The sequence below is a fragment of the Ensifer sp. VA4 genome (assembly GCF_055710065.1).
In genome coordinates, this window is record NZ_JBVQPO010000009.1 from 1 (window position 1) to 57,671 (window position 57,671).

At 61.2% G+C, this 57,671-nt stretch carries 35 protein-coding genes (1 of these 35 running past the window's edge); 13 read left to right on the forward strand and 22 right to left on the reverse strand.

Annotated elements, in window-relative coordinates; translation table 11 throughout:
• Positions 1-739: GGDEF domain-containing protein (locus tag AC0C6X_RS16710; protein ID WP_472954118.1), on the reverse strand; the 739-nt coding region annotated here is incomplete at its 3' end.
• 1,071 nt (positions 740-1,810) lie between these two features.
• On the opposite strand from AC0C6X_RS16710, the gene AC0C6X_RS16715 reads away from it, so the two are divergent.
• Positions 1,811-2,017 (forward strand): hypothetical protein, encoded by a 207-nt coding sequence (locus AC0C6X_RS16715; protein ID WP_173518329.1) that lies wholly within the window; start codon positions 1,811-1,813, stop codon positions 2,015-2,017.
• Between the two features lie 138 nt (positions 2,018-2,155).
• Here AC0C6X_RS16715 and AC0C6X_RS16720 read toward each other — a convergent pair whose 3' ends face one another.
• Entirely contained in the window at positions 2,156-2,764 is a 609-nt protein-coding gene (locus AC0C6X_RS16720; protein ID WP_210266603.1) for a pentapeptide repeat-containing protein, read from the reverse strand.
• Positions 2,765-2,931: 167 nt separating this feature from the next.
• Positions 2,932-3,141 (reverse strand): dodecin, encoded by a 210-nt coding sequence (locus tag AC0C6X_RS16725; protein ID WP_173518327.1) that lies wholly within the window; start codon positions 3,139-3,141, stop codon positions 2,932-2,934.
• Positions 3,142-3,643: 502 nt separating this feature from the next.
• On the opposite strand from AC0C6X_RS16725, the gene AC0C6X_RS16730 reads away from it, so the two are divergent.
• Complete coding sequence (locus AC0C6X_RS16730; RefSeq protein WP_173518326.1) at positions 3,644-3,946, forward strand: hypothetical protein; 303 nt, start codon at positions 3,644-3,646, stop codon at positions 3,944-3,946.
• 4 nt (positions 3,947-3,950) lie between these two features.
• Here AC0C6X_RS16730 and AC0C6X_RS16735 read toward each other — a convergent pair whose 3' ends face one another.
• A complete protein-coding gene (locus AC0C6X_RS16735) occupies positions 3,951-4,622 on the reverse strand; it encodes a 5-formyltetrahydrofolate cyclo-ligase (RefSeq protein WP_173520092.1) in 672 nt (223 codons plus the stop codon).
• Positions 4,623-4,744: 122 nt separating this feature from the next.
• Between AC0C6X_RS16735 and AC0C6X_RS16740 the strand changes: the two genes are divergently transcribed.
• Both AC0C6X_RS16740 and AC0C6X_RS16745 read left to right on the forward strand, forming a co-directional pair.
• Complete coding sequence (locus AC0C6X_RS16740) at positions 4,745-5,623, forward strand: LysR family transcriptional regulator (RefSeq protein ID WP_173518325.1); 879 nt, start codon at positions 4,745-4,747, stop codon at positions 5,621-5,623.
• A gap of 38 nt (positions 5,624-5,661) precedes the next feature.
• Positions 5,662-6,783, forward strand: a complete 1,122-nt coding sequence (locus AC0C6X_RS16745; RefSeq protein ID WP_173518324.1) for an HPP family protein — start codon at positions 5,662-5,664, stop codon at positions 6,781-6,783.
• Between the two features lie 47 nt (positions 6,784-6,830).
• Here AC0C6X_RS16745 and AC0C6X_RS16750 read toward each other — a convergent pair whose 3' ends face one another.
• Positions 6,831-7,088 (reverse strand): DUF6894 family protein, encoded by a 258-nt coding sequence (locus tag AC0C6X_RS16750; protein WP_472954124.1) that lies wholly within the window; start codon positions 7,086-7,088, stop codon positions 6,831-6,833.
• Positions 7,089-7,518: 430 nt separating this feature from the next.
• On the opposite strand from AC0C6X_RS16750, the gene ric reads away from it, so the two are divergent.
• The 4 genes from ric (at position 7,519) to AC0C6X_RS16770 (ending at position 12,676) form a co-directional block, all read left to right on the forward strand.
• On the forward strand, positions 7,519-8,190 hold the full coding sequence (gene ric / locus AC0C6X_RS16755; RefSeq protein WP_472954126.1) for an iron-sulfur cluster repair di-iron protein: 672 nt from the start codon (positions 7,519-7,521) through the stop codon (positions 8,188-8,190).
• On the forward strand, positions 8,190-9,380 hold the full coding sequence (locus AC0C6X_RS16760; RefSeq protein ID WP_472954440.1) for an NnrS family protein: 1,191 nt from the start codon (positions 8,190-8,192) through the stop codon (positions 9,378-9,380). Before ric ends, AC0C6X_RS16760 begins: the two co-directional genes overlap by 1 nt.
• A 160-nt stretch (positions 9,381-9,540) precedes the next feature.
• Complete coding sequence (locus AC0C6X_RS16765; RefSeq protein ID WP_472954128.1) at positions 9,541-11,862, forward strand: PBP1A family penicillin-binding protein; 2,322 nt, start codon at positions 9,541-9,543, stop codon at positions 11,860-11,862.
• A gap of 160 nt (positions 11,863-12,022) precedes the next feature.
• Positions 12,023-12,676 (forward strand): glutathione S-transferase family protein, encoded by a 654-nt coding sequence (locus AC0C6X_RS16770; protein ID WP_472954130.1) that lies wholly within the window; start codon positions 12,023-12,025, stop codon positions 12,674-12,676.
• A 120-nt stretch (positions 12,677-12,796) separates the two neighbouring features.
• Here AC0C6X_RS16770 and AC0C6X_RS16775 read toward each other — a convergent pair whose 3' ends face one another.
• Positions 12,797-13,006, reverse strand: a complete 210-nt coding sequence (locus tag AC0C6X_RS16775; protein WP_173518318.1) for a CsbD family protein — start codon at positions 13,004-13,006, stop codon at positions 12,797-12,799.
• 446 nt (positions 13,007-13,452) lie between these two features.
• On the opposite strand from AC0C6X_RS16775, the gene AC0C6X_RS16780 reads away from it, so the two are divergent.
• The 3 genes from AC0C6X_RS16780 to AC0C6X_RS16790 all read left to right on the forward strand — a co-directional run bounded on the left by AC0C6X_RS16780 (position 13,453) and on the right by AC0C6X_RS16790 (position 16,169).
• On the forward strand, positions 13,453-14,994 hold the full coding sequence (locus AC0C6X_RS16780; RefSeq protein ID WP_472954132.1) for a sensor histidine kinase: 1,542 nt from the start codon (positions 13,453-13,455) through the stop codon (positions 14,992-14,994).
• A complete protein-coding gene (locus AC0C6X_RS16785) occupies positions 14,991-15,599 on the forward strand; it encodes a response regulator transcription factor (protein ID WP_472954134.1) in 609 nt (202 codons plus the stop codon). The genes AC0C6X_RS16780 and AC0C6X_RS16785 overlap by 4 nt, the downstream gene beginning before the upstream one ends.
• 87 nt (positions 15,600-15,686) lie before the next feature.
• Complete coding sequence (locus AC0C6X_RS16790; RefSeq protein WP_472954442.1) at positions 15,687-16,169, forward strand: GlcG/HbpS family heme-binding protein; 483 nt, start codon at positions 15,687-15,689, stop codon at positions 16,167-16,169.
• 405 nt (positions 16,170-16,574) lie between these two features.
• Here AC0C6X_RS16790 and AC0C6X_RS16795 read toward each other — a convergent pair whose 3' ends face one another.
• The 5 genes from AC0C6X_RS16795 to cyoA all read right to left on the reverse strand — a co-directional run bounded on the left by AC0C6X_RS16795 (position 16,575) and on the right by cyoA (position 21,575).
• Positions 16,575-17,324: an SURF1 family protein gene (locus tag AC0C6X_RS16795; protein WP_173518315.1), complete on the reverse strand. Its 750-nt coding sequence runs from the start codon at positions 17,322-17,324 to the stop codon at positions 16,575-16,577.
• Between the two features lie 28 nt (positions 17,325-17,352).
• Positions 17,353-17,754, reverse strand: a complete 402-nt coding sequence (gene cyoD / locus AC0C6X_RS16800) for a cytochrome o ubiquinol oxidase subunit IV (RefSeq protein WP_173518314.1) — start codon at positions 17,752-17,754, stop codon at positions 17,353-17,355.
• Positions 17,751-18,371: a cytochrome o ubiquinol oxidase subunit III gene (gene cyoC / locus AC0C6X_RS16805; RefSeq protein ID WP_472954137.1), complete on the reverse strand. Its 621-nt coding sequence runs from the start codon at positions 18,369-18,371 to the stop codon at positions 17,751-17,753. Before cyoC ends, cyoD begins: the two co-directional genes overlap by 4 nt.
• Before the next feature lie 5 nt (positions 18,372-18,376).
• The gene (gene cyoB, locus AC0C6X_RS16810) at positions 18,377-20,380 is read right to left on the reverse strand and encodes a cytochrome o ubiquinol oxidase subunit I (RefSeq protein ID WP_173518312.1); all 2,004 of its coding nucleotides are present in this window, start codon (positions 20,378-20,380) and stop codon (positions 18,377-18,379) included.
• A gap of 76 nt (positions 20,381-20,456) precedes the next feature.
• Positions 20,457-21,575, reverse strand: a complete 1,119-nt coding sequence (gene cyoA / locus AC0C6X_RS16815; protein WP_432704721.1) for a ubiquinol oxidase subunit II — start codon at positions 21,573-21,575, stop codon at positions 20,457-20,459.
• Positions 21,576-21,883: 308 nt separating this feature from the next.
• On the opposite strand from cyoA, the gene AC0C6X_RS16820 reads away from it, so the two are divergent.
• Positions 21,884-23,209, forward strand: a complete 1,326-nt coding sequence (locus AC0C6X_RS16820; protein ID WP_173518310.1) for an MFS transporter — start codon at positions 21,884-21,886, stop codon at positions 23,207-23,209.
• A 308-nt stretch (positions 23,210-23,517) separates the two neighbouring features.
• Here the strand turns inward: AC0C6X_RS16820 and AC0C6X_RS16825 are convergent, their stop codons facing one another.
• From AC0C6X_RS16825 to AC0C6X_RS16840, 4 genes are read right to left on the reverse strand one after another with little or no spacing between them, the layout of a single operon-like run.
• Positions 23,518-24,153, reverse strand: a complete 636-nt coding sequence (locus AC0C6X_RS16825; RefSeq protein ID WP_173518309.1) for a methyltransferase family protein — start codon at positions 24,151-24,153, stop codon at positions 23,518-23,520.
• Between the two features lie 42 nt (positions 24,154-24,195).
• Complete coding sequence (locus tag AC0C6X_RS16830; RefSeq protein ID WP_472954141.1) at positions 24,196-27,342, reverse strand: efflux RND transporter permease subunit; 3,147 nt, start codon at positions 27,340-27,342, stop codon at positions 24,196-24,198.
• 15 nt (positions 27,343-27,357) lie between these two features.
• Positions 27,358-28,167 (reverse strand): efflux RND transporter periplasmic adaptor subunit, encoded by an 810-nt coding sequence (locus tag AC0C6X_RS16835; protein ID WP_173518307.1) that lies wholly within the window; start codon positions 28,165-28,167, stop codon positions 27,358-27,360.
• Positions 28,154-31,291: an efflux RND transporter permease subunit gene (locus AC0C6X_RS16840; RefSeq protein ID WP_472954144.1), complete on the reverse strand. Its 3,138-nt coding sequence runs from the start codon at positions 31,289-31,291 to the stop codon at positions 28,154-28,156. Before AC0C6X_RS16840 ends, AC0C6X_RS16835 begins: the two co-directional genes overlap by 14 nt.
• An 822-nt stretch (positions 31,292-32,113) precedes the next feature.
• On the opposite strand from AC0C6X_RS16840, the gene AC0C6X_RS16845 reads away from it, so the two are divergent.
• Positions 32,114-32,578: a PepSY-like domain-containing protein gene (locus tag AC0C6X_RS16845; protein ID WP_472954147.1), complete on the forward strand. Its 465-nt coding sequence runs from the start codon at positions 32,114-32,116 to the stop codon at positions 32,576-32,578.
• A 193-nt stretch (positions 32,579-32,771) separates the two neighbouring features.
• Here AC0C6X_RS16845 and AC0C6X_RS16850 read toward each other — a convergent pair whose 3' ends face one another.
• The 7 genes from AC0C6X_RS16850 to AC0C6X_RS16880 form a co-directional block, all read right to left on the reverse strand.
• The gene (locus tag AC0C6X_RS16850) at positions 32,772-33,764 is read right to left on the reverse strand and encodes an IS481 family transposase (protein WP_472954149.1); all 993 of its coding nucleotides are present in this window, start codon (positions 33,762-33,764) and stop codon (positions 32,772-32,774) included.
• Positions 33,765-33,904: 140 nt separating this feature from the next.
• Positions 33,905-34,708, reverse strand: a complete 804-nt coding sequence (locus AC0C6X_RS16855; RefSeq protein WP_472954151.1) for an efflux RND transporter periplasmic adaptor subunit — start codon at positions 34,706-34,708, stop codon at positions 33,905-33,907.
• Positions 34,709-34,769: 61 nt separating this feature from the next.
• The gene (locus AC0C6X_RS16860) at positions 34,770-36,746 is read right to left on the reverse strand and encodes a preprotein translocase subunit SecA (protein WP_472954154.1); all 1,977 of its coding nucleotides are present in this window, start codon (positions 36,744-36,746) and stop codon (positions 34,770-34,772) included.
• A gap of 21 nt (positions 36,747-36,767) precedes the next feature.
• Positions 36,768-37,589 (reverse strand): SapC family protein, encoded by an 822-nt coding sequence (locus AC0C6X_RS16865; RefSeq protein WP_173518303.1) that lies wholly within the window; start codon positions 37,587-37,589, stop codon positions 36,768-36,770.
• Between the two features lie 111 nt (positions 37,590-37,700).
• Positions 37,701-39,848 carry a site-2 protease family protein gene (locus AC0C6X_RS16870; RefSeq protein ID WP_472954156.1) on the reverse strand — a complete coding sequence of 716 codons (2,148 nt, stop codon included), beginning with the start codon at positions 39,846-39,848 and terminating at the stop codon, positions 37,701-37,703.
• Between the two features lie 10 nt (positions 39,849-39,858).
• Complete coding sequence (locus AC0C6X_RS16875; RefSeq protein ID WP_472954158.1) at positions 39,859-41,604, reverse strand: GAF domain-containing protein; 1,746 nt, start codon at positions 41,602-41,604, stop codon at positions 39,859-39,861.
• A 164-nt stretch (positions 41,605-41,768) separates the two neighbouring features.
• Positions 41,769-57,671, reverse strand: the 3' portion of a protein-coding gene (locus tag AC0C6X_RS16880) for an LEPR-XLL domain-containing protein (RefSeq protein WP_472954160.1). It continues 11,076 nt past the right edge of the window; 15,903 of the gene's 26,979 nt are visible here — the last part of the coding sequence; its start codon lies beyond the right edge, outside the window; it ends in the stop codon at positions 41,769-41,771.

Sequence of the window (57,671 nt, forward strand, 5' to 3'; positions counted from 1 at the left end):
AATCGACGCTTTGGGTTCCTTCGCCGGCAACGATCACCGTCTCGGATGCCGCCGCACGGCGCAGTCGTTCGAGATCGACGCTACCGTCGAACAATGCGCCGCCGACGCTCAGCGCCAGATCGACCTTGCTGCCGTCGGCTGAGAAGTGCGCCGAAGCCAGCGCCGTTGTCAGGCGCATGGAAACCTGTTCGGCATCCGATTCGGTCGCGCCGATCAGGAGCACGTCAAAACTTGCCGGGCCGGTTCGAGCGACGATGTCATCGCGCCGCACCGAGGTGCTGATGGTGGAGGCGACGAATTGGAGCAGTTCCTCGCTCCAGGCCGGACCGAAAGCGGCACCGACGTCATCGAGGTTGTTGATTCTGAGGTGGATGAGCGCGCCGTGAAGCTCTTCGCCAGCGCGTTGCCGGCGGCGCTCGAGGCCGTTGACCTGCTGCACCAGCCCGCGGCCGGTTACGCAGCCCGTCGTGGCATCGTGGGCGACGACGTGGTTAATCTGGTTACGCAGGCGCTGGGCCCGGCGAAACTGTGTCGCCGCGAGCACGATCAGCGGCACGCCCATCAGCAGGGAGATCAACGCGGCTCCGACCATGGCGGCAGCATAAGGCCGATCGACGAGAGCGACCAGGCTCAGATAGACCAAAACCTGCGCGAGTACGGCGAAACCAACAATGCCACCGATGACATATCGTGCGATTCGCCAGTCCCTTTGCCCGTTGAACTGTACTTCTCTTCGCATGCGCCGCTCCCGATTCACCAATGTCGATCGGTCTAGCGCGAGTCTATGGATATTCCATTTCCATAGTATCTACAAATTTATGTAGTGCGCGGGCCTTCCAAGAAAAATGCTCCAAAACGGGATATCCGGCTCGCCAACAGCAATTGCCGGTGCATTCCCGCGGTGCATGAACAGGCCCTGAAACGCTCCTGGTCAAACGAGACCGATTCGACACAGACTACCAGCCTATCGACCGGGATCGCGCACGGCAACGTTGTCCGAAGCGGCCGCAGGCGCCCGTCGATCCGCATCATTCTTGGCATGCAGCGTTTGACAAGCGGCGTGGCGCTATGGACGAGATCCAGGTGTACGTTCGGGTGCAAGCAGGGTTGGAACCTCCCAGTCTTTCGGCGTTCTCATTTTCGCCGGGCGCCATCGCCCGGTGGTGAAGCGCCACGAAAGGATCGGATGATGTACGACAGGGAGCGTTGGCCAGAACAAAGGGCATCAACCGGGCTGCCGGTCGGCATCATGCTTTTTCAGCATTAGCGATAACCGCCTATCTCGCCGTCGGGGGTGCCTTCTCTGACGGTAGCGATCGGGGTGTCGTGTACCCACAGGCGATTGGAAGGTAATCCTCGCGGCCCGGCAATGCACGTTAGCTTTGTCCGCGAGCAGCGCGTAGCGGCGTGAAGACGGGGCGGCTCCTCCTCCGTCCCGTAGTTCACGACAGGCTCGAAATATTCCTACAAGCAATGCCATGAGTGACCGGCAATGAATCCGGCGAGCATTACGGGGATACGGCCCATCCGGTGGCTACTCACGCACTATCAACGTGACAGCGGCAGCCATCAAAGGCAACGAATCAAACGGGTGGCGAACTACTCAATTTGGGCTAGGCGGAAAGCAGGGTACAGCCCGGGCTTGGAGCAACATGTCGGTCGGCTGGGCGACCGTGCGTCCACGAACACTCGGCGGTCGACGAAATGACTCGGCATCGGGATGCAGGCAGGGGTTTTCAAATTCATTCTCAGCGTGCGGCTTCCGTTAAATCGGCTATAAGCGACACGCTCGAACCAATCAGGAGAAATCATGGAAACCGTGGAGATCAGCGGCCGCAGCGACTTCGCGCTCTGGGCCATCCAGCGTGCCCAGGAAATCGTCACGACCGAGGGCGCGGCCTTTGCGATGGCGGCTCGCGACATGAATGATGAGATGCTGGCCGAAACGGCGGCTGCGCTCGGCCAAGCCATCAGCGATGCCATGCTTGAGATTTTTGACGGACTTACCGCGGAGTGATCTGATCTCCGGGATGGCGCGCGGACCTCGGTGGACGTAGGTCGCTTGGTATCCAGACGGAGGCCTCGTGCGTTGCGATCGGCTGATTTTTCTCGGTCGTCCCAGAAGCCGGTCGATGTATCCGCCTGTGGGGAGGGTTCATTTCCGCCGGACGTCGAGGCCCAGCGCCTCGGCGATGGTGATGGTCTGGTCGATCGTGATGATCGCGTCCTTGAGGTGGACGTTTTCCGGCTCGATTGCACTGAGGTCGCTGCCCCTGAGGTCACAGGCCGTGAAATCTACGCCGTGCAGCCAGGCGCCGGAGAGGTCGACGTCTCTTAGCGAACCGCCCTTGCAGGAGGCGCCGGTAAGGTCTGCTTCCCGCAAGCGAGTTTCCTTGAAAGACGCACGGCCGAGAGCGGCGCCGGGCAAGCCGACGAAGGACCAATCGCCGCCAGCGACCTGCATCTGGTCGAAGTCGCAAACGTCGAACATGCTGCCGACGAACTTGCATTCACTGAAACGGCTGTTGAAGAATTTGCAGGACACGAAGGTGCAATTCACGAAGGCACCTGCCTGATGCGACGAGGCATTGAAACGCGCGCGCCGGAAGGTGCATTCGTGGAAGACGATGCCAACGGTCTGGGCCTCGGTCAGATCGAGATCGACGAACGAGGTGTTCTGATGACGCTCGCGATCGATCTGCCGGCCATACCAGCCGGCGCCGGCAATCGGCGGCGCTTCGCCATATCGTCGTTCAGCCGTCATCATCCATCCGCCGCGCAGCTTCTGCTGCGAAAGCCTGCTGTTTCGTCGCCGCGCGCCCGATGATCAGGGACGCCGTCAACGATCTCGCTTCACGCAAGCGCCCATAAACTATTCACTTCCTAGGGTCGATGGTGTGACGAAAGCGCCGGAGATCAACCCGCCGCGCGTCAGTCGTCAATCCGGAACCCGACCTTCATGACCACCTGGTAGTGCTCCACTTCGCCATCCTTGATGTGGCCCCGAATCTGATCGACCTCGAACCATTCGAGATTTCTCATGGTTTTCGAAGCCCGCGCGATCGCCGTTTTGATCGCCTCCGTGACGGAAGACTTCGAACTGCCGACAAGTTCTACCTTCTTGTAGACATGGTCACTCATGACACCCTCCCGGTTGCCTCTGGAAGCTACCACCAAGCCTACAACCAAATCACGAAAACATCACCTCAATAGCCGGAATAGAGCGCCTTTCAGCGCTGGATCACCAGCTCGCGTGGACCGGTTGCCAATTGCCAATCAGCGGCGATGCATTCTGGCCGGTCCTCCAACTTGCGCTTATCTGCTTATCGCCTGACTTTCACGGACGATGCCCCACGCATCGATAGGCGCCGACGCACGTCGGGCCGCGGGCATCGGCGATCGTTGCTTCGCATGTCCGTGGGCCCCGAGAGCGAACGTGACTTGAAGGCAGATCTTGCCCAGGCTTTCGCCATCACGTGATTTTGCACAAGGAACGAGCAACTGCCTATTGCCCGCTGGTTTTTCCCGCAGATCGGGCGTCCCGTACGCGGAAAATACGGCACCGTTCCAGATGGCCCAACTCTTGCTTCACACCATCTGAAACATCCAACCAAGGGATTGTCGGATGATGTGGAGTGGGTTGTTGCTGTCGCTGCTGCTGAGTGTTTCGATGGCTTTCAGTCTGACGGAACTCAGTTTCGTGCGGAATGACAGTGGCCCGCAGTCGCACGGCGATGCGGTGCGGGTGACGCTTGCAATGTCAGCCGGATTGACTGCCTTGGGACTGGCTTTCAGTCATCAGGGACCGTCTTTGGCTGTGATGGCGGTCGTTACTGGCATAGGGCTTTCGTGGCTCGCGGCACGGCTCGCCTCACGGACGGTTGCTCTTGCCATAGCCGTCCTGTCGCTCGGCTTCTATCTGCAGTTCGCGAATTCCCACCATTGAACCGTTAGCCAAGGGGTGGTGAAGGTGTTCGCTCTTCGGTCACGATCGCATCCATAGCGATGTCGTGCCATTGCGGTCTTATGCTTTCCATCCTTTGCTGCTCGAACCCAACACCGATCACGAATGGCTTCGGTTGCAACACGGCAAGCGTGCGGTCGTAATAGCCGCCGCCATAGCCCAGGCGATAGCCGCCCTCATCGAAACCGACGACCGGTGCGATGACGATGGTCGGTTGAACATCCCGGCCCTTTGCCGGAATTGGGATCCCCCAGACGCCTCTCTCGAGTTCCTCCCCGGCGCGCCAGGATCGAAAGCCGAGGGGTGTCGCCTTGGCGAGCACCACTGGAAGCGCGCACTCTGCCCCTCGCGCAATGAGCGTGTTCATCCAGCCGCGTAGATCCGGCTCGCCGCGGAACGGCCAATACAGAGAAACCGTTTCGCCACGAACGTCGGGCAGAAGCTTGTCGAGCGCACTGATAATGGCGTCCGTGCTTGCAGACCGTTCTCTCGTGGGAATGCCCTGCCGTGCGGGTATCAGCCTTCTTCGCTCCTGCTCGCGCCATTCGGCCGTCGAGATGATCCCTGGAAGATCGAGGCCCATATAGGCCGGATCTACCTCATGCATCAGGCACGGCGGCGACGAAAAGCGCGGCGGAATATCGTCCTCTTCAGGCATGCTCACGATCGATTGCCTTTCTCCGTTTCCAGGAATGTTTCGAACGCAGTTTCACGAGGTCACCTTGATTATCGTTTCCCGTTCGAGAACAATAAAGCGGCTTCATTCCCTTCGCAGATAAAATGGACTTCACGACCCTCGAGATTTTCCTACTGGTGGCCGAACGCACCAGCGTAACCCGCGCCGCCACGGATATCGGCCGCGCGCCATCCAACGTGACCAATCGTATTCGGGCACTGGAGGAGGAGCTGGGCGTCAGCCTGTTCAATCGCGACGGCAAGAAGATGACGCTGACGCGCGAGGGGCGACTTTTTCGTTCCTATGCCTCCCGATTGGTCGCGCTTTGTGACGAAGCGCGCAACGCGCTCAAACCGACCTCGATGCCAGACGTCTTGCGGCTGGGCAGCATGGAGAGTACCGCCGCCAGCCGCTTGCCGCCGGTTCTGCAGTTGATCACCCGGGCGCACCCGAATTTGGCGCTGAGGCTCACGATGGGGTCGACGGAGGAACTGACCCGCGCCGTGCTCGCTGAAGAAATCGACTGTGCCCTGATCGCGCGTTTGCCAGGCGACATCGCCATCTCGCGACCTGATCTGCTCGATGAGCTCGACGGCGATCCGATCTATCGCGAGGACGTATTGATCGTCTTGCCCGGATCTCATCCGCCAATCAAGACCGCCCTCGACGTGCGCGTCAATTGGCTGGCCGCGTTAGAACCGGGATGCACGTACCGCCGTATTGCGGAACAGTGGGCGCGTCCCTCCGCGACGATCGCAACGAAGGAGGTTTCCTCCTACCACGCGATGCTGGCGAGCGTTGCGGCAGGTGACGCGATCGGTGTAGTACCACGGTCCGTATTCGAGCTCATGGACTGGCCCGGCGAAGCTCAAACCCATTCGTTGCGAGAAATTCAGACGCTACTCGTCTATCGCAAGGGGGCCTGCTCCCCTGCGATCGAAATCCTGCGCCGCGAATTGCTCGACGACGCGGGCGTCCACTAAAAAATAGAACCTACGCACGGCCAATCACAGGTGACTGCATGACCAACTCGCCCAGCCCCGCATCCCAGCAACCGCCGGGCCGCCGCTTCTTTGCGCCGATCCTGGCGGGTGCGACGTTGAGGGAACGCTTGATTGCGTGTCTCGGGGCGCTGGTTGGTATCCTTCTGACAGGCATGATCAGCGGCAGCATCTTCGGCGGCGGCGCCAGTCTCCCGTTGATCGTCGCGCCGATGGGCGCATCCGCGGTTCTGCTGTTTGCGGTTCCCGCCAGCCCGCTTGCCCAGCCGTGGTCGATTGTCGGCGGCAACACGATCTCTGCCTTCGTCGGTGTCCTGTCGACGATGTTCGTGCCGGATCCGCTGATTGCAACCGGTATCGCCGTGGCGGTCGCGATTGCGGTGATGTCCTTCACCCGCTGCCTGCATCCGCCCGGCGGCGCTGCCGCATTGACAGCGGTGCTTGGCGGACCCGTGGTGGCGAATTGGGGCCTCCTGTTCCCGTTGGTGCCCGTCGCGCTCAATTCGTGTCTCCTGGTCGCCCTCGGGATCCTGTTTCACAAGCTGGCGAGGCGAAACTACCCGCATGTCGTCGCCCCGCCGGCAAACACGCACGCGACGATTGACCCGCCCGCCAGCCGCCGGGTCGGCTTTACCGGCGCAGACGTCGATGCCGCGCTCGAGGCTTTGGACGAAACATTTGACATCAGCCGGGAGGACCTTGATCGGGTGCTGCGCCAAGTGGAATTGCAGGCGGCAATTCGGGCGACACCGCACATTCTGTGCCGGGATATCATGTCGCGCGACGTCATCTGCGTCCATCAGGACGACAGCAGCGAGGCTGCACGCTCGTTGCTTCTCAAACACAATATCCGGACGATCCCGGTGATGGATGGGAATGAGAGGCTTGTCGGCACGGTCGGCCTGAGGGAGCTGACCGAGCCCGGCGCCACCGTCGGCAGCAACGTTGCGACACCTGTCGTTGCGCGCCAAGACGACCGGGCGATGAGTTTGCTCCCTGCGCTGACCAGCGGAGCAATTCACGCGGTCATCATAGTCGATGAGGACCATCATGTGCTGGGACTGATTTCGCAGACGGATCTGCTGGCGGCGGCGGCGCGGACGTTGTTCGATCATAACTCAGGCCGCGAACGGGCTGCTTAACCCTCAATCCGGCATGAGCGTCTCGAGATTGCCGAGATCAGCAAGGTTCAGTGCAGCGAAGCCTGTCGTGTCGCTTGCCTCACATGATGTATCAACGGCGTTTCCCTTGATATCAGTCGCGCAACCAGACGCCCCGACGCCGTGATCACATCGATGACGGCGTCGTGATAGTCGTCGTCCTTGGTCAATTCATCGACAAGTCTTTGACCATAGGCAACTGCGGGTCCGTCTGACGGGTATTTCCGGCCAACTTTGTCGTGGCTGACGACGCCTGCTGCATAGATATTGAACAGATAGCGGCGCATGATATTCCACTCCGTACGGGATGCCGCGCCGGCGCCTGCCGTACCAAAGGGACCGAAGGCGCTATAGGCGGCATTGCAGGGTTTGAAATGACCCAGCAACTTATCGCGACCTGGTCTTCTTGTCGCGTGACCCGAGCGTGACATTTACTCTGCGTTAAGCATCGCCAGCGTGGCCGCAACGGCGCGACGTCGACCTGCTCCCCCGTCAGCGCCGAAATGCACGCCTGATCCTGACTGTTTGCGCAGGCTCAAAGACGAAGATTCTTCCCTCGCCTAATCAGGGGTGATCTCTGCGCCGCGCGGCGACCCGGCAGTCGTCGGTGCCGGAAGGGCCGATACACGTTGCCTGCAGTCCCAGACGGTTTCGATGCATCCGGTTCGACCTAGCGTCGCTCGAATTCGTCTGCAAACGTCCAACAAGGAACCGATGATGACCGTTCTCAACCTCGAAAGCACAGTCGCAACGATCGCCGCCGAATTGCCGGGGGCCGCGGAACTGTTCCGCCGTTACGGCATCAGCTTCTGTTGCGGCGGCAAGATGTTGCTTTCGGAAGCCGCACTCAAGGCCGGTCTTGCCCCTTCGGCGCTGCTTTCAGAGCTGGAAACGCTTGAGCGGGCGGCACATCGAGATGCACCGGAGGAGACCACCGACCTTATCGCTCATCTCCTCCACAGATACCACCAGACGCACCGTGCAGAACTTGCATGGTTGATCCCGCTCGCCCAGAAAGTGGAACGGGTGCACGGCGGCCATCCCTCGGCGCCGGTCGGGCTTTCCCAGGCCCTGGAAGCGCTCCGGGACGAGCTCGAAAGCCACATGATTAAGGAAGAACTCGTCCTGTTCCCGATGATGCAGCGTGGCGATAGCACGACGATTTCCTATCCGATCGCACAGATGCGCCGCGAGCATGATGACGAAGTGGAGCATCTGCGAACGATCGAGCATGTCACCCACGGTCTTTCGCTGCCGGAAGGCGCCTGCGGTTCGTGGACGGCGCTCTATACCGGATTGCGCAAGCTCACCGACGACCTCGTCACCCACATGCATCTCGAAAATGCCGTGCTGTTTCCCCGCTTCGAGGCCGGACTCCAGATGGTTTGATGATCACGGCGCCAAAGGCGTGGACAGCGATCTGGCAGGCTCCGCACCGGCCCCTGTTCTTTCTGGCAGGCCTGTGGGCGCTTGTCGCACCTGCGGTCTGGCTTCTGCCGGAGGGCGTTCAGCCGGACAAAGTTTCCTGGCATCGCCAAGAGCTGCTCTTCGGGATGGCCGGGGCGGCGGCAGGCGGCTACCTGTTGACCGCCCTGCCCGCCTGGACGAAGAAGGGCCCGGTCTCCCCCGGCGTCACCATGTTCGCGACCGTTCTGTGGTGCGTGGCCCGCCTGACGACGGCCTTGTCTCAGCACTTGCCGGCCACCACCGTCGTGATCGGAGCATCCGCCTACTTCGTATTTGTCGCAGGAGTTCTCGCTCACGGGATTGCGTCGAGCAGAGCGGGACGCCACATCTGGGCACCATTTGCCATGGTGCTGATCGGCTTGCTCAGCCTGCTGTGGCTTGACGGAGAGGCGAGCCATCTTGCCGCAGACTCAGTGCCGCGGGTTTTCCTCGTTTTGATCATCCTGATCGGCGGCCGCGCCGTGCCCGCTTTCACGCATTCCTGGATCGCTCGATTCAATATCGGAGATCGCATTCGCAACCAGCCCAAACTTTCCTACCTGGCGATCGGCGGCATAATTTCCGCGGCCGGGTTCAGTGCTGCCAAGCAAGCGAATGCGGAGGGCATTGCCCTCGTGCTGTCCGGCTTGGCGCTGGTGCTGCAGATGAGCGGCTGGCCATGCCTCAGGGTCCCTCGCTACCCGGCGCTGTTCATTCTACATCTGGCTTTTGCCTGGACGCCGGCAGCCCTCCTGCTCACCGGGCTCGCAATCATATTTCCGAACCAGCTTCCACTTGCGGCCGCGCTGCATTCGGCGACCATGGGGGCAATGGGAACAATGATGGCGGCCGTCATGATGCGAGCCGCCATGGCGCGGGACGGAGGTATGCTCTTGCTCAGCCGGACGATGGCGTGCGCCTTCGCCCTTATCTGTGTCGCGACGATGGTACGCGTTCTGGCCGGCTGGATCGGCGGCGCCTATTTCGATCCCATTGTCACCGCGGCGGCATCCTGGATGCTGGCATGGGGGCTGTTCCTCATCGCCTATGTGCCGGCGCTAAGCGGTCCTGTTCCCAGACCAGTCCTAAGCGCTGACGGCGCGCGACTGCCGTTAGCCGTACCCAAACGATAGGCGCCTCCCGCGGGTACGCCGTGGGGCAGCGCGATTGGGCGCGCACGGTAATCTCAGCCGTCGCAATCGCCGGCATGCCGGCCTATTTCACAACGCATCGTGAACATTGTCAGGCCACAAGGTCGCGCTAGATTCTGAAAAATTCTATTAGCGGTAACCGATGCCACGCCCTCCCGAAACCTCCCCCCAGAATATCAATAGCCCAAGTGCGGGGATCGATCGCCCGGAAGGCCCCGAATTGACCGCCCCGCATCGCGAACCGCAGATTTCGGCTTCAGGCCCGTCAGACGGGGTCAGCCAATCCACTGCAACGCCGCCGCCCCGCAGATTGTTCAGCCAAAGCAGTCTGGCGGTCCAACATCTTCTCCATGCGCTCGGCCATGATTTGCAGGCGACTTCGACCTTGGCCGGTGCAAAGGCCAAGCATGCGGCTTCACATTTGAGAATGAAATTCAGGCCTTCGGATGGAGACGCGGCCGCATCAACGATCGATGGTTCCCGTGGGTGGTTCATGACTGCCTTGGCCAAGATCGGGAGCCGGGTTCGCGCCCTGCGTGAAAGGCGATCCGAAGATCGCGGCGCCACCTTCGCCAGGTCAAGTCGGTGGAAGGTTGCCATGGGCGTGGCCCTCCTTGCCTGTCTTCTGCTTCCGGGAAGCGTGCTCGTCTGGGCATTGAAGGATGTTCCCTGGAGTGAGATCAGGGACGGTAACTTGAAGCCTATCGTGGTGCTGGAAACGGCGGACGGAGGACCACTGGTGAGACAGGGGCCCTATCAAGGACCTTATGCTCAGTACGGTGAATTCCCCCCACAGCTGATCGATGCGGTCCTGTCAATTGAAGACCGCCGGTTCATGGATCATTTCGGCATCGATCTCAGAGGGATCGGACGGGCGCTCGTGCGGAATTTCGAAGCGGGTTCGGTGGTAGAGGGCGGCAGCACCATCACCCAGCAGCTCATCAAGCTGCAATATCTCGACAGCGACCGAACGATAAAACGGAAAATACAGGAGTTCGTAATCGCGCTTTGGCTGGAGTGGAAGCTCGGCAAGCAGGAAATTCTGACGCGCTACCTCAACAGCGCCTATCTCGGCGCCGGCGCAACCGGCATGCCTGCAGCCGCGCGGATCTATTTCAACAAGGATATTGGCGCTCTCGACCTGGCGGAATCGGCGATGCTGGCGGGGTTGCTGCGGGCGCCGAGCCAATGGAACCCGATCGACAATTTCGAAGGCGCCCGGCAACGCACCTCAGTCGTCCTCGACACGATGGTGGCCAATGGCAAGATCACCGCGCCCGAAGCTGCACAACTCAAGGCGAGTTTCGCGACGATCCACCCGACGACGCCGACGCCACGCTCGGGAAGCTGGTTCGCGGACTGGATCTCGCCGCAGGCGAGCGAAATCGCCGGCGCATCGCCGGGTTCGACCACGGTGCGCACGACACTGTCCCCACAACTGCAACGGATCGCCGAAAGGGTCCTGGCAAACGCCTTGGACACGGAAGGAAAAGCTGTTGGGGCATCCCAGGCCGCGTTGGTTGCGATGACGCCTGACGGCGCGGTCGTCGCCATGGTCGGCGGTCGCGACTACAAGCAGAGCCAGTTCAATCGCGCGGTAACCGCGATGAGGCAGCCGGGCTCCACCTTCAAGCTGTTCGTCTACTATGCTGCCCTGAAGGCTGGGTTCACCTTGTTTGACCAGATCCTGGACGCACCGATCGACATCAATGGCTGGTCGCCGGACAATTCCGGTGGGCGCTATCGCGGCTGGGTGACACTTGCCGAAGCCTTCGCCCGGTCGCTGAATGCACCGGCGGTGGCGCTTGCCCAGGAGGTCGGGCTCGACAATGTGATCGCCGCTGCGCGCGAACTCGGAATCAACACACCGCTTGCCAACACACCGTCCCTGGCACTCGGCACATCGGAGGTCAGCTTGCTTGACCTGACGAGTGCCTATGCGTCCGTCCATCTCGGTAAGGCACCCGTCAAGCCCTGGGGTATCATAGATTTTCAGGCGGCGGGACAGCCGAAGGCGTTTCGGGTTGGCGCGCCAGCCGCGCCGGCCACAGATCTTTCCGCCTATCAGCCGGATCTTCTGGGCCTTCTGCAGTTGGTGGTCGAGCGCGGAACTGGACGTGGAGCCGATCCCGGCACGTTTGCGGCCGGCAAGACCGGCACCAGCCAAAACAATCGCGACGCCTGGTTCATCGGCTTCACCGAGCCGCTCGTTGCCGGCGTATGGGTTGGCAATGACGACGACGCACCGATGAAAGGGGTTACGGGCGGCGCCTTGCCGGCGCATATTTGGCGAGATTTCATGAGGGAAGCGATGGCGGCGCCGGCGGCAGGCGCGCTTGTCGGCGACCAGGCCACGCCACAGTCCTGCAATATCACGGCCTGCTCGCGCAGCTATCGTTCGTTCCGGCCGTCGGACTGCACCTACCAGCCCTATTATGGCGGGCGGCGGCTCTGCGAAAAGTGAGCCTCCTGTCTGGTGACGTGAACCAGCAACGGCAAGGACTTCCTCGCTTCCGGATTGGGAGTAGTAACAGACGCGTCGTTGTGAGAGTGATTTTCGCACGGAGTGTCGGAACCTTGTTGCGCCAGTCGTCTTCCAGACGGACAAGCCAGGGAGGATCACGATGCCTATCACGATTACCGCCTTTGAACGGTCGCCCGACCGCGGCAGGGGGTTGGCGCGCGACATGCGCGTTCGCTGGGCGCTCGAAGAAGTTGGCCAACCCTACGAGGTTCGCCTGCTCTCATTCAAGGCGATGAAAGAACCGGCGCATCTTGCGCTTCACCCCTTTGGGCAGATTCCGACCTATGAGGACGGCGAACTTACCCTGTTCGAATCCGGCGCGATCGTGTTCCACATTGCAGAGCACCACGAGGGCCTGCTGCCAGACGATGCCAATGCCAGGGCGCGCGCAATCACATGGATGTTTGCCGCACTCAACACGATGGAACCACCGATCCTCGATCGCGAGGTTACCAAGTTGCTCGAACGCGGCCAGAGCTGGTATGAGCAGCGATTGTCGGCCGTCGAGGAGCGCACCCGCAAACGTCTGGGCGAACTTTCCAACCGGCTTGGTGATCGCGATTGGCTCGCCGAGGAATTCACCGCCGGTGACCTGCTGATGGTTTCGGTGCTGCTCAGATTGAAGGGTTCGGCCTTGCTGGACGAATTTCCGACCCTTTCCGCCTATGTGGCTCGCGGCGAAGCGCGGCCCGCATACAAGCGCGCCTTTGCCGCTCAACTGGCGGTCTTCCATGCCACGTCGGCTGGATCGTGACGGTTCGATCATGAAGGTCGGGGACGTGGACGCTGGCGGGGCCGGCTGCATCGTCATGCGAGTTGGCCGCCGGCGACCTGCGCCCCTAATCGCTGAGACAGTTTACGCGTGGTCTCGAGACTACCAGGTCCACGTCTGTCGCGAATACCAATCATCAATTTCCCGGCGCACGCGATCCTTCTCGATCCCATAGCGCTCCTGGATTTTGCCTTCGAGTTGATCGCGCACCCCGGCGATTTCATCCAGGTCGTCATCCGTGAGACGGCCCCATTGTTCCTTGACTTTGCCCTTCACCTGTTTCCAGTTACCTTCGACGCGATCCCAATCCATCATATCCTCCAAAACTCTCTCGGCTCTCTGACCATGTTCGATTTAGGTCAGTGTCCAATCGCCCCGGTCGCAATTGGTTCCCAGAGCCTTGGTGACAGGAAAACTCCGACTTAAGTCCGGTGTGCTCCGGCAAAGGTCCTAACGGCATTGTCGAATCTGAACGTCGCCGCCATTACTAGTTGAGCGTTAACCGCACCTTTGACGCTAGTGATCCCAGAGCGCGGCCCGCCAATCATTCCCGCGCTCTGGGGTCCGAATTGCCCCCGTACCCTACTGCGATGACTTACCAGCAGTTTTGCGCCTGGCGGCTCGTGACGGCGCTTGCGGTTCGACGGATTGACAGAGTGCATGTCAGCGGCGAGATGATCCAGGCGCGTACCGATCGCAGCTCGCCTGCGACCACCATCGCTCTTTGCTGAAGGCATAACGACAAGACTGCTGAACCGATGATGCACGGCAATCGTTCGATCTTCGAACGCCCCCTTTCTCTGATCGTCCTTTGGTGCCTCCTTCTGCTTGTCGGCGGAGGCATGCTTGCGGGCTGGGAGCGGCAGGTGCTGGTGGCCGAGCTTGAGGAAGAGAGCACGCTCCTCCACAGCCTGGCCTCACAGCGTGTCGATCAGCACGATGCGCACCTGACGGCGCTGTCGGCCGTGGCTGTCGCCTCCGAGGGCCGCAGGCACGACCTGTTTCTGGAGGTCTCCCGCACGATTGCGCGCTTCTATCCAAGGATCGACGAGGTTCAGCTCGTTCCGCTGGATCCCAACGCGGAGACGGTCGGAACAGCTCCACTCGACGTCGGAGCAGCAGAGCTTATCCGTGCGGCAGCAAGAGCATCGGACGGGCACATCGCTCTCCTGCCCCATCCGCAACGCCCTTACCACTACATCATGATCAAGCGTAGCCCGAACACCGACGAGGCGCGCAATGGTTTGATGCTCGGGATAGATGCCGCAAAATTGATCGGCGACGGCGGGCCGTTTTGGTCTCGCCCGGGTGTCGCGGTGCGCCTGTCGCTGCCGGACGGACACCGCCTGCTCCAGCCGACTGCCCTGCCGGAGGCAATCCGGTTCTCCAAGGCACTGAGCAGTGCATCGCAGCCGTTGCTGTTGGAAACGGGCATGGAAATAGGGCTTGCGGACATGTTCCCGCCCGTGCCGACCGGCCTGACACTTCTTGGGGTCAGCCTCGCCTATCTTGCGGGTTTGGCGGCATTGCGCCAGCGCGCCCGTACGCGCGTCGCCGAACAGCTGGCAACGCTCAGCGCCCTGGAATCACGCCTGGCACACGCTTCACGTGTCAACGCGCTCGGAGAAATGGCGAGCGGCATGGCGCATGAATTGACCCAGCCGCTGACCGCGATCCTGGCGCAGGCGCAGGCTGGGCGCCGGCTGCTCAGTCAAGGGCAGGATGCCGCACTTGCTCCGGTGCTTGAGGATACGGTGAGCCAGGCGCGCAGGGCATCCGCCATACTGGAAAGGTTCCGCAACTGGTCGCAACCCCATGCTGCGCCGGTTGCCGCTTTTGATCTCCGCAACGCGCTAGCAAATGTTGAAGCGCTGCTTCAGCCGGATGCGAGATCCCGCGGAATTCAACTCGATTTTCAGGTTCCGGGAACGCCGGTTTCGGTCGTTACCGACCCCGTCGAAATCGAACAGGTCGCATTCAATCTCGTCCGTAACGCACTTGAGGCATTGGCCGCACAGGCGTGCGACGCAGGGCGTGTAATCGTTACCCTGAGCGAGAATGATACCTCGGTGGTCTTCGAGGTTGCCGACAACGGCCCCGGCGTCCCGGGAACACTTCGGCCGCAGCTGTTCACGCCGTTCGTGACGAGCCGAGCCGGTGGCACCGGGCTCGGCCTGGCGCTGAGCCGGCGGCTGGTGGAACGGGCCGGCGGCGAGATCGTCCTGGTTGAGAGCGAGCACGGCGCCATCTTCCGGGTAACTCTGCCCCGCGGCCGCCGAACCGAGGAGCCGATGCGATGATCCTCCCCGTCTATCTCGTTGACGACGACGACGCGGTGCGTCGTGCGCTCAGCCTGTTGCTGTCGACCGTCGACATCAAGGTCACGGGCTTTTCCGATCCGCAAGCCTTTCTGGCGCAGGTTTCTCGCCTCGACCCCGGCTGCCTGGTGCTCGATATCCGCATGCCCGCCATCTCCGGCCTGAAGCTGCAGGAAAAGTTGGCGGACCATGGGATAGACTGGCCGACGATCGTTATTTCCGGGCACGGCGATATCGAAGCCTGCCGACGCGCCTTTCGCAATGGCGCGATCGACTTTCTCTCGAAGCCGGTGGACGAGCAGGACTTGATCGACGCGATCCACAAGGGCCACGAACTGCTGGAGCGCACGATGCGCGCGCATGCGGAGAAGGCGGAGACGCTTGCTTTGCTGGCGGCGCTCACCCAGCGTGAGCGTGAAGTTCTCGACCGTATCGCTGCGGGATTCACCACCCGCCAGATCGCTGAAGGTCTTGGTCTTTCGCCGCGCACGGTCGAAAGCCACCGGGCGGCAATCGGTGCAAAGCTCGGCAGCACGTCGCAGGCGGAGATGACCCGCATCTGGCTCGATGGGACGAAAACTCCGTAGAACTACGGATAGACGCGCAAGGCCTACGAATATCCGCGATGGCCGAGGGGGGATAATCTTTCCACATCAACAGGAAAGGAACCCATGATGATCCGCAATATCGTGCTCGCCGCCGCGCTTCTCGCTCCCGTCGCCGCCACGGCGCAGGACCTGCCGACCGCGGCCTACCTGCCGCTCGACATGGCCGTCAAGGCTGCCGAAGCCGCAGTGAAGGCCTGCGCCGCGGAAGGCCACAATGTCAGCGTTGCCGTGGTTGGCCGCGATGGCGCAACCAAGGTGCTGCTGAAGGCCGACAATTCCGGTCCGCATACCGGTAACAGCGCGCAGGGCAAGGCCTTTACCTCCGCTGCCATGGGCCGCGAGACGGCTGGCCTCGGCGAGTTCATCGCCTCCAAGCCGGCGAACGAAGGTCTTCGCGACATGGACGCACGCATGGTGATCCAGGCCGGCGGCGTGCCGATCAAGTTCGGCAAGGCCCTGGTGGGCGGCATCGGCGTCGGCGGCGCGCCGTCGGGCGATATCGACGCGAACTGCGCAACGGCCGGTCTCCGGGCAATCAGCGCCAAATAATCTGCGCCAAGTCATCTGCAGAGCATCAGAGGTAGCCCTCCCAGGAGGGCCGCTCACACCCCCTGGCGAGAGCTGGGGGTTTGTGATTCAGGGATAGTCGGACAAACCCGACAGCGAACGTCCGCGCTCCGACCCGTCAGTCAGCGGACGCATGAATGCCCAAACCCGGCTCCGCGCTGACCCCTTGAAATTGCAGCCGCCCGCTCCATCTAAGGGCCATCACCCGTTTCGAGAGCTTGTCATCAGCGATGCTATTGGCATTCAATGACGGCACTCCGGGTTCGAGCAGGGCGCTCCTCGGAACACGGGTCGAGCGCCCTGTTTCGTTGAACGGGAATGCTGTCGGCGATGTCGTCGATAAGCGGCATCATCGATTTCCTGCCTCAACCGAACTTACCAGCACTCTCAGCCCGCCTTGATCCGCTTGCGATAGACGAGATACGCACCTGCGGCACTCATCGTCGCGAGTGCGAACCACGTCAACGCATAGACCATATGGCTGTTGCGAAAACGAACGATCGTAAGGCCGCCGATCGGCAGCCCGCCGGGATTAGGCGTGGCGTCTGCGTCGATGAAATAGGGTGCCATATCTTGCAAGCCCTTTGCCGCGGCGATCGCGGCGACATCGCGGGAAAACCAGCGATCGCGCGCCGGATCATTGGATCGCAGGAAGGCGCCACCCGGTTCGCTAATGCGCAACAGGCCCGTGACCGTCACATTTCCGGCAAGCTCGCCCCCGGCACGGTCGCCGACATCGCGGCGATCGGAGGGAACGAAGCCGCGATTGACGAGGACCGCCGAACCATCCTCGCGCAGCATGGGCGTCAACACCCAGAAGCCGGCGCCGCGCTCCGTTACCGCCTGGACAAGCACCGATTTTTCGTGGCTGAAAGCGCCCGTCGCGGTGACGCGGCGGTACTCGTCCTTCTCGCGGCTTATCTCGTTCCACTCCGCTCTGGCAGGTGCCGGCATCGGCTGTGCATGGACGCGCGCCTCTACCCGAGCGATGAGATCGAGCTTCCAGAAAAGCCGTTGGACCTGCCAGCTGCCAAGCAGAGCGAACACGACAGTGAGAAGCAACAGGGCGCCCGTCAGCCTCAGACGGGCGTGCGAGGTTGCGCGGTCCCTTCCCTTCACCTCATGATCGGCGATCATCGTCGTGTCCGCATGGCCTGCCCGGCGCTCAGGGCATGTTCTTCATCATCTCGTGGGTCATCGGCATCATGTTGGTGTTGAGGTGATGCATGACCCAAAGCGATCCTGCAAGCGCGATGCCGACGATGACGATCGTGAAGATCAGCGCCATCAGTGTCCAGCCACCTTCGGAGCGGGCGTTCATGTGCAGGAAGTAGATGACGTGCACGACGATCTGGACGACGCCAATGCCCATGACGATGACGGCCGTCAGAAGCTTGTTGTCGAGCACGCCGCCCATGACCAGCCAGAATGGAATTGCCGTCAGGATCACTGACAGGATGAAGCCCGTCATATAGCTCTTGAACGAACCGTGGCCGGCAGCATCGCCGTGATGACTGTGCGCGTGGTGAGGTTCGAACGCGCTTTCGTGGTCGGAATGTGCGCTCATCCGAGAACTCCGAGCAAATAGACGAAGGAGAAGACGCCGATCCAGACGACGTCGAGGAAGTGCCAGAACATCGATAGGCACATCAGGCGGCGCCGATTATCCGGGATCAGCCCATGTTTGCTGACCTGCACCATCAGCGTGATCAGCCAGATGGTGCCGAAGGTGACGTGCAGGCCGTGGGTGCCGACCAGCGTGAAGAAAGACGACAGGAAGGCCGAGCGTGACGGACCGGCGCCCTCATGAATGAGGTGATAGAACTCGTAGAGTTCGACCGCGAGGAAGGTCGCGCCGAACACGCCGGTAACGCCGAGCCAGAACAGCGTCTCCATCTTGGCGTTGCGCTCCATCTGGAGCATGGCAAAGCCATAGGTGATCGACGACAGAAGCAGCATCGCCGTGTTGAAGGCGACGAGGCTGAGGTCGAACAGGTCGGCTGGTGACGGCCCGGCCGCGTAGTTGCGGCCGACGACGCCATGCGTGGCAAACAGAACGGCGAAGATGAGGCAGTCGCTCATCAGGTAGAGCCAGAAGCCCAGCATAGTGCTGTGTTCCGGATGATGCTCTTCCGTCAGATAGAACTGCGGCTTTTCGTTCTCTTGAACTTGGGTCTCGTTCATCGGTCTCAGGTCCGTTCCGCGAGCAGCTTGGAGCGCGCATCTTCAGTCGCCGCAACAGTCTCTGCGGGGATGAAGAAATCTCGCTGATAGTTGAAGGTATGGCCGATCGCGACCGTCAGGAGGGCGATGAAGGACACGGCCGCCAGCCACCAGATGTACCAGATCAGCGCAAAGGCAAGCACGACGCTGATGCCGGCGAGGATGATGCCCGTGCCGGTGTTCTTCGGCATGTGGATCGGCTTGAAGCCTTCGAGCGGACGCTCGTAGCCGCGGTTCTTCATGTCGTACCAGCCGTCATGATCGTGCACGATCGGCGTGAAGGCGAAGTTGTAGTCCGGCGGTGGCGATGACGTCGACCATTCGAGCGTGCGCCCATCCCAGGCGTCGCCGGATGTCTCGCGCAACTCCTCGCGACGAAGGAAGCTGACGATCAGTTGCATGATGAAGGACGCGATGCCGATCGCGATCAACACCGCGCCGAAGGCGGCGATGATGAACCAGGTCTGCAGCGACGGGTCTTCGAACTGGCTGACACGGCGGGTGACGCCCATCAGGCCGAGCACATAGAGCGGCATGAAGGCGAAGAAGAAGCCAATCTGCCAGAACCAGAAGCTCATCTTGCCCCAGAACGGATCGAGCTTGTAGCCGAAGGCCTTCGGCCACCAGTAGACGAGCCCGGCCATCAACCCGAAAAGAACGCCGCCGATGATGACGTTGTGGAAATGGGCGATGAGGAACAGCGAGTTGTGCAGCACGAAGTCGGCCGGTGGGATCGCCAGCATGACGCCGGTCATGCCGCCGATGACAAAGGTCACCATGAAGCCGATGGTCCACAGCATCGGCAATTCGTAGCGGATGCGGCCGCGATACATGGTGAAGAGCCAGTTGAACATCTTCGCGCCCGTCGGGATCGAGATGATCATCGTGGTAATGCCGAAGAAGGCGTTGACCGAGGCGCCAGACCCCATCGTGAAGAAGTGGTGCAGCCACACGATGTAGGACAGGATCATGATGACGCAGGTAGCGTAGACCATGGAGGTGTAGCCGAACAGGCGTTTGCCGCAGAAGGTTGCGACAACCTCGGAGAAGATGCCGAAGGCCGGCAGGATGAGGATGTAGACCTCGGGGTGGCCCCAGATCCAGATGAGGTTGATGTACATCATCGGATTGCCACCAAGGTCATTGGTGAAGAAGTTCATGCCGACGTAGCGGTCGAGCGACAGGAGCGCCAGCGTGGCGGTCAGGATCGGGAAGGTCGCGACGATCAGGATGTTCGTGCAGAGCGACGTCCAGGTGAACACCGGCATCTTCATGAAAGTCATGCCCGGCGCGCGCATCTTGACGATGGTGGCGATCAGGTTGATGCCCGATAGCGTGGTGCCCACGCCTGCCACCTGTAGACCCCAGATGTAATAGTCGACGCCGACGCCAGGACTGTAATCCGCGCCCGAAAGCGGCGGATAGGCGAGCCAGCCGGTGCGCGCGAACTCACCAACGAACAGCGACATCATGATGATGACGGCGCCGCCGACGGTCATCCAGAACGAGAAGTTGTTGAGGAAGGGGAAGGAGACGTCGCGTGCACCGATCTGCAGCGGTACGACATAGTTCATGAAACCGGTGACGAAAGGCATGGCCACGAAGAAGATCATGATCACGCCATGGGCGGTGAAGATCTGGTCGTAGTGATGCGGGTTGAGGTAGCCCTCGCTGCCATTGAAGGCGATCGCCTGCTGCAGGCGCATCATGAGGGCATCAGCAAAGCCGCGCAGCAACATGATGATCGCCAGGATGATGTACATGATGCCGATCTTCTTGTGATCGACGCTCGTGAACCACTCGTGCCAGAGATAGCCCCAGAGCTTGTACTTCGTGATCAGGGCGAGGATCGCGAGACCGACCACCGCCACGACCGCGAAGGTCACGACGAGGATTGGCTCATGATAGGGAATTGCTTCCCAGGTAAGCCGCCCGAAGATGAATTGCGTGAGGCTGGTGTCACCGAACATGGGTCGTCCAATTTATCTCTGTATGCGGCCCGAAGGCCTGGGCGCCCGCCGGAAGGCTGGCGAGGGCGCGAAAGTCCTAGTTTGTCTTGTGAATGTCGTGGTTCATCGGTTGCGGCGTCTGGGGTTCTTCCTTGACGCCGGCGGCCGGCTCTTCGCTTCGCGCCGGATTGCCGGTCTCAGGGAAGGTGGCTCCGGGCGCTGCCGTTTCAGTCACACCGCCCGCATGGCGGTTGTCATGCTCGAGCTTGGCGCGGTTCTCGTGGCTTTCGACGCCGGCCCCACCCATCATATCGATGTGCATCATCTCGCTCATACACATCTGCCCGGCTCGAACGCACATATTGAGCACGGCGTCATAGAGGCCGTCTTCGACGGAGGCGAAGTAGCGCACTGGTTCCCTGACGCTCGGTTTTTCGAGCTTCAGGTAGGCATCGCGGTTGAGAATCGTGCCGTTCTGCTTCACCTGAGCAACCCACTGGTCGAAGCCCGCCTGGTCCACACCGTGGAACTTGAAGCGCATATGCGAGAAGCCGTCGCCGCTGTAGTTGGATGAAAGTCCTTCGTATTCGCCTGCCTTGTTGATGACGGCGTGCAGCTTGGTCTCCATGCCGGGCATGGCATAGATCATGCCGGCGAGTGCCGGAACGTAGAAGGAGTTCATCACCGAGGAAGCGGTGATCTTGAAGTTGACCGGCACATCGACCGGCGCGGCCATCTCGTTGACGGTGGCGATGCCATAGTCCGGATAGAAGAACAGCCATTTCCAATCGAGGGCCACGACCTCGACCGTGATCGGCTTCGTTTCTTCGCTCACCGGTCGAGCCGCATCGATCCGGTCGAGCGGCCGATAAGGATCGAGCTTGTGGGTGCTCACCCAGGTGATCGCGCCGAGCGCGATGATGATCGCCAGCGGCGCCGACCAGATGATGACTTCGAGGCCCGTGGAATGATGCCACTCCGGATCATATTTGGCAGCCGTATTCGACTGGCGGTAGCGCCAGGCGAAGAAGAGCGTCAGGAAAATGACGGGAACGATGATAAGCAGCATCAGGACCGTCGAGATAACGATCAGATCCCTCTGCTGTGCGGCGATATCGCCGGATGGCGACATGACAACCATGTTGCATCCCGTGAGAACAGAGAGCAACAGGACTGATATCATCGATCGTCCGGCTAAACTGAATGGCTTCGGCATTGCGGCCTCAACTTGCGTTTTGTCTAGTCGGCATTACTCGGGCACGATCGCGCATGGAAGTGAGGTCCATCGTCGCAGCGCAGCATTTTGCCGCAGTGCAGTGACGGCATTATCGCTCTATGCGCGTTTGTACTGGCGCAATGGCTTTTGTACTGGCGCAATGGCTACTGTCGGTTCGATGCCGGCCGGCGAACGCTGGGCACGAATTCGAATGAGGCAGGTGCGCAGGTACGTGCACGGCATTCTTGATATCAGACGCCAATTGGTCAACACTCTAACGACAAGACGCAAGTTCGTCGGAGAAGTTCATGGTTTCGGTCGCTCACCCCACATCGTCCGGTCTCGAACGCGATGCACGTCGCATTCATGAGGACGACAAACCTCTGTCTCCGGGCAGTATCGCCATCGGCGTCGTGATCGGGCGAACCTCGGAATTCTTCGATTTCTTCGTTTACGGCCTCGGTTCGATCCTTGTCTTCCCGAAGTTGATCTTCCCGTTCGCGCCGAACGCAGTAACCGCGACGCTGATGTCCTTCGCGCTGTTCCCCCTCGCCTTCCTTGCCCGCCCCGTCGGCTCCTTCGTCTTCATGTGGATCGACCGGAACTACGGACGCGGCACGAAGCTGACCGTGGCCCTTGTCATTCTCGGCGGCTCGACGGCGTCGATCGCATTTCTGCCCGGCTACGACACGATCGGCTACTGGGCCGTGGCGCTGTTGGCGCTGTTTCGATTGGGACAGGGATTCGCGCTCGGCGGCGCCTGGGATGGCCTCGCCTCGCTGTTGAACCTCAACGCGCCGCAAAACCATCGCGGCTGGTACGCGATGATCCCGCAGCTCGGCGCGCCGATCGGCTTTGCGCTGGCGAGCATTCTCTTCGGCTATTTCGTCAGCAACCTCTCAGAGGCGGACTTCCTCGCCTGGGGCTGGCGTTATCCGTTCTTCGTCGCCTTCGCGATCAACGTCGTAGCGCTCTTTGCGCGCCTGCGCATCGTTGCCAGCAAGGAATTCGGCGCAGCCATGGAGGCCAAGGAACTCGAGGCACGGCCGATCTTCGAAATGCTGAGCAAACACAGCATCGACGTCGTTCTCGGCGCCTTCGTGCCGCTTGCGAGCTTCGCGATGTTCCATCTCGTCACCATCTTCCCCTTGAGTTGGGTAACGCTCAATGGTGGCCAGTCGGCTGCGGAATTTCTTTGGGTGCAAGTGGCGGGTGCCGCCGTCGGGGCCATCGGCATCGTGCTGTCGGGCGTGATCGCCGACCGGGTCGGCCGCCGCAATCAGCTGATGATCGGCGCGATCCTGATCGCAATCTTCAGCTTCTCCGCGCCCTTCCTGCTCGATGCCGGCGGCAAGGGCCAGGACGCCTATATCCTGATTGGCTTTGCCATCCTCGGGCTCTCCTTCGGCCAGTCCTCCGGTGCCGTATCTTCGCGCTTCACGCAGTACTATCGCTACACCGGCGCCGCACTGACGTCGGATCTCGCCTGGCTTGTTGGTGCCGCCTTTGCGCCGCTCGTGGCGCTCGGCCTCGCCAGCAGCTTCGGCATCATTTTCATCGGCGGATATCTGATTTCGGGTGCAATCTGCACGATCGCGGCGCTCAGCCTGTCCCGGGCACTCGACCAGCAGTAGTGGCGGCGGCAGCCGTTCTGCCTGGCATCGTCAGAGGCGAACCTGACGTGGAAAGCCCCGGTCCATCCCCGGGGTCGACGCGATGATGCGCAATCATCCGTGCATCTGGTCCACCAGCCAATACACGATCGCAAGGCCGAGGCCGGACCCGAAGCTTCCGTCGGCCCGCAACTGAAACGCTTGGTCAGTCCATCCAGCGTTTCCGCGTCGATGACGGCGCTTTCGTTACGTGCCGGGACAGCACCACACCAACGCGGGCGGCTGTGTTCAACTCAGCCAGAGTATGACCACCACCATGTCGATGACTATCAATAGACCCAAAGGAACGTCGGCGTGAAACCTTCGTCCTGCAAGTATTCTGATACTTCAATCAGCGGCAAGAAGAGCAAAAGCAGGCAGGCTTCTCTGAGATTCCGGCGGACGATTTTCGGCGAAAAAGTCGTCTCGCAGGCCTCCAAGTACAAGTTCGGATTGGGCCAGAACAGCGGAGTTCGGTTTGCATAAGCCTGATAGGCCTGCCCAAACCGGCCCTGCAAGAAGCGCTCCTCCTGTCGCGCGGTCCTCAGCAATACGATGTAGGCGATCGCGCCGAACAGGGAGGCGGCGGCGATGGATCCGAACATACAGCCGATTCCGACGGCGCCGATTGTAGAGAAGAGATAAAGCGGATTCCTGGTGATCGAGTAGGGGCCACTTACCACCAGTTCGACGTTCTTGCGGCCACCGATATAGAGAATGCTCCAAAGCCGTCCAACAATGCACAGTACCACGAGCGCAAGGCCAATGTGCTCGATCAACTCGTGAATGGCTGACGCTTCGCTCCATGCGGGTCGAGCCAACAGCAGGCCGGTGACCCCCAGAACGATGCCCAAGCGAAGAATTCGCAGGCGCGGCCTTTGGTCAACCGGTGGCTGCATCCAGAAGGAAGCGGTGGGGTCCATCATCGCTCAAACTCCGGCAGAGCAAATCTCCGCTCAAGCTCCGCTTCACGCACCGACTGCCTCCCCTGCTACCGGATTTGGTTCAGCCGAAGTTCTCTCGATTCGTGAGCCATAGCGCAGATACAAGGACGGCAGGACAAACAGGTTGAGCAGGGTCGAGGTGACGAGTCCGCCGATGATGACCACCGCCATTGGATGTTCAATCTCGTTTCCCGGTACCTGCCCAAGGTAAACCAGTGGAACGATCGCCAGCCCTGTGGTCAGGACAGTCATCAGGATCGGTGAAAGCCGCTCACAGGCTCCGCGCAGGACGAGACCCGGTCCGAAACTCTCGCCTTCGAACTGTTCGAGATGCTGATAATGATCCACGAGCAGAACACCATTGCGTGCAGCGATGCCGAGCACCGTCAGAAAGCCGACCAGCGATCCAAGCGAAATGACGCCGTCGCCGGCGTATGCAGCCAACAGACCACCAACCAAGGCAGCCGGCAGGAGAAGGTATGCCAGCAGCGCAAGCCGCCAGCTTGCGAATGAGGCCTGCAGAAGGAAGAAGATCCCTATCGCTGCACCAATCGAGAAGAGCACGATGTTCTTTTCGGCTGCTTCCCGCTCCGCGTATTCGCCAACGAGTTCCGGATGATACTCTGGAGGGAATTCCAGCCGCGCAAGTCGCTCCTTCACGTCTGAGACAACAGAGCCAAGGTCACGGCCCTTCACATTGGCAGCGACGTCGATGCGGCGTGAGACCTTTTCGCGCTTGATGACGTTCGGCGTCGGGGCGACTTTCACCTCTGCGATATCGGCGAGCCGCACGTGGCCGCCAGCCGGTGTGTCGATCAAGAGATCGCCGATGCTGCCGATATCGTGCCGGGTTTCGGGCGCTCCCCACACCATCACATCGTACAGGTTCGGTCCGCGATAGATATCGCTCACCTCGATGCCAGCCAGAATGGTGGCGGCAGCCCGGCGGACATCTCCCGGCTTGATTCCGTGTGATCTCGCGGCGGCGAGATCGAGCTGTATCGTGATATGCGGGATGTCCTCCTGCAACTCGGTGTGCAACGCGACCAGGCCGGCGACATCCCCGAGAGCTTTCTTGACATCCTCGGCCTTCGCGCGCAGCACATTCAGCTCGGGGCCATAGATGCGGACGACGAGCGCCTCGCTTGCGCCGGTCAAGACCTCGCGGACTCTCTCTTTAAGATATGTCTGTACGTCACGGTACAGACCGGGGTAACCGTCGACGACCTCCTGAATAGCTGCGAGTGTCTTGTCGTAGTCGGCTTCCGGCGCGACGCTCACCCAGTTTTCCGTGAAGTTGATGCCGACGACTTCGTCCGATGCCACGGCGCGCCCGACATGCGCGCCGAAATTGCGGACACCGGGAATGTTGCGCAGCTCGGCACTGGCCTTGATGGTGATCCGGTTCATCTCCGGATAGGACGTACCGGGCTTCGTCACCCAATGCATTAGGAAATCGCGCTCTTTGAAATCAGGGAGCAGCGAGTTGCCGAGCAACGGCAGAACCGCCAAACCGGTGGCCGTAACGATCCCGGTGAGTGCGAAGACCGTCCGCGGCGCGCCTATGATCCGAGACAGGATCCTGCGGTAGCCCCCTTGGAGCGCGCGCAGGAAAGTCGGGGCGTTCGCGTCCAGGGGCGCCCGCGCATACAGTATCAGGCTCAGAGCAGGCGTGACGGTCAGCGCCACGAGCATCGAGGCAAAAAGGGCCAGCGTATAGGCCAGAGCCAACGGCTTGAAGAAAGCCCCTGACAGGCCATCCAGAAAGAAGACCGGCAGGACGGCGAGAATGATGATCAGGGTCGCATAGACGATGGCCCGCCGGATCTCCAACGATGCTTCGAGGACAACGGTCGCGACCGGCTTCGGATGAGCGAGACGGCGGTTTTCGCGCAAACGTCTTACGATATTTTCGACATCGATGATGGCGTCGTCGACTACCGCCCCCAGAGCAATCGCAAAACCCGCCAGGATCATCGTGTTGATCGTTGCCCCCATGGCATCCAAAACGAGACCCGCGGCCACCAGGGACAGCGGAATTGCAACGAGACTGATCAGCGCGGCTCGCCATTGATAGAGAAAGGCGATGAGGACAAAAACGACGAGAATGCTGCCGACAATCAGAGCGTTCGAGAGATTGTCGAGGGACATCTCTATGAAGGTTGCCGGGCGGAATATGGTGGGATCGACTGCTATCCCTGGCAGGCCGGGTTTGAGAAGCTCCAATGCCTTATCCACTCCCTCGGTGACCTCCAGGGTGTTGGCCCAAGGAAACTTTTCGACGATCAGCAGAAGGCCTGGTCCATCGTTGACGATGCCGTCGCCGATCATCGGTGGATGGCCCTGCACGACGTCGGCTATGTCGCCAAGGCGCAAGGACGCGTCGGTCGCAGTAGGAAACGCCACGCGAGACAGATTTTCCGGGGATGTCACCGGGAGGACGTGTCGCACGTTCAGCCGCTGGTCGCCCGTATCGATCAGCCCCCCGGTCTGTGTTTTCGATTGCCGCCTGTGCGGCAGCAAGCCGACATCGAGCGCGTCTCCGGTCGTCTCCAGTACCTGGTCGAGCGTGATGCCAAGAGCTCTCAGCCGCTCCGGATTCACCTGGACTTGCAACTGGCGTTTCCGAACCCCCCAGGCGGCCACATTCGCAACACCTGGCACGGTCATGAGCCTCGGACGGATCGTCCAGCGGTATATTTCCGAAAGTTTGATGAGGGACATTTCGCTCGACGAGAGACCGATCTTCATGACCCGGCTTGTTGCGGACAGTGGCTGAATGATAAGTGGCGGGCGCGCTACGTTTGGGAGCAACGGTTTTGCGACTGCGAGCCTCTCCTGCACCAGTTGCCGCGCTGAAATCAGATCGGTCCCGCGCTTGAAGATGAGAACCACGGATGACAACCCGGGGACCGACTTCGAGCGCATGGTCTCCAACCCGGGAGTGCCGGCAAAGGACAATTCCAATTGCAATGTGACCAGGGATTCGACCTCTTCGGTTGAAAGGCCGAGTGCCTCGGTCTGGATCTCTACGAGAGGCGGCGCGAATTCAGGAAACACGTCTGTCCGCATCTCCCGAAGCTGGCCCACCCCGAAGAAGATCAACATTGCAGCGGCAAAAACCAGGAAAAAACGTATCCTGAGACTTCCTTCAATGATCCAGCGCATCATCGCTAGGCCTCCCGACTAATGGCCGACCCCAAACTCGACGCCGTACAGTATGGGCGCTCCGATCGTTACGATCTCAGTACCGACTGCGGGCCCCTCGGACAGGAGGGCGAGATCCTTGCTGACGTAATCCACTTGGATGGGATGCCGCACGAATGTCAGCGGCTCCGACGTCATATAAACCCACGCCTGGCCGTGCTCGTCATAGAAGACAGCGCTGAACGGGATGGCTTGCCTTGCCATCGCTGCATACGGCAATTCGATGAGAACGCGCGCCGCTGGCGGCAAGGCCGAGCCCGCATCTTCCACGACATAGTAAAGCGACCCGGCTCCGTCACCGCCATCAACGGGGTTTGTTGGGAACACCATTCGTGCCTGCAACGTTCGAGACCCAGCGTCCTTGACCAGAGGAATGACGAGTGCAGGTTGGTCCTGTGCCACTTTGGGCGCGTCGCCGATCGGCAAAACGCGTAGCCAGGCCCTTCCGGCATTGGCGGAGGGCGAGGTCCCGGCAACGTGCGAGATGCCGGCTGCCAACTGGGACGCTCCCGCCGCAAGACCGATACGCTGCAACTCGCTGGCATCCACCACAATCGCGGCGACCTGCCGTTTGCGAACGGCCATCATCTCGCGAACTGCAGCAGTCTCTATTCCCAGTCGCTCGACAGCGCTCGCTTTCAAGATGACACGATTGAACTTCGATCCTGGCAGCGGCTCGACATGGGCAGGCTCATCCTTGCCGACGGAAGCAGCTTCCAATTGCCCGCCCAGAAATGAGAGACCCGTCACGATGAGCGCAAGGCCGATCCAGTGACTACTCCGCGGCATGTCTAATACTCCCTTCAGTCCGGAACTCCGGTTCGATCACGTCTTCAGGCGCGGGCCTGAAGAGCAGCGCCGCGTAAAAGGCAGGCAGAGCGAACAGGACCAGGAACGTCGATGTCACGAGACCTCCGACGATGACCACGGCCATGGGGTGCACGATTTCCAGGCCCTCCGCCGTGCCCCATATGAGAAGGGGAAGAAGTGCGAGCGTTGTGACGATGGCGGTGGTCGCTATGTGCGTGCAATGTGATCCTGCCACCTGCTGGATGACATCCGGCCGAAGGGACTGGTGCTCCTTCTGCTCGACGCGCTGGAAATGGTGCACCAGAACGATTGCGCCGCGCATCGTGATCATCAGCACCGCCAACAGTCCCGCCAGCGATCCAATTGTGACGACGCCTCCGCCGATGAACGCTGCAAGGATGCTGCCCGTCAATGAAACCGGGAGAAGCAGGTACACCAGCGCGGCAAGGCGCCAGCTTCTGAGAGAAGCCTGTAGAAGGAAGAACACGCCAATGACGGCGGCAACGGCGAAGCTCACGAACCAGGCCGGGACAATCAGCGACCCACCGTCTTCTCCAATCACCTCGGCATGGTACTCGAGCGGGAAGGAAATGCCCTGCAGCTTCTTCTCGACGTCCGCCAGCACCGCTGCGACATTGCGGTCCCCCATGTCCGCAATGACATCCACATGCCGCGAGGCTCCGTCCCGGCTGATGACCGCGGGGTTCGACGTGAGACGAACGTCGGCGACGTCGCCCAGGCGGATCTTTTGTCCACTTGCTGTATCGACCAATATTTCACTGATCTGGTTCGGGTCACGCCGCATCTCCGGCGCACCCCAGACCACCACCTCGAAGATCTTTTGCCCCTCATAGAGGCTGCCGACCTCGATACCACCAATGAGCGTCGCTGCCGCGCGGCGTACGTCTCCTGGCTTCAGCCCATAGCGCTCTGCCGCAGCCAGATTGGCTTCGATTTCCACGCTCGGCTCCTGTTCACGCGTGCGAATGCGAGGATCGACAATGCCGGGCACATCAGAAAGTGCCTGCTGAACCTTCTCTGCCACTTGCTGCAGGCTATCCCATGCGGGGCCGTAGATCTGGACGACCACAGCTTCGCCCCGATCACCCGTCAATTCCCGAACCCTTCGGGTCGCGAATGACATCGGCTCGCTACGGACCCCTGGATATTTTTCGAGGGCCTGCAGGACGGAGCTCACTGTCTGGTCATAGTCAGCATCCGGATTGATGCTCACCCACAGTTCGCCGGAGTTGATCCCTGCAACGGTGTCCGACTGAATGGCGCGCCCCATGATCGCACCGACTTCACGAATACCGGCGACAGCCCTCACCTCCTTGGAGGCCTCGCTCAGCATCTGGCTCATGCTCGGATAGGACGTTCCTTGCGGCATCGTCCAGCTGATCAACAGGTCCCGATCCTTGAATGCAGGAAAGAGAGAGGGACGAAGGAAGGGAACCGCGAGCAGTCCCAGAAGCACAAGCAACCCAATGGCGGCTGCCGCAATTCGTGGCGACGCGACAACCCTCGACAGAAGGCCTTCATAGCGTCTGCGGATTCCCTCGAACGGTGGTTCGCGGGCTCCCTGCGCACCCGTCGACATAAGAAGGCGTAGTGCCGGGGTGACGGTCTTTGCGACGATCATCGATGCCAGCAACGCGACCACGATTGCCAGGAAGAGCGGCTGAAGCAAAGCACCCGCCGTTCCTTGGAAGAGGAACGGGAGAATAGCCAGGGCCGCAATCACCGTAGCGTGCAGGAGTGGCCGGCGCACCTCGATTGCCGTCGCGAGGACCTTGGTCGAGGCCGGTTCGGCGCCGCGCTCCTCGGGAATCCTGCGACTGATATTGTCGGCGTCGACGACCGCATCATCAATGACAGCGACGAGAGCCGCAACGAGCCCCGCCAGGATCATCATGTTGATCGTTACACCGGACAGGACGAAACTTGTCCATGCGGCCAGCAGCGACAGCGGGATCGCCACGACTGCTATGAGCGCCGCCCGCCAATTCCTTAGCAGCACGATCAAGGCCAGAAGTGCCAGTATGCCGCCCGCGATGGCAGCGCCGGCGAGATTGTCGAGCGAGGTTTGGATAAAGGTGGCGGGCCGGAAGATGCTGGAGGCGATGTCCACTCCGGGCAAGCCCGGCTTCAAGGCCTCAAGTGCCTTTTCCACACCTTCTGTCACCCGCTGGGTGTTGGCTCCGGGTAACTTCTCGACCATCAACAAAAGGCCCGGTGCATCTTTGACAATGCCGTCCCCAATCATCGGCTGATGCCCCTCGACCACGCTCGACACATCGCTCAGGAGCAGTGTGGAGCCATCCGCGGCGGGAAACGATATGTGGGCAAGTTGCTCGGGGGAGGAAATGGGAAGAATATGCCGAATGTCGTAGCGCTGGCTGGGCGTATCGATGAAGCCGCCATTTCCAGGTGTCGAGGCACGCAGGAAGGTCAGCGGCGAAACCCACAGAGCGTCACCGGCCGCCTTTATGACATCATTCAACTGAACGTGCTTATCTCTAAGCTTTTCCGGATCCACCTGAACCTGCAGCTGGCGCTCGCGCTGCCCCCATATGGACACGTTCGCGACACCTGGCACACTCATCAGCCGAGGCTTGATCTTCCAACGCGCCAGGATTGAGAGCTGGATGAGAGATTGGCTATCCGAAGACAGACCGATCTGCATGGTTCGGTTCAGCGACGACACCGGCTGCAGCATGGTGGGAGGCTTCGAGACTTTCGGAAGAGCGCTCGTTTGCAAAAGCCGCTCCTGCACCATCTGGCGTGCATTCATCATGTCGGTTCCTGGCCTGAACACAAGAACGACCGAGGAAAGGCCGGTAATCGAATTGGAGCGCATTGCCTCCAGCCATGGAACGCCGGTCAGTATTTCTTCCAGGGGGTTTGTGATGAGTGCTTCGACTTCGGCGGCCGCCAGACCGAGCGCTTCGGTTTGGACCTCCACTTCCAGCGGCCCGAACTCGGGAAGGAGATCGACAGATTTGGATCGGAGTTGCGACATCCCCAAGAATAGCAATATCGCAGCGCAAAGAAGAACCAGATACCTAAACTGCAGGCTCAAGCTGATAATCTTGCTCAACATGGTATCCCTCCGGCTCAAAGTCTCTCACCTGACCCTGGTGAACTCTGTTTCTCGCGATCGTCCGATCTTGAGGCGCCTGCTGCATGCCTGAAATCTAAGGATAAAACACATGCAGCTATTCAAAGTGTCACAGCCCCCATCGCACGTCTCACAGGACGTCAGGCGCTGTGGTCGGTTCCACGACGAGGAGAGGGGTGCGGCCGACTTTACTGACGCTTGACGGCGCGCCCCTTCGCCGAGCTCAAATGAGGCTTCGGCATCCATGGTTTGCCGGGATAGTCCGGGTTTGCCAGGATAGTCCGCCAAACGGCAGGGCATACGCGCATTACTGGCGCAGAATAATCGGCACGTTGAAGCAGCGTTTTGCCTTCTTGTGAACCTCCTTGAGGTCCTGCGAACAATACGTAAGGAGGCTGGATCTGACTGTATTTTGATATGCTGCCGAAGTTGCCAGCTTAGCGTGACGGCGCCACTTCAACATCCGCAGCGTATTTCTGTGTTAGAGCGTCACCTCTGATTGTTCAAACTACAGCGATCATCAATGCTATTTGTATTTTCACATATGTACTTCAGTACAAAGACAAAACTATAATCCTGCCTACTTCTACAAGCAAACGCCGCAAAAGATGACAATTTCCCTCTTTGTGAAGAATATATTACATTATGGTTTTTTCAAATAACCAAAAATAGCTAGGGATATCTCATTGATTATATATGTAATTCCAAAGAGTTGCTTACGAATGTTCTTGATGCACGACCACGTTAGGTGTTTACTGTGGCGTCAGCGCAAAATTCGATCGGATGTTATCCAAGGGGGCTTCAATGAAACCTGCTCGCCACTATCTAGCGCTCGGCGCGCTTGCCTTTTTCTTGTCAGGAGTGACCGACGCGTCTGCCGAAGAACAGGAGATCGCCTGCAAGAAGGTGCCGTCGGCCGTGCGAGACGCCTTCGACAAGGCCTATCCCAACGCGACGGTCAAGGCCTGCGCCAAGGAGGTCAAGAACGGAGAGTTGATGTATGAAATCGAAAGCATCGAAGGTAAGACAGCGCGTGACGTGGTGTACGATCGCGATGGCGGGGTCATCGTCGTTGAGGAATCACTGCCGATGGAAGCAGTGCCGGAGGCGGTGCGCACGGCCGTCAGCACCAAATTCGCCGGCGGAAAGATCAAGCTTGCTGAGAAGCTGATGCGCGACGGTAAAGAAAGATACGAGCTTCAGATAGCCTATCAGGGAAAGAACCTGGAAGCCATATTCGACCCCGACGGAAGCGAAGTGAAGGAATGATGGGCGAGAGCGGGCCCCGCCACCTCGACAGTGAGGCTGACGCAGGCGCTCTCTGACAGGTGCCCGTAACCGGGGTGGATCGGCACCGGCGCCGAATAGCCGCGCCGCAAGAAAAGCGCTGCGGCTGGGCAACCAAATCGCGGCTCTCCGCGATGGCAAGGTCATCCAGCAGGGCACGAGCCAAGACATCGTGCTAGATGTTTAGTCCCGGCATTTGATGGAGCGGATCGAGCGTGAAGCATTCGGGTTTTGAAGCCCAAGCCTTGCAGATGAACTCGTAAGGGGTGAGGCCCTTCAGGGTCTTGAGTCTGCGGCCGAAGTTGTAGGCAGCGACAAAGTCGGCAAGATGCTGGCGCAGTTGCTTGTGGCTTTCGTAGTGGAAGCGCCTGACGGTGGCCTCCTTGATGGTTCGGTTCATCCTCTCAACCTGGCCGTTGGTCCAGGGATGCTTTGCTTTGGTCGTGCGGTGCTCGATATCGTTCGTGGCACAGGTGTATTCGAATGCATGGGCCCAGAAGCGTTCGCCATTGGCGATGGCTTCTCTAATCAGCGGCACGGCGGACCCTCCGGCACCAGGTGTGGTGAACTGGATGCCGTTGTCGGTAAGCACGGTGCGGATCTTGTAAGGGACGGCTGCGAGCAAACGCAGCAGGAACTCGCGTGAGACGGCGGTGGTGGCCTTCTCGTGCAGTTCGACAAAGGCGAACTTCGAGGTGCGATCGATGGCAACGAACATGTGCAGCTTGCCCTGTTCGGTGCGCACCTCGGCAATGTCGATGTGGAAATAGCCGATCGGATAGCTCTTGAACTTCTTCTTTGCCGGCTTGTCGCCATCGACATCCGGCAGACGACCGATGCCATGGCGCTGCAGGCAGCGGTGCAGCGAGGAGCGCGTCAGGTGCGGGATCGTCGGCTGCAAGGCATAGAGGCAGTCATCCAGCGGCAACAGCGTGTAGCGCCGGAAGGCAACGATAACCGCTTCCTCCTCGACGGAGAGGACCGTCGATCTCGGCTCCTTCGGGCCGGTCGGAAGGTCCGCGACTGAGGTTCGTTTGCGCCACTTGGCGACCGTCTTCTGATTGATGCCGTAGCGCTTGGAAAGCGTTCTCAGGCTCTCTTGACTATGCTGTATCGCTCGACGCACCGCCTCTGTCGTCGTGGCGCTCCCATGTAGAACCTGGCCCATAGCGCATCCTTTGATTCGGAAGACAAGGATGCCCCATCAAAGTCTGGGATCAAACATCTAGGGTGCACACGGCATGCCAACCGCGCGCCAATGTAACATCCTGATTCTATGAACTTGCATGCCGGGCGTCCGGATGCCGCCTATTCGAGACCGTCGGCTCGGTCGTCAAAGGTCACGGTGCAGCGATGCCCGGCCGGTATGTAGCTGTCGGGATTGGGAAGCTCTATCCGCAAGCCGAATGTGCCGCTCGCTGCGTCGAAGACCTGATCAATCACCTTGATCTTACCCGTGAAGCGGCCCTGGATCGGCGCATTCGGAACTACCTGGGCCTCCATTCCCACCTGTAGCTTGCCGAACTCGCTAACCGGGATGAAGGCTTCGACAAAGAGCGGATCAAGCCTGGCGATCGTCGCCAGCTTGCCGTCCTGGTCCAGGTATTCTCCATTGAAGAGTGAACGCTCGAGCACGACACCGCTGATCGGACTGCGGATCGTCCTTTGCTCGAGCACCGTCTGCGCCCTTTGCAGTTCCAATTCAGCGCTGCGCTTGCGGGTTTCGGCGGTCGCAAGCTCCTTCTGGATAACCTCCATCTCGGCGACGGCCTCCTCGAGCTTGTCGGTCGAGGTGACGTTACGCGCCAGCAGCGCCTCCGCTCGTTTCATGCGGTTGCGCGCAAGGTCGAGGCGCGCATTTTGCGCTTCGATCTCGGAGGTACTCGCAGCCTGCTCGGACATCAGCTCGACGGTCGCTTGCTCCGTATCGGAATGAAGCCTGGCGATGATCTGGTTTTCTCTCACATGGTCGCCGCGCGCGATCAGCACCTCTTTCAAAAGGCCAGGAACCGGACTCCCGATGCGTACGACGACAGAAGGGTCAATGACGCAGTCGTAGGCTTGCGCCGCAGCCGGCAGCAGGGCGTATAAGGGAAAAAGAACGGCCAGCATCTGTCGCATCCCATTGGGCCTTTCCGATGGGTGTTTATCCATCCCGTCATTTGTCATCGCGTCACTCCGGCAGGCCCGAAAAGGCAAGCAATGTGCCCAGGCGTCGATCCTGAGCGAGAAGGTTCTTTCGGTCCCTGGCATGCGTGCGTTCCGCCCGCCGCTGGGCCAAGTGGAAGAGCCAAAGGCCGGCGCGCTTGCCGCACCGGCCGAGCAAACGCAGCGGCTGCCAGGGAATGAGATCAAGCAGCGGGTCTTCCAGGGACAGGATCGCTTCCGTACTTCCCGGATCTCCCTTGCGGGCGGTTCGCCCCTCCATCTGCCTGTCGATGCGCCCCGCGTCATGTCGCTCGCTGAGCAAAACGTGAAGGCCACCGAGCGCGAGAGCCTCCGGGGCCACGGCAATGTCGACGCCGCGTCCCGCCATGTTGGTGGCGACCGTCACCCGACAGACGCCGCCGGCCTGCGCAATGATCTCGGCCTCTTCCGAACTCTGTTCGGCGTTGAGTACGCGATGTTCGATCCCCTGCCCCTGCAGCACGGCGCTGACCGCCTCGGAAGCGGAGACCGAGCGCGTCGCAATCAGGACCGGGCGACCAGCGGTTTGCAGTTCCCGAACCCGTCGGACGATCGTCAGCCATTTGTCCTCCAGCGTGGGGCAAATCGTCGTCGGCAGTTTCGTCCGCCGCGAAGGCGCGTTCGGGGGAATGCGCATCACCTGCAGCCCGTAGACATGCCGGAGTTCCTCGGTGATTTCGCGGGCAGTTCCCGTCATTCCTGCCAGGTGGAGATAGCGGCGGAAGAACCGCTGATAGGTCATCCGCGCCATTGTCAGCTTGCGGCTGGTGATCTCGCAGCCTTCCTTGCCCTCGACCAGTTGATGGAGACCATCGCTCCAGGAGCGGTCCGGCATCACTCGACCGGTATATTCGTCGATGATCTGAACCTTGCCGTCGCTGACGAGATAGTGCTCGCCCTTCCTGAAGAGCCGCAGCGCGACGAGCGCCTGGCTGGCGGCTTCCTCGCGCCGGATGCGGTTGCGCCAGATACCACCGATCGCTTCGGCACGCTCTGCAATTTTCGCCTTTCCAGTTTCGGTCAGTTCCAGCCTGCGCTCGTCGACCAGCAGGCGATAATGGGCCGGCTCCTTGAAGCCGTCGATCAGCGCGAAGGTCTGTTCCACCCATTGCCGCTCGCCGTCCGCGTCCGTTTCCTGGGAAATGATGAGAGGCGTTCTCGCCTCGTCCACCAGCACGCTGTCAGCTTCATCGACGATAGCAAAGTGCAGTCCACGCATGACGAAAGGCGGCTCCCGGCCGCGGCGCTCGTCGAGCATACGGTTTATCTTCGCATGAACGAGCCGTGGCTGGCCGCCAAAGGTGATGCGGTCGCGCAGATAGTCGAAGGCGATTTCCTTGTTGCTGGCATAGACGATGTCACACGCATAGGCGGCCGGCCGCTCCGGGCGTGGGACAGTACTGTTGACGAGGCCCGTTGTCAGCCCAAGAAAATCGTAAATGGGGCGAAGTATATCCCGATCGCGCGCCGCCAGGTAATCGTTGACGGTGATGACGTGGACCGGAAGCCCGGCAAGTGCGGCGATCGAGGCCGGCAGGCCGGCAGTCAAGGTCTTGCCCTCGCCCGTGTCCATCTCCGCCACGCGCCCCTTCAGCATGGCAAGTCCGGCAAGGATCTGGACGTCGAGATGGCGCAATCCGATCGTGCGCCGTGAAACTTCGCGCACGATCGCAAAGCCGAGGCAAATATTGATATCGGTGAGGCCATGGCACCGCAGGGCCGCACGGACTTCGCTGATGCGGGCTGCGAGCCCCTGCCCGGTTTCGCCGCGAAGGGCGACCTCCGTCGCATTGATCCTCTGAACGAGTCCCCTCAGATGGCGCCGGTGCAAACGACCGGCAACCATCTGCGGAACGCTGGTCACCATCTTCTCGATGCCGTCAAGCCAGTGCTCGGCTCGCTCCTGGCGTTCGGGGTAGGCGACCAGTGGAGGCGGCGACCGGCTCGGGACGAGAATATTCATGGTCGCTTGCCCGGTCCCCCCTTAAGCGTTCGTTTCCGCGGCGGGCGCATCATGGCCGTTGCGGAAGCTTTTCGGCTGCTTCGTCACGGCAGGGGGAGCGTCGCCCTTGCCGGCGGCGTCCACGGCTTCGGGCATGCGCTCCAGCATGCTGGAGAAGTGCCTGAGCGAGTGAAGATGCAGGTAAGTGCACTCCAGTTCGTCATTGGTGAACATCGCCTGCAGTTCTTCGCTCACCAGCGCTTTCAGCTTTTCACGGTTGACCGTCATGAAGCCGGAAAGCGAGCGGCGTTCGCCGCTGTTGAGGTTGAACTGGGCCTGCATCGGCTGCAGCAGCCCCAGTGATTTCAACCGCTCGCAATACTGACGGGTTCGCTGGTGCCTCGCTTGATAGTCTTGCAGGAAGCCCAGCACGCTCTTCAGGTATTGCGTTTGCTGTCCCTCGCTGTCGAACAGGCGCTCGCCGCGGCCTTCGCGATTGAAGCCGTCGAAACTTTCGTCGATATGAAGGATGAACGTCTTGCCGCCGCGGTCCGTCGAGAACACGAACGGATAGCGTCGAACGAACGCCGGCACGTATTTGCCGAGCCAGGCACCGTCGTCGTCGACGAAGAGGTTCTGTGTCTGCTGGGCGCCGAGAACCACCGCAGGCGTCACCGTGTCGTCCGTGCCGGCAAAGACAATCGGATATTCGGCGGCAGCCTGAGCAAATTCGATGGCCGTCACCGGAACCGAGTTCACTTCTTTTGCGAACCTGTAGGAAGTTCCAGCCTTGATGGAGACATCCTTATGGCGATCAGCCGAGACCGGATGCACGTCCTGATAGAAAAGAAGTTGTGCTGCCATGGTGTTTTCCCTCTAGTATCTTGTAAGCGTTACTCAGGTATTCTAGAAGACAGCCGCCAGATTTTTACTCAGGCTAATTTGATCGAACACTTTATTAGACTTCGTGTCCAGTCAAACTTTAAATAAACGCAGGAATATTTGCCGCGTTGAACGATAAATTCTACTTGCCATGGGCGACGACCCGTGGGAGAACCTCACAAAGACGCGTCCGCCCACCCGAGGCACGGTCGGGCTCTCGGTCAGCATCAGATCGAGATGCAAGAGATTGGCGAGCACCCGCCGCTGTGACGTGTCGCGGGGGTCGAGTGCAATGGCGCCACCGCCGACGGTACTGAGCGCCGCATTGGGCAATGTGTCGGTTAGCGCCGGAACCTCACGAACAACGGCTGCTCTGTAGACCTTCGAAAAATCCTCGACGAAGCGCAGGCTTACGTCCCGTGTCTGCGAGCGAACGAGGTCGGCATCTTCCTCCGGGACGATGACCCGAATGGTGGGCTTGTTGAAGTGCGCGACATAGGCGACTACCTTTCCACGCTGGACGAACTTGCCTGGCAGATCGTGATCATCGGGCAAGATCAGTGTGCCGCTCGATTGCGCTCGGACGATCAAATTCTCCTGCCTTTGCCGTGCCAGGTCGAGATCGGCGAGAGCAAGCCGCAGTTCCTCCTTGACCATGCGCGCGTGGGCAAGATCCGAGAGATCCTGCTTGGTAAGACGCCGTTGGAGCTCGGCGACGCGCAGTTCGAGCAGGTCGACGCGGGCCGCCAGCAGTGGATCCTCCAGCCGGATCAGTGGATCGCCAGCCTTCACCTCGGCGGCGGGTGCAGCCGCGATTTCATCGACCGTACCGTCTGTCTGAACATGGACGATCGCTTCGCCTGGTAGCCAGACGACACCTTGCACGACGGTCGCATGCGGGATGGGCAACACGAACAGAAGCAGCGCGGCGGCGGCAAGCGTCGAGCCGACGACCGCGAAAGCCCGCCCCCGGTTTCTTCGCAGCAGCGGGCTCGTCAGCAGGAACCAGAAGGCTTTCGCCAATGGTACGACCAACATCAGGATCAATGCCCAGATGGCGAACAACGTGCCGACGATGAAAAACTTCTGGCTGACGAGCGCGATGATCGCGCCGGTGACGACGAGGCGGTAGAAGAACGCCGAGACGCCGTAGAGGACGAACCAGAACTCCTCGCCGGGCGCCGTCGCCGGTGAACTGACCGCGCCGATCTTGAAGGCATAGCGCTGAACGAGGTAGGCAAGATATTTGTTGGCCCGGCTCGCGAGGTTGGGAATCTCCAGAAGATCGCTCTGGACGTAATAGCCATCGAAGCGCAGGAGCGGGTTGCCGTTGAAGAGCAGGGTCGACACGCCGCCGATCAGCATGACGTTGAAGGCGAAGGCCCGAACGAGCCCCTCCTCCGCATTGACCCACACGATGAGGGCAAGCGCGGCGAGCGTCATTTCCACGAAAATGCCGGCAGCACCGACGAGGGCGCGCTGCCATTTGCTTGCAAAAGCCAGACTGTCGGATGCATCGACATACGGGACCGGCATGAAGACCAGCATCATCGCGCCGACCTCGTGAACGTCGCCGCCCCATCGCTTGACGGCGTAGGCGTGCCCGAGTTCGTGCAGGGTCTTGATGAGCGGATAGGCGATCAGCATCAGGAAGAGGTTCGATGTTGACAGCACGCGGTCGGTGACATTGGCCGTCAGCGCATTCCAGTTCATGCCGGCAAGAACGGCGGCATAGGTGACAAGACAGATGAAGACGAGCGTGCCGAACCATGAAAACAGCACCCGCCCGACGATGGCGGTGGCGTTCAGAAACTCGTTCGGATCGAGCAGGCCGAAGCGAATGGCGAGCGGATTGCCAAAACTCATCAACAGCTTGCGATTGCGCACCTTCTTGCCGCGCTCGGCAATTTCATTGATGTCGGGCGGAACGTTGCCGAACAAGACGTCCGCCGCGTGCAACTGCCCGAGAAGCTGGATGACCTCATCCTGGGTGACGACCTTGTCGGTCAGCTTGTCGCAGGCGATGTCCCAGATCGCCTGCATCGTGCGCTCGCCATCCATCAGGCTGATGATGAAATAGGTCTCGGGCGTGAAACGGTGGAAACGCCCGGAGGTCCGGTCCTGCAGCACGTACCAGAGCTGGCCACGGAAGACCGTGCGATGTGTGCGGACATGGCCGCGCAGCTTCAGCTTCAGTTGCGCGACGCGGTACCAGGATGAGCTGAAGTAGGACCGTTCCATATCCGCGTCCTCACGGCAACCAGCGCCACGCGGCGAGATAGGCCCACTGCACCATCTTGTCGGTGTAAACGCGGATCAGGAGTCGTTCGTCCACCGCGGTCTTGGCAATGCCCTCCATGCCAGGCCGCAGCCGATCACTGACATGATCCAGTGCTGCTTCGACCTTGAAGAAATTGTGGCCCTCCTTCTGGGTGGAAATCGCGGTGATCTGCTCGATCCGGTAGGTGAGCGGCTCCTGCGGAAGCGCGGAAACCCGCAGGACTCCCTTGCGGCCGATCTCGACATCGTCAATGTCGCTTTCATCGACTTCGAGGATGACGCGATAGGACTCCAGCGGCGCGATCGTGAAGAGCTCCTGTCCGCGCTCGACCGCCGCACCGATCGACTGGCTGAGGTCGCCGCTGACGACATAGCCGTCAAAGGGAGCGAGCAGCCGCGTGCGCTTGAGCTGCTCGTCGATCAAAGCGAGCTGGGCGTCGGCCTGATCGATCTGCGCCTTGACGATGAGCGCTTCGGCGCGTTCGTGCTGCATCAGCGCCCGGTCGTATTCGGTCGTCTTCTGCTGACGGGTGGTCGTGAGCCGAAGCCGTTCGAGTGTCAGATCCTGGTCGTCGAGCTGCGCCAGGATCTGACCCTGCTTGACCACTTCGCCGGCCCTGGCCGACTGACTGGAGACATAGCCGTTGAAAGGCGCCACGACCGTTCTTTGGATTGTGCCGCGAACGACGGCCGAAGAGGTGACGGAGTATTCCGTCGTCGCCACGCTGAAATAGGCGGCCAGGACGGCGGCGATCAGCGTCGCGAGCTTGCGGCCGAAATAGCCTGGCCCCAATAGTCGCCGCAACTGGTTGCCGGCGGCCTCCCAGAGCTTCACCAAGACGTTCCTGTCGTTGCGGCGTTTTTCCTCGAGAACCGGTCCGACGACCGCGGCCACTGCGTCACACAGGTCGACGGTGGTCTCGTCGAAGGTACTGCCGCGTGGGCGCTGCAGCGTCAGCGCACCGACGATCTGATGCCCCGATTGCAGGGGGATCGTCAGTACGCCTCCGCACCTGTGCGTCTCGACCAGCTCTTCGTGTGCCCGGACGACGCGATACTCCCAGTGCTCCTGCGGCGGATAGAGAACGATCGCGCGCTGATCGACAGCCTCGTCCATCGCCGCGCCGATGTCGCGAATGATGTTGACCTTGTTGCCGAAGCCCGCCGCGTGCGACACGGTCGCGACCCGACATCGCCGTCCGCGCACGAAACCGACGCTGACGGGGTCGCAGGCAAGCCGCATGGCGAGTTCCGTAACGAGCGCCGTGGCCGCCTCGACGAAGCCCTTCGCTTCAAGCACTGCGGCAAGCATGTCGAAGGCCAGCCTGTTTCGCTCACTGATTTCTTCGTTCTCGACTTGGAATTGGCGCCTCAGCAGCACCTCGATCCAGCCGGAGGCCCATTGCACCTTGCGCATCACTTCGTTGATGGCCGAAGGCTCGGCGGAAAGCGAAAGTGCGCAGGCGCCATACAGGCGCTCGTTGACGATCAACGGCGAAGCGATCAATTGCACCATGCGGCTACCGGTCGGTCCGGTGGAGATGCCCTGGCGTTGGCTCAGAGCCTTTTCGGCGGTGGCCGCCAATCCCTCGTCGACGCCCCTGTCCGGCCAGAAGGCGATTGGCGTGTAGGGTCCGGTGTCCGGCTCCCCGAGCATGACCATACCGCTGGCCACGCCTGCGATCTGACGGCAGAGTATCGCGAGCCACGTCTCCACGAATTCTTCCGGCTTGGTCGCATTGCGGAATTTTTGCCAGAGCGCTTGATCCAAAATAGCGTACCTCACCGCCCCCGAGCCTTCGACCGGGGGCGGTGGTGAATATTCCCTGGCAATCTGATCAGTCATGCCGGCACGCAGTGGCCAGACAGTTTATTCGCACGCTAACGCCCTCCAAAGAGACTGACCAATCGAGAAAGCAGTCCCTTTCGGGCCTCCCACTCGATCATGCCGTTCAACACGTCCTGCTCACTTGTGTCGGCGTCGTTCTCACCGGCGCCGGAAGTCTTGGCGGCGTGATCACCGATATCGGCCGTCCAGGCTGTTGGGTCGACAAATGTGCCGGTTGCCTCGTCGAAGACCCATGCCTTCACGCCATCATTGCCGAAGCGGGCCATGCTGTGGCCCCCGCCGGTTGCCGGTTGCCACGTGGGAGCCGGAACGTCTCTCCCGCTTCCGGTCCAGCCGGATGCCGCGGCAACCTCGCTCGCGTTACCGCCTCCCGATATCTGGAGATCAGAAGCGCTGATGCCGGCAAGTTTCATCAGCCGTCGCTCAGCCGGGCTTACGAACAGACCCAACTCTTCGTCGAACACCTCCGCGTCGTTGCGCGTTTCGGGCTGGTTTGCGGCCAACGGCAACCGGCGCTCGCCGATGCCGAGCGTTTCGGCCATGACATCGCCGACTGTATTGTCGGCAGAGTGATCCAACCCGGCCTCGTGACCCATTTCATGGAGCAGGACCGAGAGCAGGTCGAAGCGTGCCTCGGCCGGGCCACCGGCAATCGCCTGCCACTTGCCGTCGACCAGGCTGTACTCCTCGTTATCCTGCGGCGTGAGATCGACGAACCAGCCCCGCCCGGCGGCGTTGCGGTCGATCCTGATTGCACCGAACACGGCTTCGGCCAGTCGGTCGCCCTCGAGATCGACGATCTCAAGGTCGATCGTGCCGAGGCGCGAAAGCGTTGCCGCATCAAGCAGTCCCGATTTCGTCCAGAGGGCGATGGCATCGTCGAGCACCGAGAGCGCCTGTCCTCTGGTAATCTCGCCACCGGCGTTGGTCGCATCGCCCGTCGCCGCCAGCAGATTGGCCGACGTGTTGAAGGCGGGATCGTTGGTGCGGATCTGGAACCGATCGAACGAGCTCGTTCCCACCCGCGACATCGTGCCAAAGCCGCCATCGACCAGGGCCGCATTGAAGCCATAAGTGCCGACGAGGGCGCCGTTCACCTGGATGCTCGTCGAGGCGCCCTTGAAGATCAGCTTCAACGTGTAGTCCACGCCGGCGTCAAGGACACGGCTGAACGACTGATCGACCTTATAACCGCCCTTGGCGCTGACATGGCCGACAAGCACCTTGTCATTGGCAACGTCGAGAGCGACGAACTTGTAGTCGCTCGGACCGTAGCTGTCGAAGACAATGCCGCCGATGCCCGAAGTAGAGAGCTTAGCCTCCAGCTCAAGGTAGGAATCTGCCCTAAGCGTGGTACCGAGGTTGAACGTGTTGACAGCAGCGCCTGCCGCGCCGGTAAGCCGGCCGTCGGCGACGGTCCAGCCTGTCGCGGCCGTCCCCGTCATCGGGAAGCGCCCCGTTCCGTCGAAGTTGTCGGTATAGTCGAGCGAGAGGTTCGGCGGCAGGATCTGGACCGAGAAATTATCCACTTTCGACTTGGAGCCGTCGTTGCCGACGCCGACCATGCCGCGATTAAGGCCGACGGGCACGCCATCCTCGATCCTCGGCGTGAAGGTGTAGCTGAACCAGTTCACGCCCGCGACTGTCAAAGTCACGTTCGTGCCGTTGACGGCCACGAGCACGTCATAGGTTATGCCGGCCTTCAGTTGAACGGGCTTGGTCGACTGGGCGACCTGATGCCAGCCGCTGGCGTCGCGGTAGCCCATTTCGATCTTGTCGTTCGAGATGTTGATCCCGGCCCACTTGAAGTCGGTCGGCGAATGGTAGTCGAAGATGACATAGGAGTTCGCCTTCCAGCCGGCCAATGGTTTCTGCGCCGTGACCTTCGCCGAAATCTCGAAGTAGATCGGCAGATACTGATCGGCATAGAAGACCGCGGCCGCCTGCCCCCATGAGGTCTCGGATTCGACCGACATCATACCGCTCGACACCGTGAACTTGCCCTGGTCGGCGGCGAAGACATCGAGTGTGCCGTCGTTGAAGTCGGCCGTGCGCAGGACGTCACGCCGTCCACCGGGGATATTGCCCGGCTGCGGATCGGTTGGACCGCCGGTCTGGTCTTGCCAGATGCCGTGATCCTTCTGCGTCACTAGCCCGATTTCGCCTTCGACACCGCCCTGGAATTGCGACACATGGCTGTATTGGTCGCTACCATTGACGCTTCCGGTATCGGCGGTGCGGGTGATGTCAACGCCGTCGCTGAAGGCTTGGGCATAGAGGAAGTCGAAGAGCTGCGGCGGCACTTGACGGCTGACCGTCGCGATGCCGAACGGCGCGAAGGGCACGATGTAGCTGTTGAACTCGCCGACCCAATCGATCAGGCGATCGCCACCGGTATTGCCGATCAGGATGTCGAGCCCGGCGCCACCGAAGACGCGGTCCTCGTAAACGGGGTGCGTCTCGGGCTGGTCGTTGAGCCAACCGTCGGTGCTGAGCACGTCATCGGCATTCATGAGGTCGTTGCCCCAACCGCCATAGATGTGATCACGCCCCGTCCCGCCGACGATCCAGTCGTTGCCGAGGTCGCCGAAGATGGCGTCGTTGCCGTCCGTGTTGCGGTCGGCGAAGGCAATCGGTGTGCCATTGGGCGAGAACGCGATCGCGCCATTGACCAACGGTCCTTCGTTGTCCACGAGGTTGAGGAAATACTGGAATTGCGTCTGCGCAGCACCCGACTTCCAGACCGTGCCGTTCGCGTTGAACAGGATCGTCCGGCGCGGATCGTATTCGTCGTAGAGGAAGAATTCGCCGAGTTTGCTCTGCACCGGCTTCGGTGCGTTCCAGGGATCGGTGTCGGCACCGAAGCGCAGAACGTCGCCCGGGTTCCACGGCCGGGTGAAGTCGGTACGCACCAGTCCGACCACGACGCCGTTTTCAAAGCGCTGGGTGTAGCTGAGCTGCAGGGCTTCGCCGCCGCCGACAGCGTCGTCGCCGGCGCCGCCATGGATGAAGTCGTCACCGAGACCGCCGAAGATGATATCGTCGACGACATTGGCGTCGAACAGCGGATCGTCCGCGCCCTGCGCATTTGGCTTCAGGTTATAGGGCGTGAGATCGACGGACTTCCTCAACTGACCGCCGATGTTGATCGTCTCGGTCTGGACCTGCCCGGGTGTATAGATGAACTCGTTGAGCACGTCGCCCTGGCTTGTGCGATCATCGGGGTCGGTGCCAAGGAGCGCCAGGACACCGTAGAGCGGTTCGGCATAGGTGGCGCTATTGCGGCTCGTGAAGATCCGGCCGTCATCGCCGAGGATGCCGTCCTGGCCGGTACCGCCGGAGATCCAGTCGTTACCCCAGCCGCCGATCAGATCGTCGTTTTCGGCGTCGCCGAACATGCGGTCGTGGCCGCCGCCGCCATAGGCGATGTCGTCACCGGTTTCGCCGTGGAACTCGTCATGGCCGCCAATGTCGATCTTCGCCCAGAGGCCGAATTCGTTGCGATAGGCCGGGTTGTTCGGATTGGCCTTCGAGAACAGGTCGGGACGGAAGTCCGGGCCGCCCGGCGTGTAGTCGAGGAGGTGCACGCCGCGAACGACGATGCGTTCGGCACCGGCGCGAGCCGGATCGTTCACATCGTAGTTGAACTGGACGTAGAGCTGCTGGTTTGCCAGCCCGTTCGGGTTGATATCGACGCCATTGATTCCCACGATACGAACGATATTGCCGTTGTCGCCGACCATGGCGTCGGCATCGCGGGCATAACGCGCGGCCGCAAGGGTGCCATCACTCGGAAGGTCAAGGTCGTTGCGGTCGATTTCGCCGCCGGTACCGCCGAAGATGTAGTCGTCGCCGTCAGGCCGTGCATTTGCATCGGTCAGGCTGAAGAACGATGACGAGCCGCCAATCAGGTCGTCCTGGCCGAGGCCGCCGAACAGTTGATCATCGCCGCCGCCGCCCTCGATGTAGTCCTGACCGTCGCTCGCGGCGGCGAAGGATGCGATCACCGTCAATGGACCGATCGGATCGGTAACACCACCCGACGTCCGCGAGGCGCCGACATGCGACGTGCCGGCAAACGCAAGCTCGATACCGCCGTCGCCCTGGACGACGTCATTGCCCAGTTGGCCGAAGATCTCGTCGTGACCTTCGCTGCCGGCGATGTAGTCGTTGCCGAAACTGCCGACTCCGGCGACTCCCTGGTCGAAGGCGAATGTGTGAAGGGTCGCATAGTCGACCGCATACTCGCTCCACCACGGCGCGCCGTCCGGGTCGCGATAGCGGCGTGCAATACCGTCGACAAGCAGGAGACCGCTGTTATCGCCGGTGACGGTGCCGAAGCCTGCAGGGATCGGCCGATCTGTGCGGCTGTAGAGCAGCGCGCCGGCCAAGGTCTGGAAGCGCTTGCTGAATGTGTCGTCCAGCACATTGCCGTCCGCGCCGCCCTGGCGGGTGAGGTAGACGTTGTCGCCGAAGATGCGGTCGTCCTGCTGGTCGCCGTCGAGCATGTCGTGGCCGGCACCACCGACGATCACGTCGCGGTCAAGCCCGGCGAAGACGATATCGTCGGCACCGTTCTGCAGTTCGGCCGACCTGATCGCCGTCACGAGCAGGAGTTCGGTTGTCTGGATCCGCTGTTTGAGGCCGGACGGCAGGTTCGGATCGTCGACGAACATCTCGATGACGCCGTGGTCGGCGAAGATGATGTCGTCGAAATCGCCGAGAACGCCGGCGGCAGCAACCGCGCTCGCACCGTAGCCGAGGTGCGAAGCGCCGTCACCGAAGATCAGGTCGCGGCCTGCCTGCATGAGATCGCGGACCGAGGATTTCACCGGTTTGATCGTGGTGCCGTTGGTGTCGGTGTTCGGGTTGGCGGAAGGCAGCGGGCTGTTGTCGACCGTGTCGATGAACAGCTCGCGGGTGAAGATGTTCACGTTCAGGCCGCTGTCGCCATAGATATGGTCGACGCCGCGGTTGCCGATGATCAGGTCGTCTCCGGAACCGCCCGCGAGATGATCGCCGGCCTGGCTGCCGTAGATGGTGTCATTGCCGGCTCCGCCGTAGATCGTCAGCCCGACGCTGGGCAGACTTCCGCCCGGGACATTTGCAAACAGCGCGCTGGCATCGATGATGTCGTTACCGGCGAGCTTGTAGGGATTGGCAAGCGGGAAGACCCATTCGTCGTCTTCGTTCTCCCCGTCCTGCAACTGCGGGAAGGGATCGAAAGGCTTTTCGCCGAATTCCATGCCGAGCACATTGTGGGCCTGGCCGGAATACCAGATGCCGTCCTGGCTGGTGTCGCCATAGACGACGAGCGGCGAGTTCGGGCCGGCACCACCAGTGACCTTGATGTAGTCGCCGCCGACGCGCTTGCCGCCGTCGAGCGTCACGTCATAGCCAAAGACGGTGAGCGACACACCGTTTGCCGGTGTCAGCGCCACGTTCTGCAGCGTCATGACCGCAGCGGTGAGCGCCTGGATCGTGAACGGTCCTGCGTAGCCGCTGACATAGACCTTCTGGCCGACGTAGAAGCCATCCGCCAGCCAGCTCCCCGCGCTACGGGTCAGGCTGTTGGTGGTAACGTTCATCGTGCCGGAAGCAGTGACCGTGCGTGCTTCGGCGACATGTAGCGACCGTTCGGCATAACTGTTGAACGCATCGGCCGCCAATGTGACGCCGGCCCCCTGCCCGACGTGAGTGTTCGGCGCGCTCAGCACCAGGGCGCTGAGGTCGCCCCAGGTCAGGGCAGAATTCGGCGGCGGCGGCAGGGTCGCATCGACGATTGCAAGGATCGTCCGGGTATAGGTCTCGCCGTCCAGCTGGATGACCTGGCCAACCTGGTACCGATCTTCCGACCAGTCGCGCCCATCGAGGCGGGTCACGACGATCGAGCCACCGCCGGCGCTGGCAATGTTCATCTTGCCGGCGCTTTCGAGGTACATGTTGCCGCCGCCGTGGACGAGCGTCAGGCCGCCATGCACACCCTGCACATAGAAGCTCTTCACCGCATCGTCCTGTGTGGCGAGCAGCGCGCCTTCGAGCTTCAGCGAGAAGCCGTCATCGGAGATCTCGATGATGCGGAAGTCGCGCTTTCCGTTTTCATCGACCATGGTGATGAGATGACCGGCAAGATACCCCTCATCTGCCCACTTGATGCCGTCCTGACGGGTGACGATGCCACCGGTGTAGGTCGGATCGATGCTGACATCGGTGACCACCGTTTGCAGGATCGCATTGGTGACCGGGTTGATGCGGTTGATGGTCCTCGGCGCATCGCTGACCAGCGGAAGCTGGCCGCCGACGACACGCATGGTTGAACCGGAAATCGAGACGATCTGGTACTCGCCCTTGGCGAAGTCTTCGTTGATGCTGATGAAGTCGCCGACCGCAAAGCCGGTCCATGCGCCGCCGTCGGTGCGCACGATGATCCCGCCGGCAATCGTCTGGGCAACGTCGACGGATTTGTTGACGGTGATCACGTCCTTGTCGATCGCAGTGATTGTCAGCGAGCCACTGGCAACGCCGGCAAGCGACGAGCCGCTCAAGACCAGGATCGAATTGTCGTTCGGATCAGCGCCTTCCTCCGGATGCAGCGGATCGATGAGCGCGTCATTGATCGCGACGATGGTCCATGTGCCTGCCTGCCCGGCAATCTGCACGGTCTGGCCGACGAGGAAGCCCATTGCCTTCCAATCGAAGCCTGTGCGCACGATCGTGCCGCCATTGCTGCCGTTCGGCGTCACCGTGAAGGTGTTGGTGACCTGAACGGACGGTGCCGGATCGAGCGTTCCCTGAATGACGAGGCCGTCATTGCCCTCGCCGAGCATGAGGTTGACGACCTCGATGGTGCTCTTCGTGGCGTTGGTGCCGAACTGGCCGTCGGCGCCGACGCTGATCTTGCCGAAGCTGATACCGCCCGGGAAGAAACCGGATTCGCCGAAGGTCGGGTCGCCTGTGACACCGAGGCCGAGACTCAGATCGTCGGCCATGTTGAAGCCGGTCAGCGTCGTCTGCGTCATCAGGCCGTCGACATCTTCCTTGCTGGTGTCGTTGAAGATGTTGAGCACGTCGATCTGCTGTGATTCCGGCGGCTGCGCGCCGATCGCGATCAGGAAGTCGTCCGCTTCGCCCGGCAGTTTCAGGCCGTTTTCCAGCGAGCGGTCGGCACCCGTCGGTCCGCCTTCGACAGCCAGCGGGCCGCGCAACTTCGACAGGTAATGTCCCGACACCGGGAAGACCTTCACGCCTTCACGCGTGACGGGGACCTCGTAGTTCTCGTCCGCCTGCAGGACGACCGTCTGCTGGACAGAGTAGTTCCCCGAATTGAACGTCGCGACCGCCGCTGCGCGCAGCACCTTGACGCCCGAAAGCGTGCTGCCGACCGGCAGCAGCGCCGCATTCTCTGAGGTGATCTGGATCGTGGCATCCTTGGTATCGTTTTCGCCGCGGATGATCGCGATCTTGAAGTTGCCGATAACATTGTCGGCGGCGTCGAAGACGCGGATCCACTGGCCTTCCAGGAAGCCATAGGCGAGCCAGCCGTCCGCATCGTCGGCAAGGCCGGCGATCGTCATCCGATAGGTGAGCGTGCCGTTCTCGAGAACCGTATGGAACTGGATATCGCCGGTAAAGGCACCTTCGCTGGCGAGGTCCGAGAGGATGACGTCGGTAAGCTGGCCGCCGGTACCGAACGTGCGGTCGACCTTGATGAACTTGCCGTCCACCGTGTCGATCGCGGTGATGTAATAATCGCCGGTGTTGCCGCCGGCGTTGCCGATGCGGATCTGCTGGCCGACGAAGAAGCCCTCGTCGACGAAGCTGCCGAGATCGGCGCCCGTGCCGCGCGTGATCTTGCCGTTGAGGCCGTCATTGCTGAAGACGAGGTTGCCGTCGAAAATCTGCGTCGGCCTCAGCCCGCCGATCACCGTATAGCCCGAGCCGGGTGTGACGGCGACACCGTTGACGCTAACGACATCCGCCAGCCCGTCGGTGACGATCGCAACCTGTACGGTGGTGCCGGGCTCCTTCGTCAGCCGGATCGTGTAGTCGTCCGTGTCGCTGCCATCGGCATTGAGCACCGTCGTGCCGCCGCTTTGGAGCACCACAGCGCCCGCCGTGTCGTTGTCGATGACTTCGATATCGACATAGCCAGGCCCGGACCTAAGGTTCGGGAAGACATAGTCGTGGTCGGCGTCGGTCGTCAGCACGTCGTCGCGCTGGAAGTAGATGACTGCCGTGTGCGGATCTTCCCGCGGGATATCGTCACGCGCCTCAACGCCGATGCGGACCGGATCGTCCCAATTGGTGTGGTCGAAGGTCAGTCGCCAGTAGCCGTCAGCATGCTTGTACATGCGGTCGCCGACCGAGTTGAAGGTGTTCGTCGGATCGTCGACATCGAAGATCTGGATATCCTCGTCACTCGCCTCGTTGAGGAAAAGCTTGACGACGATGATGTCGCCTACCTCCGGCGCCGTCTGGAGCTGAATAAGGATTTCATCCGTCAGCTGGGTCGCCGGGCTGCCTTCGATAACGAGAGACCGGCCATCTTCGATGTTCGTGCCGGCCGCGACCTCGGTCACATAGATCCCGGGCGTGTCGTTGTCCCTGAGGAGTACTTCGACATTGCGGACGTCAGCCGCGTCGAAGGGGTCGCCATCGGGGTATTCGGCATCGATATCAATGACGTTGGTGTCGACGCCGCTGAGATCGGAAATCACGCTGTGCTGGATAACGACCACGCGGTCGCCTTCTGCGCGCGGATCGTCAGGCGCATAGACATAGACCGTCTGCGCATTCATCCAGTTGCTGCTGTCGAACCGGAGAACGACGGCACGATCGTTGATGATCTGCAGCACGCCGTTGACGGTGATGACATGCTGGAAGTCGCTGTCGGTGACGATGCCGCCAGGGTTGACGGTGGACAGCCAAATCGTGTCGCCGAGGCCGTTCGGCAAAGGCGCGGGGTTCAAGAGCGTGCCGTCTTCCTCCTCCTGCGGCGAGCGTGCCGCCGAGACGGTGACATAGATCACCTGACCCGCAAGCGGAGCGACCGCAAGCTTCACCGTATAGCTGTCGACATTGACCGGACCGCCTTCGCGCACGGCAGTGAAACCGCCGGTTTCGTCGATGCGGATAATGCCTTCGTCTTCGGAAGCGACGTTATAGTCGAAGCCGTCGACGAGCACGCCGTCATAGAGCGCGTCGCCCGACGTGACGAGATGATCGACAGCGCCGGAGGCTCCTTCGAGCTCTCGGGTCACGATGTCTTCGGTCACGTCGCCGGTGACGTTGATCGTATCGGATCCGAGGCCGCCGATGACGCGATAGGCAACGCCGAAGGCGGTCGACTGAACGAAGAATTCGTCGTCGCCTTCGAGACCGTCGACCTCGACCACTTCGATCGTCGTGTAGCGCACATTGAGGCCGGCGCCGAAAATGCCGCGTTCGGTGATTGCAAAGTCGTCGGCAAATTCCGTGCCGAGGATAACGAGCTTGTCGAAGCCTGTGCCGCCGTCGACGGAAACCGGCGCGTTGACGTTGTACTGGACCTCATCTTCGCCGCCGCCGGCACGGATATCGGGCGCGCGCGCAACGGAGAAGCCAAGCCCGATGATCGGCATCGCGACGCCCTGGTCGTCGCGCACGATCACGTCGTCGGTATAGTCGTCAGGCGTGGAATCGGCATCGGCAAAGTTGATGACGCCATCGCCATTGGTGTCGAGCGTCACGGCCGCCAGATCGTCCTGGTCGATAGTGCCGTCGCCGTTCCAATCCTGGTTGGCGACCGCGGCAATCGCAAAGGCGCGCACGATGAACAGGTCGTTGTTGTCGTCGCCTTCGAGTCTAAGCTCGGCCTGGTTCGAATAGACGCGGAACTCGTCATTGCCGGTGCCGCCCTGGGCGACCAGCGGCGCGCTGATGCCGGGACTCAGCCAGCCGCGCGTCGTTGCGACCATGTCCGGGAAGACATCCTGGGCAAGCAGGCCGCCGCCGAAGAACGGCGTCGCGCCGTTTTCCGGATCGTCGGTGCGCTTGTTGCCGAAAATCTGCCCTATCTGGAAGGAGTCGTCACCCGCTCCGCCCTGAAGCGACACGATGGCCGTCGTATCGTCAGAATAGAAATTGTCGTTGCCACCGAGACCTTCGATGGTGACACGTCCGTTGAGCGCCGTGTCATAGTTGATGCGCGCACTCTCGTTCGAAGGTTCGTTGTCTTCGATCGTGTCCGCGTAGGTCGTGGGCTGCCCGTAGACCATCGCGACGTAGGCGGGGCGATCGGCGGTTTCGTGCGGCAGATAGTTCGCACCGCGCAGCAGAAAGATGTCGTCGATCGGCTTGTTGCCATCGCCGTCCTTGCCGTTGAGGGCGGAGTTGTAACCGTAGATGTTCAGCGCATCGACGCCGTCGTTCGACGACCCGGTGTCGAGCACGTTGATGACGTAGTTGCGGTTGAAGTCCGTGCCGGGATTGCCAAGGCCCGGATTGTTCGAACCAAGCGTGTAGACCTCGTAGAGATCACTGCCGGAGACGCCATCGAGCGTCAGCGTATGCTCGGCGGCCGTTGTCATGTTCGGCGAGGTTTCAGTCGCCGTGTCCTGCAGGTAGTAGACGGTGAAGCGGTCTTCGCCATCGGCAATCGCCGGTTTGAGCGTCTGGCTGCCATAGGCGCGGGTCTTCGAGCCGAGGAAGATATAGCCGGGGCTGCCCTGGCTGTTGGTGCCGCCGGCGCCCGAGGGATCGCCGAACTGGATCGTGTCGACATCGGTATTGCCGAAGATCCAGGTCAGATTCGCGGCGTGCGGCGCACTGGTCTTCGGTGCGGCGGTACCTACGGGGGTGCCGTTGCTCTTGTTGCCGGGCGTTACCGCGGCATTGGCGATGATGCGCCCACGCAGCAGCATGACCGAGCCGAAGCCGATGTCGGCGTTGGCAAGCAGGCTGATGGTTTCGTCGAAGGCGGTGACGTCGCCATAGATGTCGATGCGCTTGGCGGCCAGGATCTCACTGTTCGAGTCGAGCGTGACGTTGTCGCCGACGCGCAATTGCACATTGCCCTTCTCGGCAAAGATCTGGCCATGCGGGATGAGACGCTCGGCATCCGCCTGGAAGGTCGGGAAGGTGGCGCCGTCCTCGGCGAAGCGCGCGCTGCCGCTGTGCACGAGGTCGAGATTTTCACCCTGGACCCCTGTCTCGCGAACGGTAATGCGGATATCGCCGTCATAGGTATGCGCCAGCACGAGGCGCAGGTTGCCGGCGCTTTCGCCGGGATTAACGGGTGCTTCCGCCAGATAGATGTTGTTGTCGGCTTCAAGGGCGACGTCGTCGTTGGACGAGCCACGCGAGGAGTCGATTTCGAGGTCGTTGTTGAAGGCGCCGATGGAGCCGCCGCCATTGGCGTCGAGATCAATGCTCTGGCCGATGAGGTCGGCAAAATCGTCGCCGGCGCCGTTGTTGCGGGCGTCGAGGATCGAGCCGGCGACGGTCCGCAGCGAGATGTCCCTGGTCGTATGAACGGTGTGGACGAGGAGATCGCCGGCAACTTCGTCGAGGAAGATGCCGAGCGTGTTGTCGGCGGTGGTATCGAAGGCCCTAAGCACGCCGAGGCCGCCGACGCCGTTGCGGATGTCGACGTTGATCTCGAGGAAGTCCGTCGGCAGGCCGATGCCCCCAAGCGGCGAATTGATGTCCAGCAGCGTCGGGTTGAGAACCTGCGCGGCCACTTGTGCATGGTTCGGATTGAAGAGACCGACACCGGCCGCCATGGTGATGTTGCGGCCGGCGACGTCGGCTTCAGCGTCCCCCTCCGTCAGACCGCGCGCATCGAGAATGCGTCGCGGCGAATAGAGCAGTACATCCGAGGCGGTCGACTTGATGCGCTCGACGCGCATGTCACCGGTCTTCTCGCTGAGCGCGATGTAGCCGTTGGTCACCACATCGATGTCGCCGTTACCGGCAATCTCGGTGATCCCGAGCACGTTGATGGCTGTGGCGCTGGGGTCGGAATTGGCCGCGGCGACGATGATGTCGCCGCCAGCGGTCACGGCGCCGGCCTGGAGACCGGGCAGAGTCCGGCTGCCAGTCGCGGGATCAATGCCGCGGAAGTCGTAAGTGGAGGCGATCGGCGTATTGCCTGTTGCGAACACGCCGCGGCTCAACTCTTCCGGGTCGCCGCTATCCGGCCTGAAGAAATTGTAGTGTGTGAGCCCGGCAGCCTGGCTCGGCGCCTTGACGAGCACGCCGCCCGAGGCGCCGGCGCCGGCCTGCTCGATGCTCGCCTGCAGCAGCACGTTGGCGGTATCACCGGCGCTGATCCGGTCGATTTCAACAACGTAATAGCCGCCGCCGAGGTCTTCGCGCAGCAGGGCCTTGAGGTCGAGATTGACATTCTGGACGGCATCGACCGTGAAGGTCTCGGCCGAAATCAGGCTGTGCTGGTTGGTGAGCGGCCCGCTCGGCGAAAGATTGATCGCAACGCCGGCAAGGGCGTTCGCCAGCGTGCTTGCCAGCCTGACGCTCAGGCCGTCGGACGAGGCGATGACATAGTAGTAGCCACCATCGACGAGCCCGCCGATCGCGGTGCTGACCGCGTCGTAGCGAACCAGCTGGCCGGTGTAGAAGCGGTTTTCGTGCCCAAGGAAGATCTGCTCCGTCAGGCCACTGACGCGGCCGGTATCGAAGCTGATGAGTTGTGGCAGGCCGGCACTGTCGACGATGTCGACATTGACGCGGTTTCCGGTCGTACCAACGTTTTCCTCGGCGCGGATGTTAAGGACGTGTGTGCGGATCAGGGACTGACGGCCGTCGCCGCCTGTCACGCCGCGGTCATTGGTTGCGAATACGGATCCGTCGGTATTGACGATCGAAGTGGTCCCGATCGGGTTTTCGATGGTGCCGTTGATGTAGATGTCCGACCGGCCACCTGTGTCGGTGATCTCGATTAGCGTCGGCGCCACCTCGCGTTCGATGTTGAAGGTGAGCGTCACGGTCTTCGACGGATTCAGCCAGGCAAGCGGTTGCTCGTCGGTCACGACGTCGATGTTGTTGATGATAATGTCCTTGTCGGACTCGTTCCGGATCGTGACGCGCTGCAACGTGTCGCGGAACGTCCAGGTACCGCCGGAACCGATCATCTCATCGGAATCGAAGACGACGTCGCCCGGACCGGGATTGACGATATCGTTGACGACGATGTCGTCGCTCTGGATCGTATCGCCCTCACCTTCGCTGCTACCGCCGCCACTCGCGCTGTCGTTAACAGTGACTTCGACTGCAACATCGATCTGGCCATCGGCGCCGATGACGAGTTGCTTGACCACCAATTCGGGCGAACGTCCGGAAAGGATCAGGACATCCGAATTGAAATCGATCTGTTGCGGCCGATCGTCGGGGCTGCTGCCATCAGAGCCGCCGGCGGCAAGCGAGCGCTTGCTGTGATCCGCATCGTCCGTCTGAGAAATTGAACCGTTGACCGTGGAAGCATAGAGCGCCAAATGTTCGCTCGACGCCGCCGGCTCCTGCGGATAATCCGGATGGCCAAGCACGGCATCACTGTTATTACGCGGGCCGGCGGTCACCAGAGCGCCGGCGGCACCGAATATCTTCGACGCCACGTCCGTATCGTTGTGCGCATCGGAATCGACGAAGCCGAAGAGGCCGGTCGCGCGGGCATAGGACTTGGCATGGGTCTTGACGTTGTCGTAGCGCGTGACGAGATCGACACCTTCCCAGCCGGTCAGTTCGGAATCGGCATTGATATGAACTTCCGCCTTCGGACGCGCCGTCAGCGTGCTTTCGGCCTGGCCCTCACCATAGAAGCCTGCGCCGCGGCCGTCGCTGCCTGAGAAGACATCGAAACGTCCGACTTTCGCGCTGGCAACTGCGCGTTTGGCGCTCAGAACAGCCCGATCACCGAGGGTGGTGATGGTATCGGCTTGATCCAGATCGGGGTTCGGATCGGCGATACCGATATAGACATGGGTGATGGCGTCGCCATCGCCGCCGAAGCCGATACCCGAGCCGGTGGATTTCGCGGAGACGCCTGCTTCGGAGTAGGCCGTCAGTTTTGCAAGCTCGCCGGAAACGACGATGGCATCGGAGCCGATCGTTGAGGCACTGTTGTACTCGATCCAGACAACGGTCGTCGGTGAGGCGACGCCAACTGCCCCGCCGGCGCTTGCGTGCGATGAGGCGCCGGTGTTGACATTCGTACTGGAGGCAACGGTGAAGTTCTTGCCTGCGACAATACGGGTGCCGTCGCCAACGGAGGCGACGCTGTTGACGTCCTGGTAGCTGTTGGCGTCGGCATCGCCGACAGCGACGAAACCGCCGGTGCCGTTGACCGCATGCGCCGTTGTATTGGTGGTGGCCGATGTGTTGATCGAGACATCGCCGCTGGTCGTCACAAGCGTTGCCGCGATGGTCGCGGTTACGTTCGGGTTGCTGGTGATATTGGCGTCATTGCCGTTAACGCCGACAAAACCGCCACCGGAGCCCTTCGAATAGGCAGAAGAAACGCCATCACCCGATTGCGGTGCAATTTCGCTGAGAGGCACCCGGCCGGGGCCGAACAGGAATTGCCCCCCAGCCGCCGAGGTCACGGCATCGTTGAGATCGATGCGCAGTTGTTGCTCGCTGGTTGCATCGCTTGAGATATCGACAGCCAGCGCACCAATGCGATGGTTGGCATAGGGACCAGCGAGCCCGGTCGGCGTCAACGTCATCTGCGTGCCGCCGGTCGGCGCGTCCCACAATTCGAAAGTGTCGTCGCCGGGGCCGCTGATGCCACGGACGTAATAGGTGTTGCCGTCCTCAAGCCCGCCGATGGGCAGATTCTTGGCGTTGATCAGCAAATGGATATCGTCGGCGGTCTTCGCCTTGTTGGGCGTGAGCGTGATGATCGACTGATCGAAGGTCTTGGTGAGCGTCGTTTCCGTGACGCTGTTGACGACTGACAGGATCAAGGTGCTGCCGCTGACGCCGGTAACGGTGTAGGTGCCGCTGTTGGCCCCGCCGCCGCTGATAAACAGGGTACCGGTTCCAAAGCCGAAATCGGCCCAGTTCTCGCCATCAGTGCGGATGATCCGGTCGCCGGCCCCGTTGCGGACGAACTGAACCTGTTCGGTGACGACGTCGTTGCGCTTCAGTTGGATCGTGGTCGAATTGACAACGTGGACGCGGTAGGTCTCGCCATCGGACAGCCCACCGATCGCCGTTCCCGGCGCTCCCGTTTCCGTTTCGACATTATAGACGACGTGCTCGCCCTCGCTGAACCCATGGTTCAGCGCGTTACCGTTGTCGTCGAAGAAGCGAATGTTGTTCTGCGTGCCGTCGTCGATCGGCGAACCGTCGGGATTGAGTGCCGTCGGATGGACGTCGACCTGCCGGCTGACGAAGGTCTTGGCGTCGGGCGCGTCATAGGTGACGGCCATGCCATTGGTGAACCCATGACCGGAGATCGTGATCTGATTGCCGGCGATATCGTCGGGTTGGAAGTTCTTGAAGTAGTTTTGCGGGTTGACCGCCTTGTCATGCGTATTGACCAGTTTGATATGGGATTCGTCGATAACCAGAACGTAGTAGAGATTGCTTTCGGTCAGGCCGAAGCTGTTAACCGTCTCGTCGGGACCGGCGTAGTAACGCACGGCGTCGCCGCTGATAAAATTGTGCGCGCCCTGGAAAGTAATGATTTCGGTTTCGGAATCGATGCTTGCGGCGTCGAAAGTCGAGCCGAAGTATAGCTTGTTCGGGTCGACATTGCCGCCGTCGACGACGTTAATCACATTGTATTGTCGATTGACCGCGGGATCCTGCGGATCGGGCCAGTTGAGGCCGGGGATCACCGCGCCGCCGGCGCCCGCATCGTATTCGACGGTATCGCCCGTCACGAGGCCGTGGTTGTTGACTGTGATCGTGTTCGCCACTCCGTCGGCGTCGAC

Bases quoted from the DNA above. Each gene is read 5' to 3' on its own strand.
- AC0C6X_RS16770 (WP_472954130.1), top strand. From the start codon at position 12,023: ATGCCTATCACGATTACCGCCTTTGAACGGTCGCCCGACCGCGGCAGG.
- AC0C6X_RS16735 (WP_173520092.1), bottom strand. From the start codon at position 4,622: ATGCCTGAAGAGGACGATATTCCGCCGCGCTTTTCGTCGCCGCCGTGC.
- AC0C6X_RS16775 (WP_173518318.1), bottom strand. From the start codon at position 13,006: ATGGATTGGGATCGCGTCGAAGGTAACTGGAAACAGGTGAAGGGCAAA.
- AC0C6X_RS16725 (WP_173518327.1), bottom strand. From the start codon at position 3,141: ATGAGTGACCATGTCTACAAGAAGGTAGAACTTGTCGGCAGTTCGAAG.
- AC0C6X_RS16760 (WP_472954440.1), top strand. From the start codon at position 8,190: ATGATCACGGCGCCAAAGGCGTGGACAGCGATCTGGCAGGCTCCGCAC.
- AC0C6X_RS16765 (WP_472954128.1), top strand. From the start codon at position 9,541: ATGCCACGCCCTCCCGAAACCTCCCCCCAGAATATCAATAGCCCAAGT.
- AC0C6X_RS16720 (WP_210266603.1), bottom strand. From the start codon at position 2,764: ATGACGGCTGAACGACGATATGGCGAAGCGCCGCCGATTGCCGGCGCC.
- AC0C6X_RS16855 (WP_472954151.1), bottom strand. From the start codon at position 34,708: ATGCTGGCCGTTCTTTTTCCCTTATACGCCCTGCTGCCGGCTGCGGCG.
- AC0C6X_RS16780 (WP_472954132.1), top strand. From the start codon at position 13,453: ATGATGCACGGCAATCGTTCGATCTTCGAACGCCCCCTTTCTCTGATC.
- AC0C6X_RS16785 (WP_472954134.1), top strand. From the start codon at position 14,991: ATGATCCTCCCCGTCTATCTCGTTGACGACGACGACGCGGTGCGTCGT.
- AC0C6X_RS16830 (WP_472954141.1), bottom strand. From the start codon at position 27,342: ATGATGCGCTGGATCATTGAAGGAAGTCTCAGGATACGTTTTTTCCTG.
- AC0C6X_RS16715 (WP_173518329.1), top strand. From the start codon at position 1,811: ATGGAAACCGTGGAGATCAGCGGCCGCAGCGACTTCGCGCTCTGGGCC.
- AC0C6X_RS16860 (WP_472954154.1), bottom strand. From the start codon at position 36,746: ATGAATATTCTCGTCCCGAGCCGGTCGCCGCCTCCACTGGTCGCCTAC.
- AC0C6X_RS16790 (WP_472954442.1), top strand. From the start codon at position 15,687: ATGATCCGCAATATCGTGCTCGCCGCCGCGCTTCTCGCTCCCGTCGCC.
- cyoC (WP_472954137.1), bottom strand. From the start codon at position 18,371: ATGAACGAGACCCAAGTTCAAGAGAACGAAAAGCCGCAGTTCTATCTG.
- AC0C6X_RS16840 (WP_472954144.1), bottom strand. From the start codon at position 31,291: ATGTTGAGCAAGATTATCAGCTTGAGCCTGCAGTTTAGGTATCTGGTT.
- ric (WP_472954126.1), top strand. From the start codon at position 7,519: ATGACCGTTCTCAACCTCGAAAGCACAGTCGCAACGATCGCCGCCGAA.
- AC0C6X_RS16835 (WP_173518307.1), bottom strand. From the start codon at position 28,167: ATGCCGCGGAGTAGTCACTGGATCGGCCTTGCGCTCATCGTGACGGGT.
- AC0C6X_RS16750 (WP_472954124.1), bottom strand. From the start codon at position 7,088: ATGCGCCGCTATCTGTTCAATATCTATGCAGCAGGCGTCGTCAGCCAC.
- cyoA (WP_432704721.1), bottom strand. From the start codon at position 21,575: ATGCCGAAGCCATTCAGTTTAGCCGGACGATCGATGATATCAGTCCTG.
- cyoD (WP_173518314.1), bottom strand. From the start codon at position 17,754: ATGAGCGCACATTCCGACCACGAAAGCGCGTTCGAACCTCACCACGCG.
- AC0C6X_RS16820 (WP_173518310.1), top strand. From the start codon at position 21,884: ATGGTTTCGGTCGCTCACCCCACATCGTCCGGTCTCGAACGCGATGCA.
- AC0C6X_RS16870 (WP_472954156.1), bottom strand. From the start codon at position 39,848: ATGGAACGGTCCTACTTCAGCTCATCCTGGTACCGCGTCGCGCAACTG.
- AC0C6X_RS16850 (WP_472954149.1), bottom strand. From the start codon at position 33,764: ATGGGCCAGGTTCTACATGGGAGCGCCACGACGACAGAGGCGGTGCGT.
- AC0C6X_RS16865 (WP_173518303.1), bottom strand. From the start codon at position 37,589: ATGGCAGCACAACTTCTTTTCTATCAGGACGTGCATCCGGTCTCGGCT.
- AC0C6X_RS16795 (WP_173518315.1), bottom strand. From the start codon at position 17,324: ATGATCGCCGATCATGAGGTGAAGGGAAGGGACCGCGCAACCTCGCAC.
- AC0C6X_RS16825 (WP_173518309.1), bottom strand. From the start codon at position 24,153: ATGATGGACCCCACCGCTTCCTTCTGGATGCAGCCACCGGTTGACCAA.
- cyoB (WP_173518312.1), bottom strand. From the start codon at position 20,380: ATGTTCGGTGACACCAGCCTCACGCAATTCATCTTCGGGCGGCTTACC.
- AC0C6X_RS16845 (WP_472954147.1), top strand. From the start codon at position 32,114: ATGAAACCTGCTCGCCACTATCTAGCGCTCGGCGCGCTTGCCTTTTTC.
- AC0C6X_RS16745 (WP_173518324.1), top strand. From the start codon at position 5,662: ATGACCAACTCGCCCAGCCCCGCATCCCAGCAACCGCCGGGCCGCCGC.
- AC0C6X_RS16740 (WP_173518325.1), top strand. From the start codon at position 4,745: ATGGACTTCACGACCCTCGAGATTTTCCTACTGGTGGCCGAACGCACC.